This is a genomic window from Pantoea sp. 22096 (genome assembly GCF_052045955.1).
In the GTDB taxonomy this organism is placed as follows: domain Bacteria; phylum Pseudomonadota; class Gammaproteobacteria; order Enterobacterales; family Enterobacteriaceae; genus Pantoea; species Pantoea alfalfae.
This window is the reverse complement of record NZ_JBQEPW010000001.1, coordinates 2052378-2107746: the sequence shown is the minus strand read 5'-3', so window position 1 is coordinate 2107746 and position 55369 is coordinate 2052378. Positions and strand designations below refer to the sequence as shown.

57 protein-coding genes (2 of these 57 only partly in view) are annotated in these 55369 nt (G+C 57.3%); 38 read left to right on the top strand and 19 right to left on the bottom strand.

The window, feature by feature from the left end:
* The 4 genes from lldR to yniD all read left to right on the top strand — a co-directional run.
* Positions 1 to 198, top strand: the 3' end of a protein-coding gene (lldR, locus tag ACTJKZ_RS09960) for a transcriptional regulator LldR (RefSeq protein ID WP_161736669.1). Its footprint begins 576 nt before the window's first position; the window shows 198 of its 774 coding nt (coding positions 577-774); its start codon lies off the left edge, out of view; it ends in the stop codon at positions 196 to 198.
* Positions 198 to 1385, top strand: a complete 1188-nt coding sequence (lldD, locus tag ACTJKZ_RS09955; RefSeq protein ID WP_150037845.1) for an FMN-dependent L-lactate dehydrogenase LldD — start codon at positions 198 to 200, stop codon at positions 1383 to 1385. The genes lldR and lldD overlap by 1 nt, the downstream gene beginning before the upstream one ends.
* A gap of 57 nt (positions 1386 to 1442) precedes the next feature.
* Positions 1443 to 1871: an OsmC family protein gene (locus ACTJKZ_RS09950; RefSeq protein WP_161736668.1), complete on the top strand. Its 429-nt coding sequence runs from the start codon at positions 1443 to 1445 to the stop codon at positions 1869 to 1871.
* Between the two features lie 121 nt (positions 1872 to 1992).
* The gene (gene yniD, locus ACTJKZ_RS09945) at positions 1993 to 2100 is read left to right on the top strand and encodes a small membrane protein YniD (protein ID WP_022625163.1); all 108 of its coding nucleotides are present in this window, start codon (positions 1993 to 1995) and stop codon (positions 2098 to 2100) included.
* A 115-nt stretch (positions 2101 to 2215) separates the two neighbouring features.
* Here the strand turns inward: yniD and ACTJKZ_RS09940 are convergent, their stop codons facing one another.
* The 3 genes from ACTJKZ_RS09940 to ACTJKZ_RS09930 form a co-directional block, all read right to left on the bottom strand.
* A complete protein-coding gene (locus ACTJKZ_RS09940) occupies positions 2216 to 2446 on the bottom strand; it encodes a hypothetical protein (RefSeq protein ID WP_161736667.1) in 231 nt (76 codons plus the stop codon).
* Positions 2447 to 2545: 99 nt separating this feature from the next.
* Positions 2546 to 2716, bottom strand: a complete 171-nt coding sequence (locus ACTJKZ_RS09935) for a hypothetical protein (protein ID WP_003850083.1) — start codon at positions 2714 to 2716, stop codon at positions 2546 to 2548.
* A 174-nt stretch (positions 2717 to 2890) separates the two neighbouring features.
* Positions 2891 to 3541, bottom strand: coding sequence for a CPBP family intramembrane glutamic endopeptidase (locus tag ACTJKZ_RS09930; protein ID WP_161736666.1), 651 nt, complete (start codon positions 3539 to 3541; stop codon positions 2891 to 2893).
* 213 nt (positions 3542 to 3754) lie between these two features.
* On the opposite strand from ACTJKZ_RS09930, the gene ACTJKZ_RS09925 reads away from it, so the two are divergent.
* The 3 genes from ACTJKZ_RS09925 to ACTJKZ_RS09915 all read left to right on the top strand — a co-directional run bounded on the left by ACTJKZ_RS09925 (position 3755) and on the right by ACTJKZ_RS09915 (position 7403).
* The gene (locus ACTJKZ_RS09925; protein ID WP_440829499.1) at positions 3755 to 6358 is read left to right on the top strand and encodes a bifunctional diguanylate cyclase/phosphodiesterase; all 2604 of its coding nucleotides are present in this window, start codon (positions 3755 to 3757) and stop codon (positions 6356 to 6358) included.
* Between the two features lie 275 nt (positions 6359 to 6633).
* Positions 6634 to 6930, top strand: a complete 297-nt coding sequence (locus ACTJKZ_RS09920) for an I78 family peptidase inhibitor (protein ID WP_013356930.1) — start codon at positions 6634 to 6636, stop codon at positions 6928 to 6930.
* Positions 6931 to 7085: 155 nt separating this feature from the next.
* Entirely contained in the window at positions 7086 to 7403 is a 318-nt protein-coding gene (locus tag ACTJKZ_RS09915) for a hypothetical protein (protein WP_161736664.1), read from the top strand.
* Between the two features lie 9 nt (positions 7404 to 7412).
* On the opposite strand, the gene ACTJKZ_RS09910 is transcribed toward ACTJKZ_RS09915, so the two are convergent.
* Positions 7413 to 7664 (bottom strand): biofilm development regulator YmgB/AriR family protein, encoded by a 252-nt coding sequence (locus ACTJKZ_RS09910; RefSeq protein WP_161736663.1) that lies wholly within the window; start codon positions 7662 to 7664, stop codon positions 7413 to 7415.
* A gap of 434 nt (positions 7665 to 8098) precedes the next feature.
* On the opposite strand from ACTJKZ_RS09910, the gene ACTJKZ_RS09905 reads away from it, so the two are divergent.
* Entirely contained in the window at positions 8099 to 9373 is a 1275-nt protein-coding gene (locus tag ACTJKZ_RS09905; protein ID WP_161736662.1) for a multidrug efflux MFS transporter, read from the top strand.
* Here the strand turns inward: ACTJKZ_RS09905 and ACTJKZ_RS09900 are convergent.
* Entirely contained in the window at positions 9255 to 12392 is a 3138-nt protein-coding gene (locus tag ACTJKZ_RS09900; RefSeq protein WP_440829498.1) for a beta-galactosidase, read from the bottom strand. The genes ACTJKZ_RS09905 and ACTJKZ_RS09900 overlap by 119 nt on opposite strands.
* 253 nt (positions 12393 to 12645) lie before the next feature.
* Here ACTJKZ_RS09900 and ACTJKZ_RS09895 point away from each other — a divergent pair, with 253 nt between their 5' ends.
* From ACTJKZ_RS09895 to ACTJKZ_RS09885, 3 genes are all read left to right on the top strand, one after another.
* Positions 12646 to 12792, top strand: a complete 147-nt coding sequence (locus tag ACTJKZ_RS09895) for a hypothetical protein (RefSeq protein WP_253421186.1) — start codon at positions 12646 to 12648, stop codon at positions 12790 to 12792.
* 201 nt (positions 12793 to 12993) lie between these two features.
* Positions 12994 to 13296 carry a PsiF family protein gene (locus ACTJKZ_RS09890; protein WP_161735318.1) on the top strand — a complete coding sequence of 101 codons (303 nt, stop codon included), beginning with the start codon at positions 12994 to 12996 and terminating at the stop codon, positions 13294 to 13296.
* Between the two features lie 218 nt (positions 13297 to 13514).
* A complete protein-coding gene (locus ACTJKZ_RS09885) occupies positions 13515 to 15041 on the top strand; it encodes an FAD-dependent oxidoreductase (protein WP_260057595.1) in 1527 nt (508 codons plus the stop codon).
* A 52-nt stretch (positions 15042 to 15093) separates the two neighbouring features.
* On the opposite strand, the gene proC is transcribed toward ACTJKZ_RS09885, so the two are convergent.
* Positions 15094 to 15906, bottom strand: coding sequence for a pyrroline-5-carboxylate reductase (gene proC / locus ACTJKZ_RS09880; RefSeq protein WP_440829497.1), 813 nt, complete (start codon positions 15904 to 15906; stop codon positions 15094 to 15096).
* Positions 15907 to 16074: 168 nt separating this feature from the next.
* Here proC and ACTJKZ_RS09875 point away from each other — a divergent pair, with 168 nt between their 5' ends.
* Positions 16075 to 16530, top strand: coding sequence for a YaiI/YqxD family protein (locus ACTJKZ_RS09875; protein ID WP_003850071.1), 456 nt, complete (start codon positions 16075 to 16077; stop codon positions 16528 to 16530).
* Here the strand turns inward: ACTJKZ_RS09875 and ACTJKZ_RS09870 are convergent.
* Positions 16527 to 17255: a DUF2076 domain-containing protein gene (locus tag ACTJKZ_RS09870; protein WP_285086329.1), complete on the bottom strand. Its 729-nt coding sequence runs from the start codon at positions 17253 to 17255 to the stop codon at positions 16527 to 16529. The genes ACTJKZ_RS09875 and ACTJKZ_RS09870 overlap by 4 nt on opposite strands.
* A gap of 316 nt (positions 17256 to 17571) precedes the next feature.
* On the opposite strand from ACTJKZ_RS09870, the gene aroL reads away from it, so the two are divergent.
* From aroL to ppnP, 3 genes are all read left to right on the top strand, one after another.
* A complete protein-coding gene (gene aroL / locus ACTJKZ_RS09865; protein ID WP_161735310.1) occupies positions 17572 to 18096 on the top strand; it encodes a shikimate kinase AroL in 525 nt (174 codons plus the stop codon).
* A 111-nt stretch (positions 18097 to 18207) separates the two neighbouring features.
* On the top strand, positions 18208 to 18399 hold the full coding sequence (locus ACTJKZ_RS09860) for a YaiA family protein (protein WP_161735308.1): 192 nt from the start codon (positions 18208 to 18210) through the stop codon (positions 18397 to 18399).
* Between the two features lie 247 nt (positions 18400 to 18646).
* Positions 18647 to 18943 carry a pyrimidine/purine nucleoside phosphorylase gene (gene ppnP / locus ACTJKZ_RS09855; RefSeq protein WP_003850060.1) on the top strand — a complete coding sequence of 99 codons (297 nt, stop codon included), beginning with the start codon at positions 18647 to 18649 and terminating at the stop codon, positions 18941 to 18943.
* A 60-nt stretch (positions 18944 to 19003) separates the two neighbouring features.
* Here ppnP and rdgC read toward each other — a convergent pair whose 3' ends face one another.
* The gene (rdgC, locus tag ACTJKZ_RS09850) at positions 19004 to 19915 is read right to left on the bottom strand and encodes a recombination-associated protein RdgC (protein WP_150013087.1); all 912 of its coding nucleotides are present in this window, start codon (positions 19913 to 19915) and stop codon (positions 19004 to 19006) included.
* Positions 19916 to 20061: 146 nt separating this feature from the next.
* On the opposite strand from rdgC, the gene mak reads away from it, so the two are divergent.
* Positions 20062 to 20973, top strand: coding sequence for a fructokinase (gene mak / locus ACTJKZ_RS09845; protein ID WP_161735307.1), 912 nt, complete (start codon positions 20062 to 20064; stop codon positions 20971 to 20973).
* Between the two features lie 84 nt (positions 20974 to 21057).
* On the opposite strand, the gene eat is transcribed toward mak, so the two are convergent.
* The gene (eat, locus tag ACTJKZ_RS09840; RefSeq protein ID WP_161735305.1) at positions 21058 to 22422 is read right to left on the bottom strand and encodes an ethanolamine permease; all 1365 of its coding nucleotides are present in this window, start codon (positions 22420 to 22422) and stop codon (positions 21058 to 21060) included.
* Positions 22423 to 22671: 249 nt separating this feature from the next.
* On the opposite strand from eat, the gene ACTJKZ_RS09835 reads away from it, so the two are divergent.
* Together ACTJKZ_RS09835 and qhpR are read left to right on the top strand one after the other, a co-directional pair.
* Positions 22672 to 23676, top strand: coding sequence for a phosphotransferase enzyme family protein (locus ACTJKZ_RS09835; RefSeq protein ID WP_285088442.1), 1005 nt, complete (start codon positions 22672 to 22674; stop codon positions 23674 to 23676).
* Positions 23677 to 23838: 162 nt separating this feature from the next.
* The gene (qhpR, locus tag ACTJKZ_RS09830) at positions 23839 to 24906 is read left to right on the top strand and encodes an AraC-like transcriptional regulator QhpR (protein WP_161735303.1); all 1068 of its coding nucleotides are present in this window, start codon (positions 23839 to 23841) and stop codon (positions 24904 to 24906) included.
* On the opposite strand, the gene ACTJKZ_RS09825 is transcribed toward qhpR, so the two are convergent.
* The gene (locus tag ACTJKZ_RS09825; RefSeq protein ID WP_222924446.1) at positions 24903 to 25295 is read right to left on the bottom strand and encodes a cell envelope integrity TolA C-terminal domain-containing protein; all 393 of its coding nucleotides are present in this window, start codon (positions 25293 to 25295) and stop codon (positions 24903 to 24905) included. The genes qhpR and ACTJKZ_RS09825 overlap by 4 nt on opposite strands.
* Positions 25296 to 25449: 154 nt before the next feature.
* Here ACTJKZ_RS09825 and ACTJKZ_RS09820 point away from each other — a divergent pair, with 154 nt between their 5' ends.
* The 3 genes from ACTJKZ_RS09820 to ACTJKZ_RS09810 are packed head-to-tail and all read left to right on the top strand — an operon-like array spanning position 25450 to position 27151.
* A complete protein-coding gene (locus ACTJKZ_RS09820) occupies positions 25450 to 26127 on the top strand; it encodes a CsgG/HfaB family protein (RefSeq protein ID WP_161735299.1) in 678 nt (225 codons plus the stop codon).
* A gap of 11 nt (positions 26128 to 26138) precedes the next feature.
* Complete coding sequence (locus tag ACTJKZ_RS09815; RefSeq protein ID WP_440829496.1) at positions 26139 to 26498, top strand: DUF4810 domain-containing protein; 360 nt, start codon at positions 26139 to 26141, stop codon at positions 26496 to 26498.
* A complete protein-coding gene (locus ACTJKZ_RS09810; RefSeq protein ID WP_440829495.1) occupies positions 26495 to 27151 on the top strand; it encodes a DUF799 domain-containing protein in 657 nt (218 codons plus the stop codon). Before ACTJKZ_RS09815 ends, ACTJKZ_RS09810 begins: the two co-directional genes overlap by 4 nt.
* A 29-nt stretch (positions 27152 to 27180) precedes the next feature.
* On the opposite strand, the gene ACTJKZ_RS09805 is transcribed toward ACTJKZ_RS09810, so the two are convergent.
* Positions 27181 to 30855, bottom strand: a complete 3675-nt coding sequence (locus tag ACTJKZ_RS09805) for an AAA family ATPase (RefSeq protein WP_440829494.1) — start codon at positions 30853 to 30855, stop codon at positions 27181 to 27183.
* Positions 30852 to 32051 carry an exonuclease subunit SbcD gene (gene sbcD, locus ACTJKZ_RS09800; RefSeq protein ID WP_222924443.1) on the bottom strand — a complete coding sequence of 400 codons (1200 nt, stop codon included), beginning with the start codon at positions 32049 to 32051 and terminating at the stop codon, positions 30852 to 30854. Before sbcD ends, ACTJKZ_RS09805 begins: the two co-directional genes overlap by 4 nt.
* Positions 32052 to 32248: 197 nt before the next feature.
* Between sbcD and phoB the strand changes: the two genes are divergently transcribed.
* From phoB to proY, 6 genes are all read left to right on the top strand, one after another.
* Positions 32249 to 32938, top strand: coding sequence for a phosphate response regulator transcription factor PhoB (gene phoB / locus ACTJKZ_RS09795; RefSeq protein WP_003852491.1), 690 nt, complete (start codon positions 32249 to 32251; stop codon positions 32936 to 32938).
* 14 nt (positions 32939 to 32952) lie between these two features.
* Positions 32953 to 34266: a phosphate regulon sensor histidine kinase PhoR gene (gene phoR / locus ACTJKZ_RS09790; RefSeq protein ID WP_161735290.1), complete on the top strand. Its 1314-nt coding sequence runs from the start codon at positions 32953 to 32955 to the stop codon at positions 34264 to 34266.
* 19 nt (positions 34267 to 34285) lie between these two features.
* Positions 34286 to 35206 carry a PstS family phosphate ABC transporter substrate-binding protein gene (locus ACTJKZ_RS09785; RefSeq protein ID WP_440829493.1) on the top strand — a complete coding sequence of 307 codons (921 nt, stop codon included), beginning with the start codon at positions 34286 to 34288 and terminating at the stop codon, positions 35204 to 35206.
* Positions 35207 to 35369: 163 nt separating this feature from the next.
* A complete protein-coding gene (locus ACTJKZ_RS09780; protein WP_440829492.1) occupies positions 35370 to 36476 on the top strand; it encodes a cobalamin-independent methionine synthase II family protein in 1107 nt (368 codons plus the stop codon).
* Between the two features lie 391 nt (positions 36477 to 36867).
* Complete coding sequence (gene brnQ / locus ACTJKZ_RS09775; RefSeq protein WP_222924439.1) at positions 36868 to 38187, top strand: branched-chain amino acid transporter carrier protein BrnQ; 1320 nt, start codon at positions 36868 to 36870, stop codon at positions 38185 to 38187.
* 70 nt (positions 38188 to 38257) lie between these two features.
* Complete coding sequence (gene proY, locus ACTJKZ_RS09770) at positions 38258 to 39610, top strand: proline-specific permease ProY (protein ID WP_440829491.1); 1353 nt, start codon at positions 38258 to 38260, stop codon at positions 39608 to 39610.
* Positions 39611 to 40132: 522 nt separating this feature from the next.
* Here the strand turns inward: proY and ACTJKZ_RS09765 are convergent.
* From ACTJKZ_RS09765 to ACTJKZ_RS09755, 3 genes are all read right to left on the bottom strand, one after another.
* A complete protein-coding gene (locus ACTJKZ_RS09765) occupies positions 40133 to 41389 on the bottom strand; it encodes a histidine-type phosphatase (protein ID WP_222924438.1) in 1257 nt (418 codons plus the stop codon).
* Positions 41390 to 42202, bottom strand: a complete 813-nt coding sequence (locus tag ACTJKZ_RS09760) for an inositol monophosphatase family protein (RefSeq protein ID WP_161735280.1) — start codon at positions 42200 to 42202, stop codon at positions 41390 to 41392.
* 207 nt (positions 42203 to 42409) lie between these two features.
* The gene (locus ACTJKZ_RS09755; RefSeq protein ID WP_260057608.1) at positions 42410 to 42991 is read right to left on the bottom strand and encodes an ACP phosphodiesterase; all 582 of its coding nucleotides are present in this window, start codon (positions 42989 to 42991) and stop codon (positions 42410 to 42412) included.
* 103 nt (positions 42992 to 43094) lie between these two features.
* Between ACTJKZ_RS09755 and queA the strand changes: the two genes are divergently transcribed.
* From queA to secF, 5 genes are all read left to right on the top strand, one after another.
* Complete coding sequence (gene queA, locus ACTJKZ_RS09750; RefSeq protein WP_440829523.1) at positions 43095 to 44165, top strand: tRNA preQ1(34) S-adenosylmethionine ribosyltransferase-isomerase QueA; 1071 nt, start codon at positions 43095 to 43097, stop codon at positions 44163 to 44165.
* A 79-nt stretch (positions 44166 to 44244) separates the two neighbouring features.
* Complete coding sequence (tgt, locus tag ACTJKZ_RS09745; RefSeq protein ID WP_033731739.1) at positions 44245 to 45393, top strand: tRNA guanosine(34) transglycosylase Tgt; 1149 nt, start codon at positions 44245 to 44247, stop codon at positions 45391 to 45393.
* Entirely contained in the window at positions 45393 to 45725 is a 333-nt protein-coding gene (gene yajC, locus ACTJKZ_RS09740) for a preprotein translocase subunit YajC (protein ID WP_009091760.1), read from the top strand. The genes tgt and yajC overlap by 1 nt, the downstream gene beginning before the upstream one ends.
* Positions 45726 to 45750: 25 nt before the next feature.
* Positions 45751 to 47598 carry a protein translocase subunit SecD gene (gene secD, locus ACTJKZ_RS09735; protein ID WP_222924435.1) on the top strand — a complete coding sequence of 616 codons (1848 nt, stop codon included), beginning with the start codon at positions 45751 to 45753 and terminating at the stop codon, positions 47596 to 47598.
* Positions 47599 to 47608: 10 nt separating this feature from the next.
* Entirely contained in the window at positions 47609 to 48577 is a 969-nt protein-coding gene (gene secF / locus ACTJKZ_RS09730; protein ID WP_013356971.1) for a protein translocase subunit SecF, read from the top strand.
* A 59-nt stretch (positions 48578 to 48636) separates the two neighbouring features.
* Here the strand turns inward: secF and ACTJKZ_RS09725 are convergent, their stop codons facing one another.
* Both ACTJKZ_RS09725 and lysM read right to left on the bottom strand, forming a co-directional pair.
* Positions 48637 to 49215 carry a DUF3251 domain-containing protein gene (locus ACTJKZ_RS09725; RefSeq protein ID WP_440829490.1) on the bottom strand — a complete coding sequence of 193 codons (579 nt, stop codon included), beginning with the start codon at positions 49213 to 49215 and terminating at the stop codon, positions 48637 to 48639.
* Between the two features lie 16 nt (positions 49216 to 49231).
* Positions 49232 to 49669 (bottom strand): peptidoglycan-binding protein LysM, encoded by a 438-nt coding sequence (gene lysM, locus ACTJKZ_RS09720; RefSeq protein ID WP_161735268.1) that lies wholly within the window; start codon positions 49667 to 49669, stop codon positions 49232 to 49234.
* Positions 49670 to 49855: 186 nt separating this feature from the next.
* On the opposite strand from lysM, the gene nrdR reads away from it, so the two are divergent.
* The 6 genes from nrdR to pgpA all read left to right on the top strand — a co-directional run bounded on the left by nrdR (position 49856) and on the right by pgpA (position 53926).
* Positions 49856 to 50305 carry a transcriptional regulator NrdR gene (gene nrdR / locus ACTJKZ_RS09715; RefSeq protein ID WP_009091750.1) on the top strand — a complete coding sequence of 150 codons (450 nt, stop codon included), beginning with the start codon at positions 49856 to 49858 and terminating at the stop codon, positions 50303 to 50305.
* A 3-nt stretch (positions 50306 to 50308) separates the two neighbouring features.
* Entirely contained in the window at positions 50309 to 51409 is a 1101-nt protein-coding gene (gene ribD, locus ACTJKZ_RS09710; RefSeq protein WP_161735267.1) for a bifunctional diaminohydroxyphosphoribosylaminopyrimidine deaminase/5-amino-6-(5-phosphoribosylamino)uracil reductase RibD, read from the top strand.
* Positions 51410 to 51499: 90 nt separating this feature from the next.
* Positions 51500 to 51970 (top strand): 6,7-dimethyl-8-ribityllumazine synthase, encoded by a 471-nt coding sequence (gene ribH / locus ACTJKZ_RS09705; RefSeq protein ID WP_161735265.1) that lies wholly within the window; start codon positions 51500 to 51502, stop codon positions 51968 to 51970.
* 19 nt (positions 51971 to 51989) lie between these two features.
* Entirely contained in the window at positions 51990 to 52409 is a 420-nt protein-coding gene (nusB, locus tag ACTJKZ_RS09700; protein ID WP_009091744.1) for a transcription antitermination factor NusB, read from the top strand.
* Between the two features lie 55 nt (positions 52410 to 52464).
* Positions 52465 to 53442 carry a thiamine-phosphate kinase gene (gene thiL / locus ACTJKZ_RS09695; protein WP_161735263.1) on the top strand — a complete coding sequence of 326 codons (978 nt, stop codon included), beginning with the start codon at positions 52465 to 52467 and terminating at the stop codon, positions 53440 to 53442.
* Positions 53387 to 53926 carry a phosphatidylglycerophosphatase A gene (gene pgpA / locus ACTJKZ_RS09690; protein ID WP_161735261.1) on the top strand — a complete coding sequence of 180 codons (540 nt, stop codon included), beginning with the start codon at positions 53387 to 53389 and terminating at the stop codon, positions 53924 to 53926. The genes thiL and pgpA overlap by 56 nt, the downstream gene beginning before the upstream one ends.
* A 59-nt stretch (positions 53927 to 53985) precedes the next feature.
* On the opposite strand, the gene ACTJKZ_RS09685 is transcribed toward pgpA, so the two are convergent.
* Positions 53986 to 54960 carry an aldo/keto reductase gene (locus tag ACTJKZ_RS09685; protein ID WP_440829489.1) on the bottom strand — a complete coding sequence of 325 codons (975 nt, stop codon included), beginning with the start codon at positions 54958 to 54960 and terminating at the stop codon, positions 53986 to 53988.
* An 81-nt stretch (positions 54961 to 55041) separates the two neighbouring features.
* Positions 55042 to 55369, bottom strand: partial view of a 1-deoxy-D-xylulose-5-phosphate synthase gene (gene dxs, locus ACTJKZ_RS09680; protein WP_161735257.1) — the 3' portion only. Its footprint extends 1538 nt past the window's final position; 328 of the gene's 1866 nt are visible here — the last part of the coding sequence; its start codon lies off the right edge, out of view; its stop codon occupies positions 55042 to 55044.

Sequence of the window (55369 nt, the reverse complement as noted above, 5' to 3'; positions counted from 1 at the left end):
GCCCGCCTGACGGAACAGCATCAGGCGCTGCTGGATGCGATCCTCGCGGGCGACGCCGACGCGGCCCGTCAGGCGGCGATGCAGCATCTGGGCTTTGTCCACACCACCCTGAAAAGCCTCCATGAAGATGAAGCGCGCCAGGCGCGCATCACCCGCTTACCGGATAACGACACACGCAACCCAAAGGAATCTGACTGATGATTATCTCAGCTGCCAGTGACTATCGCGCCGCCGCGCAACGTATCCTGCCGCCATTCCTGTTTCACTATCTTGATGGCGGTGCTTACGCCGAGCACACCCTGCGTCGCAACGTGGAGGACCTTTCTGACGTGGCGCTGCGCCAGCGCATTCTGAAGAACATGTCGGAACTGAGCCTCGAAACGAAATTATTTAATGAAACCCTGTCGATGCCGGTTGCGCTGGCACCGGTCGGCCTGTGTGGCATGTATGCCCGTCGCGGCGAAGTGCAGGCGGCGCGCGCGGCCGCCCTGAAAGGCATTCCGTTTACCCTGTCGACGGTTTCGGTCTGCCCGATTGAAGAGGTAGCTCCGCAGATCAACCGTCCGATGTGGTTCCAGCTTTATGTGCTGCGTGACCGCGGCTTTATGCGCAATGCGCTGGAGCGGGCCAAAGCCGCCGGTTGCTCAACGCTGGTGTTTACCGTGGATATGCCGACGCCGGGTGCGCGCTATCGCGATGCGCACTCCGGGATGAGCGGCAATCACGCGGCGCTGCGTCGTTACTGGCAGGCGGTCACCCATCCACAGTGGGCGCTGGATGTGGGTCTGCAGGGCCGTCCGCACGATCTGGGAAACATCTCCGCCTATCTCGGCAAGCCGACCGGGCTGGAAGATTATATTGGCTGGCTGGCGAACAACTTTGATCCTTCCATCAGTTGGAAAGATCTGGAGTGGATCCGCGAGTTCTGGGACGGGCCGATGGTGATCAAGGGCATTCTCGATCCGGAAGATGCACGGGATGCGGTGCGTTTTGGCGCTGATGGCATCGTGGTCTCGAATCACGGTGGACGCCAGCTGGATGGCGTACTCTCCTCAGCCCGTGCGCTGCCAGCGATTGCCGATGCGGTCAAAGGTGACATCACTATTCTGGCGGACAGCGGCATTCGTAACGGACTGGATGTAGTACGGATGATTGCGCTGGGCGCAGACAGCGTGCTGCTGGGACGGGCGTTTATCTATGCGCTGGCGACTCACGGACAGCGTGGCGTGGAAAACCTGCTGAACCTGATTGAGAAAGAGATGCGCGTGGCCATGACGCTGACCGGCGCAAAATCGATAAGTGAAATTACCCGCGATTCGCTGGTGCAGGCGGAGGCGCTGCTGACACCAACAAGCACCGTGTCACGTCCTCGCGCCGTGAGTTAGCCTGCGAAAATGAATGTGTTGTCTATACTTAGCTTCTTTACCCACAGGAGGAATGACATGACTATTCATAAGAAAGGTTCGGCGCACTGGGAAGGCAATATCAAAGGCAAAGGCACCGTTAGCACCGAGAGCGGCGTGCTGAGCCAGCAGCCTTATGGCTTTAATACCCGTTTTGAAGGCGGCAAAGGCACCAACCCGGAAGAGCTGATTGGTGCAGCGCATGCGGCCTGTTTCTCTATGGCACTGTCGCTGATGCTGGGCAATGCAGGTCATACGCCGGAAAGCATTGATACCACGGCTGACGTGTCACTGGATAAAAAAGGCGACGGCTTTGCCATCACTAAAGTGGCGCTGACCAGCACGATTTCTCTGCCTGGCATTGATGAGTCGGCCTTCGACGAAATCATCAACAAAGCCAAAGCGGGCTGCCCGGTTTCTCAGGTACTGAACGCGGAAATTACGCTGGATTACACCCTGAACAATTGATGCCGGCAACGGGTCGCCTTTTGGTGGCCCCGACGTTATGCTATGCCTCCCGGTCCTGTTGCTGACCGGAACAGATGCGCCTTCTGGCGCATCTTCGCTTTCTGACAGAGGGGAAACCGAGGTGACAAGATACCGGGCGGCCAAAAAGTACTGGAAGATGGTGTTGGTTCTGCTGTGCATTTGCGGCGCGCTGCTGCTGATCCGCTGGGCTGCGATGATCTGGGCCTGAGCCGATGAAGTGGATGAGTCGCCACTCGCTGGGCATCTTAGTGATGGTAATTATCGTACTGGAAGCGGTTCATTTTCTGCTCACAGCCTCATGGCTGCCGTGGCGATAATCGCCCTCAGACAAAAGCATCCTCGCGCCGTTTAGTCCGCACATCGCTGCGCGCAATACGATAAGCCTTACGCGGATCACCCACCAAAAACTCAAAGGTTGGCGTGTAGTAAAATGGCAACCAGCCGCCATAGCTGCTCTCCCACTCCCATCGGACGGGGCAGGGCCACAGAATGCCATCATACAAAAGATAGTAAACCCAGCGTCCACCAGGACGACGGGGGCGTGATGTTTTCATGGGATTCACTACGGTAAAGGTTAACAACAGCTTATATTTTGTACGTTAAAGCGCCAGCTTGCAATGTTGCAGCCCTGCTTTATTGAATCTGGTCCTGAATCAGCGATGGACCTCACCACAAAGCAGTACCACATTCGGTCTGACTTTATGAATACGGTTTGCCATCGTTTCACAGTCCACCTTCGTCGGATAGATGCGCTCCGAGACCGGCAGCGCTTCGCAGGCATCGTAGCCACACGCGCTCACTAACAACACAAATCCTATCAACATAGATCCTCTCCTTTACACGGTCTGGTGGTCCGGACTGTGGTGCTTTTTATCCCTTTTTAACATCCAGTATAGACAAACGTGACGGGGCGGCATTGTCAGTGTGAGCTATGACGCTGCCAGGCAGCGGCCTGCGGCAGGATGAGGGCTGGGTAAGACGAGGACGCTGGCAGGGAGTCAGCCAGCAAAATACCAGGCGGGCAGCAGCGCAATCAGGTTATTCAGGGTGTGCAGGAAGATGGGCAGCGCCAGACTGTTACTCCGCAGCCGCGCATAGCAGAGCAGCAGCGAAAACAGCGTCAGAGCGATAAGGGTCTGCCAGTGCACATACTGTGTATGCATCACCGCAAACAGCAGTGAGGTCAGCAGCATGCAGGCGAAACGGCTGCGCGGCGCCCACAGCAGAAAACCCTGTAACAGGAAACCGCGGAACAGCACCTCTTCAAACACCGGCGCCAGCAGTACGGCGGTCAGCAGCAGGATCAACAGCGAATTGCGTCCCTGCTGGGCCTGCATCACCAGCCAGCCTTCCGGCTGCATGAACTGCATCTGTGCTGCCATCAACAAAAACAGCGCGCCGGTAAACAGCAGGGTTTGCAGCGTGTAAAGCTCACCCAGCGGCAAATCAGTACGACGCTGGCAGTAAAAGCGATAAAGCGGGTAGATAACAGCAAATTCAAACAGGCAGAGTACGGGCACCAGCAGGCCGTCATTACGCAGCACGCTGTAATTAGGGAACAGCGTGATCAGCATGGTAACCAGGTAATAGACCACAAAGCTGCCGACGTAGAACAGCGTCAGGGTCACTCTGTCGGAATTGGTGTTCATAGGCGACTCAGCCAGCGAAGGTAAGCGCATAGTAGCAATGCACCCGATCGCTGTCGAGTGAGCCTGTTACACATTATTTAAGCGCAAAATGTTAGCCGCAGACTAAACACCGGAGCGCCCGGGCCGATAACTGATGAAACTAATCTGGCCAGCAACGCATGTTGTATTGCAGGCCTGTGATCTTAATCCCTGGCTGTGTAGTGAGCACTCTTAATGACTTTTAACCCTCCGGCGCCGCCGTCGCCACCATTCAGACATGCCGCTGAAGATCGCACTGTCCGCTTTACGCGGCGCAGCCTGCGTACGCTTTCGCTGCTGCTGTCTGGTGTGCTGGTGCTCTCGATGCTGATGGTACTGATGATTGCACAGCGTCAGAACAGCGCATCGGTTGAGCATGACCGCATGCTGATGCAGCAGACGTGGCAAAATCGTCAGGAGGCGATGGTCACCGATATCCGGGATTATGCCTTCTGGGGAGAAGCCTGGCGCAATCTCCATGTCAGGGTGAACAAAGTCTGGGCGTTTGACGAAGAGAACTTCGGACCGGGTCTTTACGAAGAGTATCACTATGAAGGCGTGTTCGTGGTCGACAGCAAAGGTCACACCACCTACAGCGTGATTAATGGGCAGATGGCGGATACGCCACTGGAAGCCTGGCTGGGTCATGAGACACGGACGCTAATTGCGGCAGCGCGTCAGCTCAATAATAAAGCGATGACCCGCAATGCGCTGATCAACCATCTGCCCGCGATTGTGGTGGCCGCACCTATCAGCAGCGGTAAACTGCCGAACGTGCCGCCCATGGCCGGGCCTGCATCAATCATGGTGTTCGTGAATCTGTTTACACCCGCCAAATTACAGGCGCTGGGCGCGACGCTGGATATACGCGAACTGCGTCTGCCCGCCAGTGAAGAGGATGCCCTGCATGAACCGCGAATGGTACTACCGTTGCCAGGCGGCGAGCCGATTGTGCTGCGCTGGACGTCAAAAATGCCGGGCATGGGCCTGATCGGGTTGCTGCTGCCACTGCTGCTGCTGACGGCGATCATCATCGGCATCATTACTCATCGCGTCAGCCGCCATGCGCTCTCCAATGCGATTCTCTCTGACCGCCGCTTTGCCATGCTGGCAATCAGTCAGCAGGAGCTTGCCAACAGTGAAGCGCGGTTTCGCGATCTCGCTGAGGCGGCGTCAGACTGGATCTGGGAAACGGATGAAGAGGGTCGCCTGATCTATCTGTCCGCGCGCTTTCATACCCTTACCGGCCACGACATCACACACTGGCTGGGACGTCACATCGATCACCTGCTGACCCATCCCAGCCATTCACTGGTCGCCTGGCTGCTGCGGCAGGAGGCGGAAGAGCAACAGATGCCGCTGCGCTGTCAGTTTATGTCCGCACAGGGTCACCGCCGCATCGGTCAACTGGTGGCGAAAACCATCTGGCATGATGCGCGACGTATCGGATTTCGCGGCACGGTATCGGACATCACCCAGGGCATGGAAGCAGAGGCACGCATTCAGTTTCTGTCGCGTCACGACGTTTTAACCGGTCTGTCGAACCGCGTGCAGCTGCTGGAGTTTCTGACGCTGCACCTTGCGCTGCCTGATGGCGCTGCGCCGCTGACGCTGATTACCCTCGATCTCGATCAGTTCCGGCCAATTAATGAAACCTGGGGTCATGCGGCGGGCGATGAGGTACTGAGCCAGATAGCGCAGCGTCTGAAGCACTGTATCGGCCCGCAGGAGCTGGTGGCGCGGCTGAGCGGTGATGAATTTGTACTGGTGTTGCGGGAAACGAACCGTGAGCGGATCGATCAGCGTTGTGCTCAGCTGGTGCACGAGGTTCAGCAGCCAGTCAGCACCGGTCAGCATGTCCACTATCTCACCATCAGCATGGGCATTGCCTGTGCGCCACAGGATGCCAGCCATCCGGAAGCGCTGTTGCAGATGGCAGATATCGCACTGAATGAAGCACGCGATGCGGGACGTAATCAGTGGGTCTGGTACGCCAATGAAATGGCGAGCCAGCGCGAAGATAAGCGTGAAATGGCGCGGCGCATTGAGAAAGCACTGACTACTAATGAATTCCGTCTGCACTATCAGCCCCGTTATCAGCTGCTGACCGGTCAGCTGGCCGGCGCTGAAGCGCTGATTCGCTGGCAGATTGCCCCGGATCAGTGGATTACGCCAGACCACTTTATTCCGCTGGCGGAAGAGAGCGGTCTGATCGCCACTATCAGCGACTGGGTTCTGATGCGTGCCTGCCAGGATGCGCTGGGCTGGGGTGGCGATCGCTATGTGTCAGTCAATATTTCGCCGATGGAGTTTCGCACCAGCGATCTGGTGCAACGGGTGGCAGATGCGCTGGCGAAAAGTGGTCTGCCAGCGACAAGGCTGGAGCTGGAGATCACGGAGAATGTCACCTTTGAACATCCACAGCATGCGCTGGAGGTAATGCAGGGCTTACGGTCGCTGGGGGTAAGGTTAACCGTCGACGATTTTGGCACCGGCTATGCCGCGCTGGACTATCTGAAGACCTTCCCGTTTAACGGTCTGAAGATTGATCGCTCCTGGATGAAAGATTTCCCGGAGTCGCAGCAGGCGCAATCGGTGGTGGCGGGCATTATTGCGCTGGCACGCGCCTTCGCCCTGACGATCACGGCGGAGGGAATTGAGACAGAAGCGCAGCTGAACCAGCTAAAACAGCTCTCGTGCGAAGAGGGGCAAGGCTACTTCCTCGGTCGGCCGATGCCGCTGGCTGCATTCAGTACGCTTCTGGAAAGAACAACGCAGAATCAGGCTGAGCCGGTTTAACGGACTTTGACCGCCACGGCGGTCATCAGCATTGCGCAGACAACAAAAATAATCAGTTCCATCATGACCTCCACAGGGGTAAGAATAGTCTTAAGATAGTGTAGCGGCTCACTGTGGTTTTTTTAGGCAGTGAGTGCGATTAATCTTAAAAAGAGAGTCTGTGGGACACCCGGATCCGCGCTCACTGTAACAACTTTACCTTTTCCGGCTTCTGGTCAGCAGGCACGCTTTGCTACTCTTGGGGCAGGTTTTACACGTCCAACAGGAGAACAAACGTGAAATTTTATGGAAAAGGGCTGCTGGTAGTGGGTCTGTTTGCATTAACCGCCTGTCAGTCTGCCAGTAAACCTGACACCGCCAGTGTGCCGCAGGATCCTGAAGCCGACCGCTGCGGTGCCTCTCAGTTTCAGAACTATGTCGGCAAACCGTTAACCGTGCTTCAGGGTCAACACTTTGAACAGCAGGTGCGTCCAATCCCCTATAATTCTGCGGTCACCATGGATTTCAACCTTAACCGGCTTAACTTCCTGGCCGATAAAAATGGCAATATCAGCTCAGTTTATTGTGGCTGACGGCCGGTCTGTCATAGGCTTGTCATAACGGCAGGCGAGGATAGCAGCGCGTTTAAGAAACTTCCTCGTCACACAATAAATAGTGCTCGTCTTGTTTATTCCCGCCCCGGCGGGAATTTTTTTAGCGCCTTCGGGCCGGAACAGGAGCGGAGAAGATGAAATGCATAGGGGCACTGCTGCCCACGTTGTTACTCAGCAGCACACTGGCACAGGCGTCCAGTGAAGAGGCCTGGCAGAAGAGCCGCCAGATCATGACACAGGCGTGTATTAATGCCAGCCATCTGAGTAAAGTAAAGGTGCTGGGCGAGCCGATTGAGTATGACGACAACACAGGTTACAGCGCACTGTTGCTGGAGGGGCGCTATCCCCAGCAGCATATGAAAAACAGGCGTGGACGCGAGCTCTGCCTGTTTCAGCTCAGCAGCGGACGGGCCAGCGTCAGCGAAGCGGATAAACTGCGCTGGGTGAAGTAAACCGACGCTTTACACCTCCGGATGCGTGTCGATGAGCTGTGCCAGCAGGGTGCGATACCGCTGCAACTGCGCCTCATCGCCTTCGACTTCCAGTTTGTCGATCACCCGCGCAATCAGTGCCTTACTGGTCGCGGGTTCTCCCGCCTCCATAATTTCACGCAGAATAACCGCCAGCAGATCGGACTCTGGCGGTATTCGCCAGTTCGGGCTATTGAAATAGTCACTGATAGCGCGGCTGGCACTGCTTGTTTGCACTCTCATTTCCCTACCTCCGCTGAAACGCTACCCCGACCCTTACGCAGGTGTAAGGGCATCTATGCACGTCATAAGCTGAACTGCCTCAGCGTAGCCGGATGGTCTGGACCGTTTTTTAGCGGAGGACGTCGCGCCAGGCAGAATGATCGTCACATCGCCACGACTGGCGATTTTTTAAACATAGAAGCGGCGTGAATCGTTGTCAGTAACAGAATGACATATTTTTCCATATTGATGAGGCATGGTTGAGGAAGAGGGTGCCAGGGCAGGCCATCGGCCACGGGATTCACGCTGTAAACCGCTGGTCAGAGAAAATTTTCGCGGGTAATTGCGCTGAATCAAGAGGAATCCTGTCTTTTGCCGTTTGTGCCATGTTATGTCGGTCACGTTAAGAATCGTCGCGTTAAACTAAGCACTCCCTCTCTTTGAATCATCTGCCCATGCCACGCACTATTGAACCCTGGAAGATAAACCTGATCTCAGTCTGGTTTGGCTGTTTTTTTACTGGCCTGGCCATCAGCCAGATTATCCCGTTTCTACCGCTCTACCTTGAGCAGCTTGGCGTCACCGGAGGCGAGTCCCTGAGTCTCTGGTCGGGGCTCACCTTCAGTATCACCTTCGTGGTTTCGGCGGCGGTCGCCCCGCTGTGGGGCAGTCTGGCCGATCGCAAAGGGCGTAAACTGATGCTGTTGCGCGCGGCGTTTGGTATGGGCGTGGTGATCCTGCTACAGGCTTTTGTCACCGAAGCCTGGCAGTTACTGCTGCTGCGCGCCCTGATGGGGCTGACCTCTGGCTATATCCCCAACGCGATGGCGCTGGTGGCGGCTCAGGTGCCGCGTGAACGTAGCGGCTGGGCGCTGAGCTGTGTCTCCACCGGGCAGATTGGCGGTGTGATTCTGGGGCCGATGCTGGGTGGGCTGCTGGCTGACTGGGTCGGTTTGCGCACGGTATTTATCGTCACCGCGGCGCTGCTGATGGTCAGCTTTATGGTGACGCTGTTCCTGATTAAAGAGACCGGTTACACCCCGGTGAGTAAAAAAGAGAAACTCAGCGGACGCGAGGTTTTTCGTTCGCTGGACAACCCAAAGCTGATGCTCTGCCTGTTTTTCACCACCATGGTCATCCAGATGTGCAACGGATCGGTGAACCCTATCCTGACGCTCTTTGTGCGGGAACTGGCACCCACCGCTGAGAATATCGCTTTTCTTAGCGGGGTCATTGCCGCGCTGCCTGGCGTCTCTGCACTGCTGGCCGCGCCTCGTCTGGGGCGACTCGGCGATCGCATCGGCACGCAGCGTATTCTGCTCGCAACGATGGTTATCTCGCTGCTGCTGTTTATCGCCATGTCTTTTGTCACCAGTGCCACGCAGCTGGGCATCTTACGTTTTCTGCTGGGCTTCGCCGATGGCGCGATGATGCCTGCGGTACAGACGCTGCTGGTGCGTCATTCGCGCGACACTATCACCGGCCGGATCTTCGGTTATAACCAGTCGTTTATGTATCTTGGCAATGTTGCTGGCCCATTACTGGGCGCAGCGGTATCGGCGGTGGCAGGTTTCCGCTGGGTCTTTTGTGCCACCGCCGTTGTAGTGCTGATTAATGTCCTGTTCCTGAAACGCTTTTACCGGCGTCCGAAGACTGTGCTGCCCGCGTCGGCTGACAAATCGTCAGCTCAGCCTGCCAGCGCTGCTGAGTCAGCAAAAACTCAGGACTGACACTGGGGCTCCAGGAGTCATCGCCGCCGACGCCCATATGGAAGGCATCCAGGTGCAGCCAGCAGCCCGCTTCCGGACGCAGAAGGTGGCGGTGGGAGGCTTCACGCAACTGCTCCAGACTGAAGCGACTCAGCGAGAAAGCAAAATCGCCGCTGACCTGCCAGCTGCCGCTGTCGAGCTGGCGGGTGCCGCCACGCAGACCATTCTCGCTGGGGAAAACGTAGGGCGTTGAAAGCTGATCCAGCGGCAGTTGCCAGCGTGAGAACTGCGCGGCCAGCTGGCGATCGGGATAGTTTTCATGCGGTCCCAGGCCGAGCCAGCTTACCTGCTGCGGGATTTGCGCCAGCGCGCAGCGCAATCCGATGCGTGCAGGCGGTGGTAAACCGCGAGACTGCACAACGGAAAGCTGTAACTGCAACTCACCCTGCGCATTGATCAGATAACGCTTACGGCTGATAAAGGCGAGCTGGTCATTAGCGATCCAGCTATGCAGCGTCTCAATCTGTATCGCCTGCGGCAACGCATTCGCGGCTATCGACACCAGCTGGCTGCTCATCTGGTCATAACCTGCCGCTTTCCAGCGCTCAACCCACGCATTGGGATCCACCCGCTCTGCTTCGCTGGTGCCGATATCGTTGTCCAGCGGCGCGCGAATAAAGCAGTCCTGAAGCGGGGAGAGCAGCGTCGGTGCCTCATTCACAAACCACTGCGTCAGTTCACCGCTGTGGCGTGAAAAATGCCAGCGCTGTTGCTGGTGAGTGACGACAATCTCACTGGCGTCATCATAGAGGATAGGTACTTCAGCTGTTTCCGGCAGCGGGGGCAGCACCAGCAGCGAAGGCAGCGCCCACTGATGCCAGGCGACACACCAGTCCGCAGCACTCCAGCGGGTCGGGTGAATCTGATGAACCGCAACGTTAAGCCAGCATTCGCCCTGTAACGCGGGCGGTGACGGCAGCGTGATCCGCTGCTGACCCTGCGGGCCGATATCCAGTGAGACTTCACCTTCCGTCACCACCTGGCCCTCCTGCTCAATGCGCCAGCGCAGCACTTCATTGTCACTGTGACGGAATAAGTAGTCGCTGCTGACCGTAAAGCTCAGCGGGTCGCCGGGATCGGGCGTAAACTGCCAGAACTGCTGGGCGCGCTGCGCCTCATACAGCGCCGGATGCGGCGTGCGATCGGCAAACACCAGCCCGTTCATACAGAACTGGCGATCGTTGGGCTTATCGCCAAAATCGCCGCCGTAGGCCTGCCATGGCTGGCCCTGATCGTCATAACGGGTCAGGCTCTGATCAACCCAGTCCCAGACGAAGCCGCCCTGCAGACGCGGAAACTGACGGAATGCCTCCCAGTATTTCGCGAAACCGCCAAAGCTGTTGCCCATCGCATGCGCGTACTCACACAGGATCAGCGGACGGGTTTCGCCCGGCAGACCGATCCACTTTTTCAGCGACCACTTCGGCACCGCCGGGAACGGCTGATCTTCATCGACCCTGGCATACATAGGGCAGATGATATCGGTCGCGGCGGTGTCCGCACCGCCGCCTTCATACTGTACCGGACGGGTAGGATCGCTGCTTTTCACCCAGCGGTAGAGCGCATCATGCGTGGTGCCATGTCCAGACTCATTACCCAGCGACCAGATAATAATGCTGCAGTGATTACGATCGCGCTGCACCATACGCGTCACGCGTTCGCTATAGGCAGCGAACCAGCGGGGATCGTCGGAGAGCCGGTTCATTGGTTGCATGCCGTGAGTTTCGATATTCGCTTCATCCACCACATAAAGCCCATACTGGTCGCACAGCCGATACCAGAGCGGATGATTAGGGTAGTGCGAACAGCGCACCGCATTGAAATTGTGCTGCTTCATGAGCTCAATGTCGCGGCGCATCGTCGCCTCATCCACCACCTGACCGCGCTCCGGATGGTGTTCGTGGCGGTTGGTGCCACGGATTAGCAGCGGTTTGCCGTTGAGACAGAGCAAGCCGTTGTCGATGGTGACCTGACGGAAGCCGACATCATAGGCTTCCACCTCGACCAGCTGCTGATCCCCATCCAGCAGCGCCAGCGTGGCGCGATAGAGATGGGGCATTTCGGCGCTCCACAGTACAGGCCGTTCCACCGGCAGACTGAGCAGGGCGCGTTCAGGATAGTGGCCCCGCTCGTCAATAATGGCGCTACCCAGCGGCTGTTGACACTGCGCAACCGGCTGTTCACCCTGCCACAGCGTCAGGCGCAGCTGATAGTGCGTGGTGACCTCTGGCGGCAGGGCGACGCGGACCTGGGCGCGCAGCGCGGCACGGGTAAACTCCGGGCTGAGCCGGGTTTCCAGCTGCACGTCGGCCAGATGCACCTGCGGCTTATGCAGTAACGTGACATCGCGGAAAATGCCGCTCATCCGCCACATATCCTGGTCTTCCAGATAGTTGCCGTCGCTCCAGCGCAGCACCATCACCGCCAGCCGGTTTTTGCCTGGTCGCAGATAAGGCGTCAGGTCGAATTCGGCGGGCAGGCGGCTGTCCTGAGAGTAGCCAATCCAGCTTCCGTTGCACCACAGATGAAAGGCTGAATTGACACCGTCAAAGATGATGCGTGTCTGCCCGGAAGTGAGCCAGGCAGCGTCCGTGCTGAATGTGAGCGAGTAACATCCGGTCGGGTTCTCTTTGGGCACAAGCGGAGGATTAACCGGAATCGGATACTGCACGTTAGTGTAAATGGGCGCATCAAAACCGTGCATCTGCCAGTTTGCCGGGACCGGAATCGTGCTGGCATCCGGCAGATCCTGCAGTAACCAGCTGGCCGGGACCGCCTCAGGCTGTACAAAGTAACTGAAACCCCACTCCCCATTCAGACTCTTTAGTGACGCGGAGGGCGTGTCATCTCGCGCTGCCGCTTCATCCCGCCAGCTGGCAAAAGGCGGGTGCGCATCCAGCCGATGCAGCGAGGTTATGACCGGGTTTTCCCAGTCGCGCCGGGAGAGGATGTCACTGAAAGCAGCCTGTGAGAGAGTCATGGTTATATCCTGTAAATGTGATGCGCTCACAATGCGGAATATTGTTCAGGCTGTAAAGCGTTCGCCATCCCGATTTGCACAAATAGTTTGCCCCGAAAGCGGGCCGCACTGTTGAGAATGTGGCGGCTTACTGACTGTAAAACGTTAAGTCTGGTCAGCAAAGATGAATAGCAGCCGGAAGCGGAGGAATCTCACTTGTCGCCATGCGGGTGCCTTCATACACTCAGCCCGATTTCATCACCCTGAGGTAAATATGGTACGAATCGTTAAGCTGGCTGCCGTTGTGGCATTAGTGACTGCATTAAGTGGATGTCTTTTCCCGCCTCCTGGTGGCGGCGGTGGGGGTGGCTGGGGCGGACATGGCGGCGGGCCGGGCCGCGGATTTGTCGATCCCCGTTAAGCCCTGCCTGATGAATGCTGGCAAATGACGATGTGCGCCTGCTGCGCAGTTACATCGAAAAGCTGTTGCGGCATCCCCGCCAGTAACGCCGTTAGTCCCAGACGGGAATGGGATCTTCACGTCACTTTGACCTGAAACATTTTCCGCTTTGCTTATTCGCTGCCAGAATAACAGGTGACAATCCATTGTGGAGATAACAAGATGAAAGTCAGTTTAATGGCGATGATGATGGCGGGCCTGCTGGTCAGTGGTATGGCGGGTGCGGCGGAAAAAACGCCGCAGCAGGAGAAAATGACGATGTGTAACCAGCACGCCAAATCTCAGGATCTCAAAGGGGAAGCACGTAAAACCTTTATGAGTGAATGCCTGAAAAAGGACAGCAAACTGTCGCACATGACGCCGCAGCAGATGAAAATGAAAAGCTGTAACGGCGAAGCTGGCGATAAAAAGCTGGCAGGCGACGCGCGTAAAACCTTTATGAGCCAGTGCCTGAAAAAAAGCTAATCATCCCTCACGGCCACGCAGGTGGCCGCTTCTCCCTGCCGATTCCTTGCCCGCCTGAAGACGATTAAATTATCTTTCACAACAGCAGGTTAACCTTCTGACAAACATTCGGCGTCAGGCTTCCTGGTTCCTTTGCCACACTTACTGTTTGTGAGGATTTGCGCAGGCCTCGTTTTACCGCGCAGCATCAGTCCAGAAACAGCGAAAGGAGCCATGCCGTGAACTATCAATTTACCACCGACCTGAACGATCTGCCTCAGCGACAGCCGGTTAAAAAAACGCTGGGTGAGGTAGAGGTCTTACTGATTCGCGACGGGGACAACGTACGCGCGTATCAGGCGAAATGTCCACACGCGGGCGCGCCGCTGGAGCAGGGCGCCATCTGCGGCGACCGGCTGGTCTGCCCGTGGCACAAAGCCGCGTTTGATCTTGCCGACGGCAAAATGTGTGAACCGCTGGCGCTAGCCGATCTCAAACAGTATCCGCTGCGCATCGAACAGGGGCGGGTGCTGGTGAATCCTAAAGCGATGTCACCCGCTGCCCCCATTGGCAGCGGGGCAACCGCGCCGGTCTATGTGGTGCTGGGTGGTGGCGCGGCGGGCAGCGCAGCGCTGTGGCGTCTGCGTCATGACGGCTTCAAAGGCCGCCTGATTCTGGTTGAGCGGGAGGCGGACGCACCTTACGACCGCACCGCGCTGACCAAATTTGTGCCGTCGGGCAAAATGGACATCAGCGAGGTGCCACAGCTGCTGAAAGCGGATGTGATGGATCACGTTGAACGAGTGCAGGCAACCGTGAGCCGCCTCGATGCGCAGCAGCAACGGCTGATCTTCGACGATGGCGAAACGCTTGCCTTCGACAAACTGCTGATCGCCAGCGGCGCGAAGCCTGTCCGTCCCGATTTGCCGGGCAGCGATCTTGACGGGGTCTATCTGCTGCGCAGCAAAGCGCAGACCGATGAGCTGCTTCAGGCGGTGGATGCGACCCATAAAATCGTGATTATCGGTAACAGTTTTATCGGCACCGAGCTGGCGTCGGCACTGCGTAACCGTGACATCGACGTTACAGTGATTGCCCGTCAGGCGCTGCCCTTTGCAAAACGGTTTGGCGATCAGATTGGCCGCTATTTCTACCAGTTGCACGAGCAAAACGGCGTGAAATGGGTGCAGGGTGAGATCGCATCACTGCAGGGCGACCAGCAGGTGAGTGGCGTGCAGCTTAAGGGCGGACGGCAGCTGGACGCGAATGTTGTGCTGTTTGCTACCGGCGTTAAACCGGCTACCGACTTTATCCACGATCTGCCGCTGGCAGAGGATGGCAGTCTGCAGGCAGACGAGCATTTACGGGTCGCTGACAATATCTGGGTGGCGGGTGATATCGCCACGTATCCGTCGGCACAGGGGCCGCTGCGCATTGAGCACTATCGCGTCGCGCATCAGCAGGGACAGACTGCCGCATGGAATATGCTGGATCAGAACGTCACCTTTGATCGTGTGCCGTTTTTCTGGACGACGCAGTATGGCACCCGTTATGAGTATGTTGGCCACGCAGCAGAATGGGATAATTTCGAGCTGATCGGCTCGCTGGAGGACAAAAAGTTTATGGCGTTTTATGGTCAGCAGGGGCAACTGGCCGCGATCTGCTCATGCGGTATGTACACGCTGACCGCTGAGCTGGTGGAGCGGATGCAGCAACCGATGACGCTTGCCGACGCGGTAGCGCTCTGTCAGGCGCACATCAGTTAAGCTGCGCGCAGGGCGGGCCGCGAGCTGGTCCGCCCTGCGCAATGCCTGACGCTTAGCTGCGGCTCAGTTTTTCGGACTTCGCCATGCACTGCTGCATTGCTTCAATCACTGCCGACCGCATCCCTTTCTCTTCCAGCACCTTCACGGCTTCAATGGTGGTGCCGCCAGGTGAGCAGACCATATCTTTAAGTTCAGCCGGATGTTTACCGCTGGTCAGCACCATCTCCGCCGCTCCTTTTACCGCCTGTGCAGCAAACTGATAGGCCTGGGCGCGCGGCATGCCGCCCAGTACGGCCGCATCCGCCATCGCTTCGATAAACATAAAGACGTAGGCCGGCGCAGAACCGCTGACGCCGACCACGGAGTGAATCAGATATTCATCCACCACGGCCGCTTTGCCGAAGCTCTCAAAAATCGCAACGACCTCGTCGATCTCCGCCTGCTCAACCAGCACGTTGGGCGTGACCGAGGTCATGCCTTCGCTGACCAGCGAAGGCGTATTCGGCATCGCCCGGATGATTTTACGATCGTAGCCCAGCACCGATGAAAGCGAATCCAGCGTCACGCCCGCCGCAATCGACACCACCAGCGCCTCTTTTTTCAGGCTGCCGGCCAGCTCTTTTAATACTTTCAGGATCACATTGGGTTTTACCGCGCCGAACAGGATGTCCACTTCACGTGCCAGCGCATCCGTGCTCTCAGCCGCGTTGATGCCATACTGCTCTGCCATCGCCTGGTTGGTCTCTGCTTTGCGATCGTAAACGAAGATATCAGACGGGGCGATTTTGCCGCTATTGACCAGTCCGCCGATAATGGCTTTCGCCATGTTTCCCCCGCCGATAAACCCGATTTTTTTTGCCAGCATCGCCATCTCCTTAGGACATTATTCGGTTTTCTCAGTGGGCTAGCTTACTTCAGCCAGCCCGAATAACAAGTCAGCCGGGTGTGGGCTGGAAAGCGTGCCGCAAATAAAATTTGCCATTCAGGGAGAACCCGGCAAGATCTCAGGCTTCTCTGACTGTAAGGAATCATGATGTTTATCTGGGTCGATGCCGATGCCTGTCCGAATGTGATCAAAGAGGTGCTCTACCGTGCGGCGGATCGCACCGCCACCACGGTCACTTTTGTGGCAAACCAGTTTCTGCGTGTGCCGCCATCGCCTTATCTGCGCACCCTGCAGGTGCCAGCCGGATTTGATGTGGCGGACAATGAGATTGTCAGACGTTGTCAGCCCGGCGATCTGGTGATCACCGCCGATATTCCGCTGGCGGCTGAGGTGATTGAGAAAGGGGCGGCAGCGTTGAATCCGCGCGGCGAGCGCTACTCACCGGCCACGATACGTGAACGCCTGACGATGCGGGATTTTATGGATACTCTGCGGTCAAGCGGCGTGCAGACCGGCGGCCCTGCGACGATGAGTCCGCGTGACCGCCAGCAGTTTGCCAATGAGCTGGACAGCTGGCTCACTCAGCAGAAACGCTCTACTTAAACGAAGCTATCGTCGTCGTCGAAATCGCCGCCGCCAAAATCGTTCAGATCGCTGTTGTCAGCATAATTACTGTCCCAGCCCGAGTTCTGGTCCAGGAAGGCGTTATCATTACCGCCGTTAAAGGCATCGGCGTTGTCATCGCCACCATTGAAGGTGTTGAGATTATCATTCACCTCCGGCAATGGCGGCTCATTGATGATGTTCACAATCTCTTCCGGCTGTGAATGGTGGAACATGCTGGTCAGCATGTCGGCCATCACGACCCCCCCAGCCACGCCCACCGCTGTTTGCAGTGCGCCGCCAAGGAAACCGGTGCCGCGTGGCGCGGGTGCCTGGGCAGGAGCATATTGCTGCTGTGCCGGTTGCTGCGGTGCACTGTTCCACGGCGACGATTGTTGCTGCTGCTGAACGGGCTGCTGCTGGCGCGAACCGCTGCCAAACAGTCCCGACAGAAAGCCGCCGCTGCTCTGTGCGGGTTGTTGCTGCTGTTGCTGTTGCAACTGTGCAACCTGGCTTTCCAGCGCTGACACTTTCTCATTAAGTTTTTTCAGTGCCGCTTCCTGAATCAGGATCGCCTGCGCCATGTAGTAAGGCGCGCCCGGCTGCGCCTGAAGATGCTGATTAATCAGTTGTTCGGCTGCGGCATCGCGTGCCACGGTCTGGCTTTCAGCCTGTTTCAGACGGCTGAACAGCCCTTCGATCAGTTGTTGTTCTTCGCGTTGCATGATGACTCTCCTGTGGCAATGTTTATCAGTATATGTGGGCGCCAGTGAGAAAAGTAAAATCGCGGCGGTAAGCAAATATTGCCAGCGCATTCCGGACGCTACTTTACGCGTTGTTTTATCGTCCTGTTAGCGCCCTGATGCACAAAACGTGCATGCTTTTCCTGTTGAAAATACGAATGTTATCGCTATTCAGGTAACGAAAATGCGTAAATCATGCCTGACAGGTGGAGGCCATAATAATTTCCAGTTATCATGCGTCGCATTATTAAGCTCATCATGCAGCCGCATCGCGCGGTCAGGCGGAGGAATGGCCCTGATGTCACTACCCATCTTTTTGATTGGCGCTCGCGGTTGCGGCAAAACCACGGTCGGCGAAGCGTTGTCGCAGGCGCTGGGCTACGCCTTTAGAGATACCGATCACTATCTGCAACTCAGCACGCAGCGCAGCGTGGCCGAGATTGTTGCGGCAGAAGGCTGGGAAGGTTTTCGCGCCCGTGAAACGGAATCGCTTAAAGCGGTAACAGCACCCGGGACCGTGATTGCTACCGGTGGTGGTATGATTCTGGCTGAAGAGAACTGCCGCTTCATGCAGGAGCAGGGCCGGGTGATCTGGCTCAGCGCGTCGCCCGAAGTGCTGGCAGAACGACTGGAAAGCGAACCTGAAGCGGCTCAGCGTCCAACGCTGACCGGACGTCCGATTGCCGATGAGATGAGTGATGTGCTGCGTGAACGTGCGCATCTCTACCAGGCGGCGGCCCATCATCAGGTCAACGCCATGCAATCGCCGGCGTGCGTGGTGGAAGAGATTCTGCTGTCACTTTCCCTGGCGCGCGCCAGCTAACCCTCCGATTTTTCCCGCTTTGATCCCGCTTCGGATGGCATTGTCTATACTTACTCTATGACAGGCAGCGGCCTGTCCTGTGGAATGTTATTCAGACAAGAGGGACACAGTATGCCGACCAGACCACCGTACCCACGTGAAGCGAAAGTTGTGCCCGTTGAAAAGGGCACTGAAGGTAATAAAGTCACTTCTTACGAATTGCGTGCTGATCATCCCAAACCGAATTCATTAATCAGCGAGCACGAGACGGAAGAAGAAGCGCATGATGCTAAAGCGCGCTACGAAGACGTCGAAAAAGAGTAACACGTCACGGCTGGCAGGGACGCCAGCCTGCTGCTCAGCTTTAATCTGCCCGTAAGTTGCCTGATCTTTTCCCTCTATGTTTGACTCCCCAAATCCCCATAGCCGAATCAAAACAGCGCTGCCCGGACCACCTGCTTAACGCGCTCTCCCATCGGAAGAGATCACAAACGACCATCATTTCGCGTGACAGATCAGCGGGTTCCCTTCTACACTTCCAGACACACAACATGTGCTCTGGAGAACTATTATGCTCAACGTAAGTGAGTATTTTGACGGAAAAGTTAAATCTATCGGTTTTGACAGTGCGAGCACCGGTCGTGCCAGCGTGGGCGTGATGTCTGAAGGTGAATACACATTTGGAACCGGCCAGCCGGAAGAGATGACCGTCGTCAGCGGCTCGCTTAAGGTGTTGCTGCCGGGTGAGACTGAGTGGAAATGGTTTGAAGCGGGTTCGGTGTTTAACGTGCCGGGTCACAGTGAATTTCATCTGCAGGTCGGCGAGCCAAGTTCCTATCTCTGCCGCTACCTGAAAGACAAAGATTAAAAAAAGGGCCGCTAAGCGGCCCTTTTTTTGGGCAAACCATGTCTGTCCGGGTGATTCTGATTAACGCTGGGCTTCGCCACCTAAGGCTTCCACCAGATTGCTGGTCAGTGCGGCCAGTTCGCTGGTCATCAGAATAAAGTCAGCATCAAAGCGCTGAGCAAAATCTTCGCGGTCGATATCGTCGTTCTGGTCGCGCAGCGTGTCGCTGAACTTCAGACGTTTCACCGAACCGTCATCCGCCAGCACGAACTGAATGCGCTCCTGCCAGTCGAGTGCCAGTTTGGTCACCAGCTTGCCCGCTTCGATGTGGTTGGCGATCTCATCGCATACCAGATCCTGTTTCTTGCAGCGAATGACGCCGCCATCTTCCAGCAGCGCTTTCAGCTCCGCTTCATCCATCAGCGCAAAACCGGCAGGCAGATCGCCCGAACGAACCCACTCGGTCAGGGTCAGCTCAATCGGGTTTTCCAGCGTCAGCGGCACCACCGGCAGTGAACCCAGGCTTTTGCGCAGCAGCGCCAGGGTATCTTCCGCTTTTTTTGCGCTGGCACAGTCCACCATAATCAGATTGTTGACCGTGTCGATCCACAGATAAGTCTGGCTGAAACGGCTGAAGGCGCGCGGCAGCAGGCTGTGCAGCACTTCATCTTTCAGCGAATCTTTTTCGGTCTTTTTGAGCTTGCGGCTCTGCTCAGATTCCAGCTTGTCGATTTTCGCTTCCAGCGCCTGTTTCACGACCGGCGACGGCAGGATTTTCTCCTCTTTGCGGGCGCAAATCACAATCTGGCCTTTGTTCTCATGGGTCAGCGCGTCGCTGCGGTTACCCATCGGCGGGACCCAGCCGGTCTTGCTCATATCCTGACTGCCACACGGTGAAAACGTGAAGGCGTCGAGCTGTTTTTCCATCTCATCTGCGGACAACGGAATGTCACGATTCAGACGATAAACCATCATATTTTTAAACCACAACATCGGGATTCCTTACCATGGCGCGATCGGGCGCACAAGTCTGCGAGAGTCAGCGCGCATGATAGCGAAACATCGGAGTGGTTTCATTGCCTTTAAGGCAGCCGCCTTCTACTGTATCTCTCACCTGAACGAATAACGAGGAGGTAACCTTGCGCATAGGCATAGATCTGGGTGGCACCAAGACAGAAGTGATTGCATTGTCGGATAAGGGACAGGAGCTGTTCCGCCATCGGGTGAATACCCCGCGTGATGACTATCAGGCAACGGTGCAGGCGATTGTCGATCTGGTCACACTGGCGGAGCAGAAAACCGGCGAGACCGGCACGGTCGGGCTGGGTATTCCTGGCTCGCTTTCGCCCTTCAGTAAGCGGGTGAAAAATGCCAACTCTACCTGGCTCAACGGCCAGCCGCTGGACAAAGATCTGGCTCAGGCGCTGAACCGGGAAGTGCGTATTGCCAACGACGCCAACTGTCTGGCCGTGTCGGAAGCGGTCGATGGTGCGGGTGCCGGACAGTCGCTGGTGTTTGCCGTGATCATCGGCACCGGGTCGGGCGCAGGTGTAGCGATCAATGGGGAGTCGCGCATCGGTGGCAACGGCAATGCCGGCGAGTGGGGCCACAATCCGCTGCCGTGGATGGATGAAGATGAGCTGCGCTACCGCCAGGAAGTGCCCTGTTATTGCGGGCAGCAGGGCTGCATCGAGACCTTTGTTTCTGGCACCGGTTTTGGTATCGACTATCAGCGGCTGAGTGGCGTGCATCGCAAAGGTGCTGAGATCGTTTCGCTGCTGACGCAGCAGGATCCGATCGCCGAACGGGCGATGAGCCGTTATGAGCTGCGGCTGGCCAAATCGCTGGCGCAGGTGGTGAATCTGATCGATCCCGACGTGATCGTGCTGGGTGGCGGGATGAGCAATGTGGATCGTCTCTATCAGACCGTACCGGTGCTGATGAAGAAATGGGTGTTTGGCGGGGAGTGTGAAACGCCGGTGCTGAAGGCGCAGCATGGCGACTCCAGCGGCGTTCGCGGTGCGGCGTGGCTCTGGCCGCTTAACGGCTGAGTGTCCCGCACATCCGCTGACGTTCAGCGCCTGGGTTTCTGGCGCTGAACTTAAGCCCCGGCGCGGCATCCTGCCGCGCCGCGGTTATTCGCCCACCAGCATCGTGTCCTGCGGAGCCCGGTCGCGCTGCGCTTTGGTGGCGAGGAAGTAGAGATAGCCGACCAGCATAATGGCGAAAAACAGTGCGCCAATCACCGGATTAAACCACAGCATCGCCAGCAGGCAGATGACTGACAGCAGCAGAGCGATGCCCGGTACAATCGGATAGCCCGGCGCGCGGAAACTGCGCACCATCTCCGGCGCGCTGCGGCGTAGTTTAAACAGGCTCAGCATGCTCATGATGTACATCACAATCGCGCCAAACACCGCCATGGTGATCATCGCCGCCGTCAGCGTCATTCCCTGCAGATTAATCACGCCATCGCTGTAAATCGCCGCGATGCCCAGCACGCCGCCGAGAATAATGGCGCGATGTGGGGTCTGGAAACGCGACAGTTTTGCCAGCGAAGGCGGCAGATAGCCCGCGCGGGCCAGGGCAAAAAACTGCCGTGAATAGCCGAGGATGATGCCGTGGAAGCTGGCAATCAGGCCAAACAGCCCAATCCACACCAGCATATGCATCCAGGTAGAGTGTTCGCCAACGATCATTTTCATCGCCTGTGGCAGCGGATCGTTAATGTCGGCCAGTTTACGCCAGTCACCTGCGCCGCCCGCCATCAGCATTACGCCAATTGCCAGCACTACCAGCGTCAGGATCCCGCTGATCCAGGCACGGGGAATGGTCCGGGTAGGATCTTTCGCCTCTTCGGCCGCCATCGCGGCACCTTCAATGGCAAGGAAAAACCAGATAGCGAAGGGAATAGCGGCGAAAATGCCGGAGAAGGCGGGCAGTCCGAAGCTGTCACTGCCCGCCCAGCCGTGTGCGGCAAAGTTTGCCAGGCTGAAGCCAGGTGAGACCACGCCCATAAATACCAGCAGCTCAATGACCGCCAGTACAGTGACAACCAGTTCGAACATCGCCGCCAGTTTTACACCGAGAATATTCAGCGTCATAAACAGCAGGTACGCGCCGACCGCCGCGGTTTTCGGATTGAGTTCGGGATACTGCACATTCAGATAAGCCCCGATCGCCATGGCAATCGCCGGAGGCGCAAAGACAAATTCAATCAGCGTCGCCAGACCAGCAATCAGCCCGCCGGTTTCGCCAAAGGCGCGACGGCTATAGGCAAAGGGTCCGCCTGCATGAGGGATCGCGGTGGTCAGCTCGGTGAAGCTAAAAATAAAGCAGGTGTAGAGCGTGGCGATCAGCGCGGTAGTAACCAGAAATCCCAGCGTGCCCGCCACGGCCCAGCCGTAACTCCAGCCAAAATATTCGCCTGAGATCACCAGGCCAACCGCAATCCCCCACAGATGCAGGGTGCCCAGAGTGGGCTTGAGTCTGTTTGTCATTCTGCTATCCCCGTCGTTGTTGGTCTCACGCGGCGTTACACCGCCATAACTACTAAAGTAAGGGGATAATGCCGTTGCATTACTCACCACGACTTGACGCGGGCGCAGTGACTTCTGTCCTCCACGGTCAACTCACAGGCAACAACCGGGCCGGATGCACGCTGCGGTCAACTTTGTCTCTTCTGAGGTCAAGCAACTCACCTTCTGGCAACACATGCTGAGATAACGCAAGTGAAAAGGAGCCGGATGATGAGCGCAAAACAATATGACAACCTGACTGATTCCCAACTCACCCTGATGGCGCAGCAGGCGCTGGCCTGTTATCCCGCTGCGCTGCAGGGGCAGCTCAGCCTGCTGTGCCGCTCAGAGAACGCCACGTTCCTGGTTAAAGCGGCAGGCCGGCGTTATGCGCTGCGGCTGCATCGCGGCGATTACCATCAGAAAGCGGATATCCTTAGCGAACTGCTGTGGCTCGACGCGCTGCGCGAAACCGGCATTATGGTGCCGGAAGCGGTGCCGGACAACGCGGGCGAAACGGTGCTGACGCTGCGGCTGCCGGATGGCAGTGAGCGCTACGTGGTGCTGTTTCACTGGATCGAGGGGGAGATGCCGACCACCGACGTTGATCCCCGCGCCTTTCAGCAGCTGGGACAGATTACCGCGCGGCTGCATCAGCACAGTAAGCAGTGGCAGCCACCCGCGGGTTTCCAGCGCATCATCTGGGATCACCACACCATGACCAGCGCTGAGAGTCACTGGGGACGCTGGCAGGATGCGCCCAATCTGCCTTCCGCCGATCACGGCGTCGTCGAACAGACGATCGCGCAGGTCGGCGCGGCGATGGCGCAGTTTGGTAAGGGATCGGATCGCTATGGTCTGATCCACGCCGATCTGCGGCTGACCAATCTGCTGCTGCACAAGGGCGAAACGCGGGTGATCGACTTCGATGACTGCGGACTTGGCTGGTATCTGCACGATCTGGCGGCGGCGATCAGTTTTGTTGAGCATCATCCGCGCGCACCAGAGTGGATCGATCACTGGATACGCGGTTATGAGCAGGTGGCGCATATCAGCGATGCCGAGATAGCCATGCTGCCCGCGCTGCTGATCCAGCGTCGTATCCAGCTCACCGCCTGGATAGGATCGCATGCTGAAACCGAAATGGCGCGCAGTCTCGGCCCGGAGTGGGCCAGTCACTCGGTCCGCCTCTGCCGCGATTATCTGGCGGGTAAACCGCTGCCGGTCGGCGTCTGATGCACCAGCGGCGGGCGTAGCTGCGCCGCCGCAGTGCCGGATGCCGTGTCCGGGCGCAGTCTGGACCACCCGCAGGCGGTGCGGCGGGGCCTGGGAACCTGGTATGGAATTTGCTCTGATCTCAGGAACGGGTGATCCACCTGACTTCTGACTGAGGCGACCATGAATCCGACACTGATCAAGCCTGATGCATTTGCGGCCTGCTCTGCAGCGGCGGGGGCAGGCAATCACGGCGTGCTGGCTGCGGCGGCGACCGGTTTAAGCGAGTTTATTCATTCTCAGGGCGGCGATGTTGATCGCATTTTTGGCATCAGCGGCATCGATCCGGAGCGCCTGGCCAGCCCGACGCTGAGCCTGGGGCTGGTTAACTATTGTCGGGTACTGGAAGAGGCGGCGCGTCACTCCGGTTTTGATAACTTCGGTTTGCACTACGGCAGGCAGTTTAAACCGCAGTCATTAGGTCTGATCGGCTACATTGGCTTGTGCTCCGATACGCTGGAACAGGCGCTGCACAATGTGGTTAACGCATTTCCCTGGCATCAGCACGACACCTTAACCCGGCTGGTGGATAAGGGAGAGTGCTGGCGGCTCGACTATCAGGTACGGCACGGCGCGATCCTGTCGCGCCGTCAGGATGCCGAGCTGACGCTGGGAATGTTTATGAATCTGATCCGCCACGTCGCTGGCAGACACTGGGCACCACGTGAAGTCCATTTCGAACACCCCCGTCCCGGCCAGTGGCACGATCACTGCAAAGTATTTGATGCGCCGGTCTGGTTCGATCAGCCGTTTAATTCGCTGGTGATCCCGAAACGCGATCTGCTGCGCGCGATGCCGGAGAGCGATCCGATCCTGTTGATGGTGATGCAGGATGCGATCCGGCGGCTGAACCGTGGGACGTCTCAACAGAGCATGATTGAGCAGGCGCGTTCGCAGGTTAATTTATCGCTGATGCAGGGCGAGCCGGTACTGGAAGAGGTGGCGGATAAACTCGGGCTGTCGAGCTGGTCACTGCAGCGACGGCTGCGCGAAGAGGGCAGCAGCTTTACTGCGCTGGTGGATCAGGTGCGCTGCGAGATGGCGACGCACTATCTGCAGCAGAAGCAGCTGCCGATCTCGGAGATGGCGTTGCTGCTGGGCTACTCGGAAGTCAGCGCGTTCTCACGCGCATTTCGCCGCTGGTTTGGCATCAGTCCGCGCCAGTGGCGTCAGGAAGGTCTGGCCAGCTAACCACGCGGCGCAAAGCCAAACCACGCCGGTTGTCCAGGCTCCGGTGGCGGTGGCAGATCGCGCGTTTGTGCCACCAGTTGCCAGGCACGCAGGCAGAGCGCCTCATCCCCCTGAGTCTGCGTCACCGCATAATGTCTGCTATGTTGCTGCCACTCCATCCGTACCAGACATTGCTGACCCGTATAACGTACCGCATCAGTAAACTGCCGATTCAGTACCGGCTGCATTCGATTAGTCCAGTGACAGGATTTACTGTCCGGATCCTTCGCAGGCTCACACAGGTTTGCCACGCTATCACGTTGCTTTGACAAAGGTTGCTGACAGGCACTGAGCGAAAAAGCAATAATCACACCCGGCAACATTCTCACTATTGTATTAATTAAATTCATTAAATTAGCCACTTTTTTCTAAAGATCTTCCGGTCTGCTGCCGACAGTCTACAGACCGGCATGCTGAATGCTATGGCATTCCTCCGACTGTCGGCAGAACCAGAATTTACCGCCCCTGTGCGGATGATGTCTCTTTTCACTTCATGGATTAGAAATGCAGAAAAAATATGCCTTTGCGGCACTCTCCTTGTTAACCACCTCGCTGATCAGCGGCTGCGCCACCGAATCTTCCCGTGCAATTCAGGCGCCGCAGGTTCGCGCAGCCAGCCAGCCGGTTTATCAGGGCGTGCGCAGCCCGATTGCGGTAGGTCAGTTTGATAACCGTTCCTCGTACATGAACGGCATCTTCTCTGATGGCGTCGATCGGCTGGGTAATCAATCGAAAACCATTCTGATTACCCATCTGCAGCAGACCAATCGCTTCAGCGTGCTGGATCGCAGCAACCTGAAAGAGTTGCAGCAGGAGTCAGACTTCAAACGCAGCCAGCAGAATATCAAAGGCGCGAACTTCATCATCACCGGTGATATCACCGAGTTTGGCCGCAAAGAAGTAGGCGATCAGCAGCTGTGGGGCATTCTGGGCCGCGGCAAAACTCAGATCGCCTATGCCAAAGTGAATCTCAACGTGGTGGATGTCGCCACCTCTGAAGTGGTTTACAGCACCCAGGGTGCGGGCGAGTACCAGCTTTCGGCACGCGAAGTGATCGGCTTTGGCGGCACCAGCAGCTATGACTCGACGCTGAACGGTAAAGTGATGGATCTGGCGATTCGCGAAGCGGTTGATCATTTAGTGGATGGAATCAACAACGGCGCATGGCGCCCGGCTAAATAAGGAAGCAGTAAATGAAAATGATGACACTGAGCAGCCTGCTGATGGCAGCGGCGCTGTTGGCCGGCTGTGCGCCAAAAGCGCCGAAAACGATCTACTACTGGGGCGACTATCAGGAACAGATTTATAGCTACTATCAGCAAAGCGGCGATCCGCTGAAGCAGATCGATGCGCTGAATCTGGATGTGGAAAAAGCCCGTGCTGCGGCTCAGCCAGTGCCGCCAGGCCTGCATGCGCAGCTCGGCCTGCTCTACGCTAAAACCGGTGATACCAATAAAGCGTTTGGTCAGTTCGCCACCGAGAAGCAGCTGTTTCCCGAATCGGCACCTTACATGGATTTTCTGATGAGTAAAAAACAAGGAGGGGTACAGTGAAAAAATGGATTGCTCTGAGCGGCGCGCTGATCGTGCTGTTACTGACTGGCTGTGCGCAGCCGAAAAAACCGTATGACTACACGGCGTTTCATGCCAGCAAGCCTGCCTCGATTCTGGTGCTGCCTGCCGCTAACACCTCGCCGGATATCAACGCTGCGCACAGCCTGAACTCGCTGGTGACGCGTCCGCTGGCCGAGGCCGGTTACTACGTCTTCCCGGTAGCGGTGGTTGAAGAGACCTTTCAGCAGAACGGCCTGTCCAGCGCCAGCGACGCCCAGGCGGTCAGCGCGAAGCGTCTGAATGAGATTTTCCACGCCGACAGCGCGCTCTATATCTCGATCAGCGACTATGGCAGCAGCTATCGTGTCATTGACAGCGTGACCACGGTGACCGCCAAAGCACGGCTGGTGGATTTACGCAGCGGCAAAGAGATCTGGCAGGGTTCCGCCACCGCTACCGACAATGATCAGGGCAACAATAACAATAACGGCGTGATCGGTATTCTGGTCAGCGCGGTGATCAAGCAGATCTCCGACAACGTCAGTGACAAAGCCCATACCGTGGCCGGACTGACCAGCAATCGTCTGCTGGCACAGAACGAGCAGGGCGGATTACTCACCGGCCCTCGCTACAAGGTCGTCAGCGCCCGCTGATCAGACTCAGACGGGCGCTCTGGCGCCCGTTATCCCTGCGGCAGCTCCAGCTGGCTGTAACCCAGGCCATTCATTTTGCGCACTTTAATCTGCACCGGGATGCGCTCTTTCATCGCTTCCACGTGGCTGATCACCCCAATGGTTTTGCCGCTGGCGTTCAGCGCGTCCAGGGCATCCAGCGCGGTGTCGAGCGTCTGCGCATCCAGCGTGCCGAACCCCTCATCCAGAAACAGCGATTCGATGCGCGTTTTGTGGCTGACCAGATCTGATAACGCCAGTGCCAGCGCCAGACTGACCAGGAAGCTCTCGCCACCTGATAACGTGCGGGTATCGCGCGCCGCATCGGCCTGCCAGGTATCGACGACATCCAGCTCCAGCAGATCCTGCGCCCGGCGCTGCAGCAGATAACGGCCATGTAGCCGATCAAGCTGGCGATTAGCGAGCGCGACCAGATGATCCAGCGTTAACCCTTGCGCGAAGCGCCTGAACTTGTCGCCGCTGGCGGAGCCGATCAGATCGTTGAGCAGGCTCCACTGCGCCAGTATCACACCATCCTGTTCAATCTGCGTCATCAGGCTCTGCTGTCGGGCGCGGAGACTGGCGTCGCTGTACAGCTGCTGCTGAATCTGACCCTGCTGGCTGGCGTTGTCGCGCAGGGCCAGCCGCAACTGCTCCAGCTGCTGCGCCAGCGCTTCCGCAGATTCCGGCATCGCGTCGGGCTTCGCCTGCTGATGCGCGCTGAGCCGCTGATGCAGATCCGCCAGTCGCGCCTGCTGCTGCTGGCATTGCTGATCGAGCTGCTGCAGCTGCTGGCGCAGTTGCAGTGCAGTCTGTTCATCCAGCAGCGCCTCGCGCAGGCTGGCTTCATCGGCAAATCCGGCGCTCTCCAGTGCCTGCTGCAGTGCGCTTTCCGCCTCTGCCAGTTTGCCGCTGAGGGTCTGACGCTGATTTTCCAGCCCCGACAGCTCACCCTGCAGGCGACTGACCTCGGCGTGCGCCTGTTGCAGGGCGGTGAGCTGCTGTGCCAGCTGTTCATCAGCGTGCTGAACGCGGGTCTGCATCTGCTGACGGGCGAGGGTAACCTCGCGATCGCCGAACAGCGCCAGACGGGCACGGCGCATCTCGCTGAGCTGCGTCTGGCTCTGCTGCTGCTGCTGCTGACGGGTCGTGAGCTGCTGCTGTTCCTGTTCAGCCTGCTGCTGCAGGGCAGTGAGCTGAGTTTCCCCTTTTAACAGCTGCGGCTGCAGGTTAGCGAGCAACTGCTCACTTTCCTGCCAGCGCTGCCAGCGCCGCTGTTGCTCCGCCAGCCACGCATCGCGATGGGCGGCATCGGGCAGGGCAAGACTGTGTGCAGTGAACTGCTGCTCCAGACGGCTCTGCAACTGCGCCCAGGCCTGCTGTTCCTGCTGCTGACGCTGTTGCAGCGCATCCAGCGCCTGTTGCAGGCTGGTCAGCGACTGCTGCGCCAGCTGTCCGGCCTGCTGGTGCTGCTGCCAGGCCTGCAATTGCTGAAGATGGTGATCTTTCGCAGCCTGACGCGCCTGTTCAGCGGCCTCCTGAGCCTGTCGCTGCTGCTCAAGCTGACTTTCACGGTCGCTTTGTTGCTGCTGCCACGTGGCTAAGGACTCGCGATCGGCAAGCGGGAAGGTAAGTGCCAGCTCACCGCTCAGCGCCTGCCATTGCTGCTCAAGCTGATCAAGCTGTTGCTGCATCCCGGCGATTTCCTCGCGCAGAGTCTGCTGCTGCACCGTTGATTGCTTCAGCTGTTCGTTTTTTGCCGTGCCCGCTTCGCGCAGTGCCTCGGTTTGTTGTTGCAGCGCAGCCCTGCGCTGCTGGTTAGCACTTACTTCCAGTGTGCTGTAGGCCTCGACCGCAGGATGGGTGCAGGAGCCGCACAGCGGACAGGGCTGATCGGCGGTGAGCCGGGCGCGGTAATCGCTGAGGTCGACAATCTGCTGCTCCAGCGCGCAGATTTTTTCGACGTCATCCAGCTGCTGCTTTTCGCGTTTCCACGTCTCGCGCAGGGTCTGAAGTTCCGCTTCACTCTGCTGATGCGCTTTTACCAGCGCGCTCAGCTTTTGCTGGTGCTGGTCCAGCTGCTGGTGCAGCGGCTGCCACTGCGTTGAGAGCAGCAGCAGTTGCTGACGCGCCGGACGACTGTTCTGCAACTGGCTTAATGCCTGGCGCAGTGCAGCCGGTGGATGCTGTTCATGAAGCGAAGTGAGTACCTGCTCCGCCTGCAACAGCGCCTGGCGGGCCTGTTGCTCCGCCTGCTGGCGCGGCAGTGCCTGTTGTGCCTGCTGCTGCTGTTTCGCCTGTTGTGCATCAATCTGTTGCTGCTGCTGCTCGCGCTGTTGTGTCAGTTCCGCCAGCGTCGCCTCACGCTGTGCCAGCAAAGCAAAATTCTCCTGCCATACCGGCAGCGAAGCGCCCCAGTGCGCCAGATCGGCAAGCTGCTCGCGTAACTGATGCTGTTCTGTAATCGCCTGCTGCCAGCCCGCGACCTGCTGCATCTGCTGCGTCAGGCTGGCCTGGGTCTGATCGGCATGCTGCTGCAGACGACTGTTCTCCTGCTGCTGCTCCGCAAGGTGCTGCTGCAGCGTACGAATCCGCTGATCCAGCGGCAGCACCTGTTCCGTCAGCAGGTTTTCCTGCTGCTGCTGTTCCTGCTGCGCCTGCTGGCGGGCCGTCTGAGCGGCTGCGTAGTGTTGCTGATGCTGCTGCTGCTGGTTCTGCGCCAGCGCCGTCGCTGACGTGAGCTGCTGATAGCGGTTCTCAGCCTGCTGCTGTTCGCTGCGCAACGCGTCGCGCTGCTGCAGTTTTATCCGCAGCTTTTCAGCCGGTTCGCTGCGAGCCAGCCGCTGGCGATCCGTCTCTGCCGCCTGTGAGACGGCCTGAGCCTGCTGCAGCGCGGCTTCAGCCTGCGCACTGTCCTGCAGTAACTGCTGTGCCTGCTGCTGCCATTGCTGCTGTTGCTGCGCCAGTTGATAGTGTGCACTGAGCTGCTGTTCCGCGTCAGTCAGAGCGGTGAGCTGCTGTTGCAGGGCGTCACGGGCGTCGCTATCCAGCAGGGCCATCGCCCCCGCCTGGCTGCGCAGCAGATCCAGCTGAGTTTTCGCCTCTTTGTGGCGCTCGTAGATGGCAGCGGAAATCAGGCCGTAAATTTCGGTGCCGGTTAGCTCCTCCAGCAGTTCGGCGCGTTCACTGGCTTTAGCATTGAGGAAGGCGGCAAACTGGCCCTGTGACAGCATCATCGAGCGGGTAAAGCGTTCGAAATCAAGACCTGAGAGGGTTTCGATCAGCTTCAGCTTGTCACCGACTTTATCGGCAACAATGAGGTTGTCGTCACAGCGCGCCAGCTCAACGCGCGGTGCCTGCAGTTTGCCGTCGGCGGTGCCGCGTGCGCGGTTCTGGCTCCAGAAGGCGCGCCAGGCTTCACCTTTGATCTCAAACTCGACCTCAGCCAGACATTCTGCGCAGTCGCGGGTCATCAGGGCATTCTGGCTCTGGGAAATCGCCCCCAGGCGCGGCGTCTGGTGATAGAGCGCCAGGCAGATCGCGTCCAGCAAGGTGGTTTTACCGGCCCCGGTGGCCCCGGTTATGGCAAACAGGCCGTTGCTGGCAAAGGGTTCGGCGCGGAAGTCGATGAACCATTCACCGCGCAGGGCGTTGAGGTTTTTAAACCGTAGCGTAAGAATCTTCATCGGGTCTCTTCCATAGCGGCCAGCGTCTGGCGAAACAGTGTGGTCATCTCGTCAATTTGCGCCGGTTGCAGCGCCTCATCCAGCGCCAGGCGGCGCGCGAAGACCTCTTCCACCTTCAGCTCACTCAGCGTTTCGTTGTCGAGCCGCGCCAGGCTCTGCTGACGCTGTTCACGACTGCGGCGTAACAGCAATACCTCGACCGGCAGCGTAGCGGTCAGTGTTTCGACCTGGCGCTGCAGATCGCTGAGGTACTCCTGGGTGGTAACTTCGATGTCGAGCCAGGTCGGTTTTTCCTGCTCTGTCGTACTAAAGGCGTTTAGCTGCTCCGCAATCTGCGCCAGCGAACCTTTCAGCACCTGCATCGGCTGCGCCTGTGGCACCACCAGCGGCGTAACTGACTGCAGGCCACTGACCGCCAGTTCCAGCAGGAAGACGCTCTTTTCACTCCCCAGCTCATCAAAGCTCAGCGGAATCGGCGAGCCGCTATAGCGGATATGCTCGCTGCCGGCCACGCGCTGGGCGCGATGAATATGGCCGAGCGCAATATAGTCAGCAGCCGGAAACGCGCTGGCCGGAAACGCGTCCAGCGTGCCGATGTAGATGTCGCGCACCGAATCGCTCTGGCTGACGCCGACAGTGGTGAGGTGACCGGTAGCAATGATTGGCAGCGCATAGCCCAGCGCCTGGGCAGCGGCGAAACGCTGCTGATAGTGGTGGGCAATCGCCTCCAGCAGCGAGGTCTGTTTGTCGCGGCCCGACTGACCCGCCCGGCTGCGCAGGATATCGCGCGGGCGCAGATAGGGAATGGCGCACAGCAGCGCACCCGGCTCGCCCTGGCGGGTGTTGAGCAATAGCACATCATCCTGCTCCTGCGGTGTAGCGATCACCCGGGTATTGAGACAGGCCAGCAGCTCGCGTGACTCGTTCAGCGTTGCCACGGAATCGTGGTTACCCGCCAGCACAATCAGCTGACAGCCGGTGGGCTGCAGCGCCACCACAAAACGGTTAAACATCTCGCGGGCGTAGCTGGGCGGCGTGCCGGTATCAAACAGGTCGCCTGCAATAATCAGCGCATCCACCTGATGCTGTTCAATCTGGATCAACAGCCAGTCGAGAAACGCCTGATGTTCGGCTGCCCGACTTTTGTTGTAAAAGAACTGCCCCAGATGCCAGTCCGCAGTATGAATAATGCGCATGATGAGTCCCTGCCGTTGTGATTCGCCGGGCGATTATACTGGCTCTGCGGCCAAAGCAAAAAAATGTCGCTGCGCTGTCATAAATGATTACCAGTGAGGTTACAGGCAGGTTATGTTTTTCATAAAAGTGTCACAAATCTGACGCATAATGGCGCCGCGAATATCAGTGACAGCCGTCATAATCAGCAGGAGTAATAATGGCTAAGCGCATTTTGGTTGTGGAGGATGAAGCCCCCATCCGTGAAATGTTGTGTTTTGTTCTGGAGCAGAACGACTATCAGCCAATCGAGGCGGAAGATTATGACAGCGCCGTTGGCAAGCTGATTGAACCCTGGCCCGATCTGATTTTGCTGGACTGGATGTTACCCGGTGGCAGCGGTATTCAGTTTATTAAGCATCTGAAGCGCGAGGCGATGACCCGCGATATCCCGGTGATGATGCTGACCGCGCGTGGCGAAGAGGAAGATCGGGTACGTGGCCTGGAAGTGGGCGCCGATGATTACATTACCAAGCCGTTTTCACCCAAAGAGCTGATGGCGCGAATCAAAGCGGTGATGCGCCGCATTTCGCCGATGGCGGTGGAAGAGGTGATTGAGATGCAGGGGCTGAGTCTGGATCCCTCCTCACATCGCGTGATGTCCGAAACCACGCCGCTGGAGATGGGCCCCACCGAATATAAGCTGCTGCACTTCTTTATGACTCACCCGGAACGCGTCTACAGCCGCGAACAGCTGCTGAACCACGTCTGGGGCACCAATGTGTATGTGGAGGATCGCACTGTCGATGTTCACATTCGCCGTTTACGTAAAGCGCTGGAAGTCTCCGGCCACGATCGCATGGTACAAACCGTCCGTGGAACAGGGTATCGTTTCTCTGCCCGCTACTGAACGGAGCCTTTACCGTGCTGGAACGCCTCTCCTGGAAGAGATTACTGACAGAACTGCTGCTGGCCAGTCTGCCTGCTGCGCTGCTGGGCCTGCTGTTTGGCGGCCTGCCTTGGTGGCTGCTGGTGAGCGTGCTGGTGGTGCTGTTGTGGCATTTCCACAATCTGATGCGGCTGTCGCACTGGCTGTGGCTCGACCGCACCATGACGCCACCGACCGGGCGTGCCAGCTGGGAACCGCTGTTTTATGGGCTTTACCAGATGCAACTGCGCAACCGGCGGCGGCGGCGTGAACTGGGCAATCTCATTAAACGCTTCCGCAGCGGGGCCGAATCGCTGCCGGATGCGGTGATCCTGACCACGGAAGAGGGCACTATTTTCTGGTGTAACGGCCTGGCGCAACAGCATCTGGGGCTGCGCTGGCCGGAAGATAATGGCCAGAATATCCTCAATCTGCTGCGTTACCCGGAGTTCTCCCGCTATCTTCGCCAGCGCGATTTTGACAAGCCGCTGACGCTGGTGCTGAACAACAAACTTCATATGGAATTCCGCGTCATGCCCTACAGCGAGGGGCAATGGCTGCTGGTAGCCCGTGATGTGACGCAGATGCATCAGCTGGAAGGGGCGCGCCGTAACTTCTTTGCCAACGTCAGCCATGAGTTACGGACGCCGCTCACCGTGCTGCAGGGCTATCTGGAGATGATGAACGACTCGGTGATGAGCGAGCCTTCGCGCAGCAAAGCGCTGCACACCATGTCGGAGCAGACGCGCCGCATGGACAGCCTGGTGAAACAGCTGCTGACGCTGTCGCGTATTGAAGCCGCCCCCGCGATCGATCTCAAAGAGAAGGTCGATGTGCCGGTGATGCTGAAACTGCTGCAGCATGAGGCGGCGACACTGAGTGGCGGTCGGCACGATATCCATTTTCATACCGATCCCCATCTGAAAGTGTTCGGCAACGACGAACAGCTGCGCAGCGCGATCTCCAACCTGGTTTACAACGCGGTCAATCACACCCCGGAGGGCACGCGGATCGATATCAGCTGGCTGCGTGGCAAGCAGGGCGCAACCTTCCGGGTATGCGACAACGGGCCGGGTATCGCCTCAGAACATATTCCGCGCCTGACCGAGCGCTTCTACCGGGTTGATAAAGCGCGTTCACGCGCCACCGGCGGCAGCGGGCTGGGGCTGGCGATTGTGAAACATGCGCTGAGCCACCACAACGCGCGGCTCGATATCACCAGCGTGCCGCATAAAGAGACCTGTTTTACTTTTACGCTGCCCGCGAGGTTGATTGTCAGCAGCGTGATGCAGGAGAATGCCGTTCATTAATCGCTGCCGGATCTCTCTGATGCGCCTCCTTCTTTTGTTAATCGTCTCTCTGCTGCCGGGCATGGCGCTGGCCCAGCCCGGCGCGCTCTCCGGCAATCTCAGCAGCGTCGGATCCGACACGCTTGGCTATCTGATGACCCTGTGGGGCGAAGATTTCAGCCGCCAGGCACCGGGCGTTAATGTGCAGGTTCAGGCCTCTGGTTCGTCTACCGCGCCGACCGCGCTGGCAGCGGGTGCCGCTCAGCTCGGGCCGATGAGCCGACCGATGCAGGCCGACGAACGCCAGGCCTTTGAGGCGCGCTACGGCTATCCGCCGCTGGCGGTGCCGGTGGCGATGGATGCGCTGGTGGTGGTGGTGAATCAGCGCAATCCGCTGCAGCAGATTGAACCGCGTCAGCTCGATGCTATTTTCTCCATTACCCGCCTGTGTGGCGCGCATGGTGTGCCGCTGCGCTGGGGCGATCTCGGTTTAACCGGCGACCAGTGGCGTAAACGGCCGATTCAGCGTTATGGCCGCAACTCCTCCTCCGGCACGTGGGGTTTCTTCAAGCAGCAGGTGCTGTGCAAAGGCGATTTCCGCAGCGACGTGGCAGAGTTTCCCGGCTCGGCCGCCGTGGTGCAGGCGGTGGCCGGTAATTCGCGCAGCATCGGTTACGCCAGTTTCGGCTTTCATCTCAGCGGTGTAAAAATGCTGGCGGTGATGAACGATCAGGGGCAGGCGATTGTTCCGGATGCCGATGCTATCCGCAGTGGCCGCTATCCCTGGGCGCGTCCGCTCTATCTCTACGTCAACAAAGCGCCCGGCAAACCGTTGCCACCGCTGGTCGCCGCCTTTTTGCAGCAGGTACTTTCTCCTCAAGGCCAGCGGCGGGTCAGCGAAGCAGGCTACCTGCCGCTCTCTGACAGCCAGATGGCACAGGCACGCGCAGCGCTGCAATAATTTCCAACCTGAATTTTTTTCATCATCGCTGAATTTTCTTCAGTTGCAGACAGAGGTTACTCATGTCACTCTGCATTCAGACGTATAGCCATCCAGATGGCTATTCATATCAGAATGTAATTATTTCCTGCCGCAATCATTTGCAGGAGAGACAGGAGTGATCATGCAAAGAGAAACCGCCCCGTTCCGCGCCGACACCGTTGGCAGCTTCCTGCGTCCTGCTGCGATTAAGCAGGCGCGCGAACAGTTTTCAGCGGGCGAGATTGATGCCGCAGCCCTGCGTCAGGTTGAAGATGCGGCAATCCGCGATGTAGTCGCGAAACAGCGCGAAAATGGCCTGAAAGTGGTGACAGACGGCGAGTTCCGTCGTGGCTGGTGGCATTTCGACTTCTTCTATGGCCTTGACGGCGTCGAGAGCTATGAAGCGGAGCAGGGCATCCAGTTTAATGGCGTTCAGACTAAAGCGCATGGCGTGAAAGTGGTGAGCAAACTCGGTTTCCCGGCGGATCACCCGATGCTCGGCCATTTTCGCTTCCTGCAGAGTATTGCCGGTGATGCGGTGCCGAAGATGACCATTCCCAGCCCCAGCGTGCTGCACTTCCGCGGTGGACGCAAAGTGATTGATTCGGAAGTCTATCCCGATCTGGCGGACTACTTCGACGATCTGGCGCAGACTTACAAACAGGCGATCAAGGCCTTTTACCACGCGGGCTGTCGCTATCTGCAGCTGGATGACACCGTCTGGGCGTATCTCTGTTCCGAAGATCAGAAGCGCGATATCCGCGCACGTGGCGACGATCCGGACCAGCTGGCCCAGACGTATGCTCAGGTGTTGAATAAAGCGCTGGCGGATAAACCTGCCGATCTGACCGTGGGTCTGCATGTCTGTCGCGGTAATTTCCGCTCAACCTGGATTTCTGAAGGCGGCTATGGACCCGTGGCAGAAATCCTGTTCGGCAGCGTCAACGTGGATGCGTTCTTCCTGGAGTATGACAATGCCCGTTCTGGCGGCTTTGAGCCACTGCGTTACGTCAGGCCGGGCCATCAGCAGGTTGTTCTGGGCCTGATCACCACCAAAGTAGGTGAGCTGGAAGATCCGGCGCAGGTGAAAGCCCGACTGGAAGAGGCGACGCAGTATGTCAGCCTGGACCAGATCTGCCTCAGCCCGCAGTGCGGCTTTGCTTCTACCGAAGAGGGCAATAGCCTGAGCGAAGCGGAGCAATGGCAGAAGATTCGTTTAGTGGTCGATATCGCTAATCAGGTCTGGTAATGCTGTAACGTTGTGCAGACAGGCGCGTAAAACGCGCCTTTTGTGTATCTTCTGGCCCATTTATGCGGGGTTTTCTCACGCTCTGTCTGTTATTTAAGCACATCATCTTGTGTGCCTACGGCAAAAATTAACGCTATCCACTGCCTTTTGAAAAAATGGCGGCATAACCTTCTGGTTTTCCGATCCCGTATTGCCTTTCACCGCTATAAACGTTTTACTTAGCGCCGTTGTCGATCCATCCCTCTGTGAACAGAATAAAAGCAGCTTAAATCACCTGCGCTTTACCCTGCGATGAGCATAATGCGCTGACATTGTCAGCCAGGTCGCGGTTTGCACGCAGCGAGGGGACAACACTAACCCAACTTCCACCGCAACATCAGTGACAGGCCGTATGACACATCGTTTAACTTCGAAGGACATTCTCGCGCTGGGCTTTATGACATTTGCCCTGTTTGTTGGCGCGGGTAACATCATTTTTCCGCCAATGGTCGGCATTCAGTCTGGCGAACACGTCTGGACAGCCGCGATTGGTTTTCTGATTACCGCAGTCGGTCTGCCCGTGATGACCGTGATCGCGCTGGCCCGCGTCGGCGGCGGCGTGGATGCGCTCAGCAGCCCGATAGGCAAGGTCGCTGGTATCGTGCTGGCCACCGTGTGCTATCTGGCTGTCGGGCCGCTGTTTGCTACCCCGCGCACGGCAACGGTCTCGTTTGAGATGGGCATTGCACCGCTGACCGGCGATGGCGCGCTGCCGCTGTTCATCTATAGCCTGATCTACTTCGCGCTGGTGATTGGCGTGTCGCTCTATCCGGGCAAGTTGCTCGACACGGTAGGGCACTTCCTTGCGCCACTAAAAATTATCGCGCTGACCGTGCTGGGCGTTGCTGCGCTGGTCTGGCCTGCAGGCGGGACCATTCCGGCGACGGCTGATTATCAGCGGGCGGCGTTCTCCAGCGGTTTTGTTAATGGCTATCTGACCATGGATACGCTGGGCGCGCTGGTGTTTGGCATCGTGATTGTTAATGCCGCCCGTTCACGTGGTGTTGATAATGCCGCGCTGCTGACCCGCTATACCGTGCTGGCAGGATTGATTGCCGGTCTGGGCCTGACGCTGGTCTACCTCTGCCTGTTTAAACTGGGCGCGGGCAGCGGGGCGCTGGTGGATCAAAATGCCAATGGTGCAGCGATTCTGCACGCGTATGTTCAGCATACCTTTGGCAACATGGGCAGCTTCTTCCTGGCCGCGCTGATCTTCGTCGCTTGTATGGTGACCGCTGTCGGCCTGACCTGTGCCTGTGCGGAATTTTTTGCGCAATACCTGCCGTTGTCGTATAAAACGCTGGTGTTTATTCTGGGGCTGTTCTCGATGGTGGTGTCGAATCTCGGCCTGAGCCACCTGATTCAGATCTCCATCCCGGTACTGACGGCGATCTATCCGCCCTGTATCGTGCTGGTGGTGCTGAGTTTCACCCTCAACTGGTGGAATAAGAGCAGCCGGATTATCGCGCCAGCGATGCTGGTAAGCCTGCTGTTTGGCATTGTTGATGCGATTAAAACTACCGGGTTTAAAGATTTGCTGCCGGCATTCAGTCAGCATCTGCCGCTGGCCGATCAGGGTCTCGCCTGGTTGCCACCGTCGCTGGTAATGCTGCTGATTGCCGCTGTTGTGGATCGGGTGAAAGGACCGGAACAGGTGACGGTTCACTCGTAACAGAGCGCACTGATTCTTCTTTAACCACGGGCTTGCCCGTGGTTTTTTCATTTCACAGGTACAGGTTGTTATGCAAGAAACCAATAAGCTCAAACGCGGACTGAGCACGCGCCACATCCGTTTTATGGCGCTGGGATCGGCGATTGGCACCGGGCTGTTTTACGGTTCCGCCGACGCGATAAAAATGGCCGGACCGAGCGTGCTGCTCGCCTATATCATCGGCGGGGCAGTAGCCTACATCATCATGCGCGCGCTGGGTGAGATGTCCGTTAACAATCCTCAGGCCAGCTCTTTCTCCCGCTACGCGCAGGACTATCTTGGGCCGATGGCGGGCTACATCACCGGCTGGACCTACTGTTTTGAAATCCTGATTGTGGCGATTGCGGATGTCACCGCGTTCGGCATCTATATGGGCGTCTGGTTCCCCGAGGTGCCGCACTGGATTTGGGTGCTGAGCGTGGTACTGATTATCGGTGCCGTCAATCTGATGAGCGTTAAGGTGTTCGGCGAAGTGGAGTTCTGGTTCTCCTTTTTCAAAGTCGCCACCATCATCGTGATGATTCTGGCTGGTTTCGGCATGATTATCTGGGGGATTGGCAACGGCGGTCAGCCGACCGGTATCCATAACCTCTGGACCAACGGCGGCTTCTTCGCCCACGGCGTCGTCGGCATGCTGCTGTCGCTGCAGATGGTGATGTTCGCCTATGGCGGCATCGAAATCATCGGTATCACCGCCGGTGAAGCGAAAGATCCGGAGAAGTCGATTCCCCGCGCGATTAACTCGGTGCCGTGGCGCATTCTGGTGTTCTATGTGGGCACGTTGTTTGTAATTATGTCGATCTATCCCTGGAATCAGGTCGGGACGTCGGGCAGTCCGTTTGTGCTGACCTTCCAGCATCTGGGGATCGCGGCAGCCGCCTCTATCCTCAATTTCGTCGTGCTGACCGCGTCACTCTCGGCGATTAACAGCGATGTGTTTGGCGTGGGGCGCATGCTGCACGGGATGGCGCAGCAGGGTCATGCGCCGAAAGTCTTTATGAAGGTCTCGTCGCGCGGGATTCCGTGGGTGACGGTGGTGGTGATGATGTTCGCCATGCTGATTGCGGTTTATCTCAACTACCTGATGCCGGAAAAAGTCTTCCTGGTGATCGCCTCGCTAGCGACCTTTGCAACGGTGTGGGTCTGGATCATGATTCTGTTGTCGCAGATTGCCTTCCGTCGCAAAATTGGCAAAGAGGCGGCAAGTCAGCTGCAGTTTGCGCTGCCTGGCGGCAGCTGGACGGCTGGCGTCGGCGTTGCGTTCCTCTGCTTTATTATTGGTCTGATTGGTTATTTCCCCGATACCCGCATTTCACTCTATGTTGGCATGGTGTGGATTGTGGTGCTGCTGCTGGGCTATAAGCTGGTGCGTAAACCACGCTAATCTCCAGTTCTGCTCTTCCTGTTTTTGGGGGAGCAGAACCCGCAATATTCCTCTTTTATTTTCTCACATCGCTGCTTATTTGCGTGATCTTCGCCACAACGCTGAATTCTTTTATTACGCGTTAACGCTCTGTCAGCGAAATAAGACTCTGCGCCGGTTTATTACGGCGAATGTATCCCGAAAAGATTATTCAAACGGGCAGTGAATATCGCTGAAGGTTACAGGCGGGAAAAATTGTTGATGGGGCTTCATGCGCAGGAATGTGCAGCTATACGGGCAGTGGTGCGCTAAAAAAGCAGAGAGGCGGAAATAAAAAACGGCGAAACCAGTCGCCGAAATACGCAAGAATTAGAGGAAAATAGATAATAAAGGGATGATTGACAGGACTATCGTAAATCAAAATGTGTGGCGCTGATAGTCAGATGAATTAAATAAGAAAAGGTCTGAGTGGCGTTAATTAACAGCGGTTAACATTATTAAGGCCGCATTGCGGCTGCGGCCTTAATTTGATTAGCGACAGACTCAGGGCAATATAACCGAAACCGGCAGCACAGCGCTGTTATCCAGGTTTTTCCGGAGCTGAGTCAGTGTGGATTGATAAGGGCAGAGCAGGCCGACATCGGTAACTCTGCAGTCAGGCTGATGCCATTCCTGTTGTAATAACGGATATTTATCATCAATGAGTTGCAACTGGCGGATGCCATCCAGACTCTGCGCCTGAAAATAGATCCGTAAAAAACGCTCGCCGCTGCGGGTGTCGCGCCAGCGCTCCAGCACCAGACTGCTGCCCGGCGGAATGTTACCGCGCGAGTAACCGGGTAACTGCCAGTTAAAGTCCATCAGGGTGCGCACCATCGCAATATTGGTGTCATGCGCGACAAGAATCAGCCAGCGGCTCGGCGAGCTATTGGCAGCGATCGCCTCCAGCATCGTGTTGAGCAGTATCGAGCCACGGCGCTGTGCCAGGTAGAGTACATCGTTGCTGAGATCGTAGTTTGCGGTCAGCAGCGGCAGCAGGGAGGTGATTTGCGCGGCCGAGGTGATATGCCCCCAGGCGAGCTGATCAAACGGCAGATTTTCGCTGTAGCCCAGTCGCAGCGTCTCCACCATGCTCGCCATGACGCTCAGCCCGTAAACGTAACTATTTCCGTTGCGGGTTTGCCGGAACGTCCAGGGCGCATCAAACAGGGGACAAGCCGTTGCGGGGGGACAGACGGCGGTTTTCAGCTGCTGAATCGCCGGTTGCAGTTGCTGTTGCAGATGTGCCAGATTGCCCGCTTTCTGCTGTTTAGCAGTCAGTTCCTGCACGGGGTCGGTCCGGGTGACCGTCAGCTTTTCATTCTGAAACAGGGGATCAACATCGCCCGCGACGTGATGCACGGTTACGCCGCAGCCGGGAAAGGCGCCGTCCGTCAGCGCCGCAGCCGTGGCACGGGTGCGCTGCAGCGGGCTGGCGCGCACGTAGACCTGAGCCGCATCCGGACAGCCCGTGCCCAGCAGGCCGAGCTGGCGATAGTGCTCGCCTTCCCAGCGTCCTTTATTCACCACGGCACTGTAGCCGTGACCCGTCAGCTCGCCATCGGCAGTGGTCCACTGTGTCCAGGGTTGCTGGCTGGCGGCTTCAATCTCTTTTCGATTGCCTGGCGTGGGTGGACGTACGCCGTGACGGCTCAGTTCAACCACTTTCTCCAGCTGGTAATCCGCCGCCTGTGTCGCCGGGCTTAACAGCCAGAGAGAACCGAGGATCAGCGCACAGCGGCACAGGGTTGGCAGCGTCATTTACTCTTCCAGTGCGCCGTTGCCGGTCAGCGCTTTAATTTTTGGATACAGAGCCGCATTGGCCAGCAACACAGGGTTACCGTTTTTCAGGCCTTCATTACGCAGATAATCATTGGTGACACCGCCTGCTTCGCGCATAAGAACGATGCCCGGCAGACTATCCCACGGATGCATATGCGCTTCGTAGTAACCAATCAGCCGACCGGCTGCCGCCCAGGCGCTGGTCAGCGCACCCGAACCGATGCGAATAAACATACCACCCTGTTCAATTAAGCCGCTGATCAGGCGTGAGACGCTTTCGCCCGGCGTCCGGCTGGAGTTGCTGATGCCAAGTAAACCCTCATTGAGATGCGCTGCGTCATGAACCTGCAGGCGACTTTCATTCAGCCATGCCCCCTGGCCTGCCCGTGCGTGGAACAGCTCCTGATGATTAGGATCGCAGACGACGCCGATCACCGGCTGGCCCTCGCAGACCACCGCCAGCGAAACGCACCAGTTAGGCAAACCGTTGACGAAACAGGCGGTGCCATCGATCGGATCGACAACCCAGATAAACGGCGCACCCTCAACCTCGCCGCCGCTCTCTTCGCCATAGACGCTATCCTCAGGAAAACGTTCAGCGATTAAGGTCTTAATTAATGCCTCAACGTTACGATCAGCCTCGCTGACCACGTCCTGCAAATCCCTTTTGTGTTCCACTACCAGAGTCTGACGCTGCTGATACCATGATAAGGCCCGGCTGCCCGCTGCACGGGCGATGTCGCAGGCGTAACGGTAACGCGCGTCTATTTCAGAATGCGAAGCGGATGACATCTTTTCCTCTTATGATTTTTTGCCATAACGAACGGAAGGCGCGCCTGAACAGGCGGTCTGGCTGTGATGTTTACTTCAGTATTGTTAAGAAAGGCTTCATTAAGCCGCAGATAAGCAGCAATGGCAAGATAGTGCTGGGCCGGGTGGCCGGCTTTTTTCATCTGGCAAAAGCGCGTGTCCGTCAGCCCGGCAGCAGAGGATCGGGTTTTACAGGGTTCTGCTGGTCGCCAGCGCCATTAAACGCGGATAAAAAACAAAAAACAGCGCTTCCAGCTGATCATAATGTTGGATGAAATCGTGGTAGGAGTCGCGCAGTGCCGACAGGCGGGGACGGCGACTGGCCATGCCGTGCAGCACCCGCTCCAGCCGGGCAGGCTGGGCATAATGCTCGAACCAGCGCTCGCGCCACATCACTGCGTTGAGTTCCTGAAACTCTACGGGCGTGTCGGCCAGCTGCGGCAGGATTTCGCGCTCGGCGGTGGCAGAAAACTGCACCAGCGTCTGGTCGGGCGTAAATTGCTGCCAGTGACGGGCCAGAAAATGGTCCCAGATGACGTCCAGCGTAATCGGGGCCACACGATAGGTTTCCGCACGGAACAGCTGACGGGCGCTGCGTACTTCCGGCAGTGCATCGGTCATCACATCCAGACGACGATGCATCAGAATGCCGTCTGCGACAGGCGCGGACCAGTGCTGGTGCGGGTTGCCACGCACAAAATCGGCCATTAAATTGCCGAGAAGGGAGCTGTCGGCCAGCTTAGCCAGATGGAGATGAGCAAGAAAGTTCATGCCGCATTATAGGCAGAACTGCCTTTGCGCAGCCAGTTGTTCAGAATTGGTCGGTTTTCCGCTAAACTGTGCCGCCTGTTTTTGCCTGAGAAAGAACATGTCAATGCGTGTCGCCGATTTTGCTTTTGAACTGCCCGAATCCCTGATTGCTCACTATCCCCAGGCGCAGCGCAGCGGCTGTCGTCTGCTGTCGCTCGACGGTCCCAGCGGTGCGCTGTCGCACGGTGTTTTCACCGACGTGCTGGATAAGCTGAATCCAGGCGATCTGCTGGTGTTCAACAACACCCGCGTGATTCCGGCGCGCGTCTTTGGCCGTAAAGCCAGCGGCGGCAAAATCGAGATGCTGGTGGAGCGGATGCTCGACGACAAGCGCGTGCTGGCACATGTGCGCGCCTCAAAAGCGCCAAAACCGGGGGCAGAACTGCTGCTGGGCGAAGATGAGAGCGTGAAAGCGACCATGGTGGCACGTCACGATGCCCTGTTTGAGATCGCGTTTGATGATGAGCGCGCGGTGCTCGACATCCTCAACAGCGTCGGCCACATGCCTTTGCCGCCGTATATTGACCGTCCGGATGAAGAGGCGGATCGCGAACTTTACCAGACGGTTTACAGCGCCCGTCCGGGTGCTGTGGCGGCGCCGACCGCCGGTCTGCACTTCGATGAACCGCTGCTGCAGGCACTGAAAGAGAAGGGCATTGATATGGCCTTTGTGACGCTGCACGTCGGGGCGGGCACCTTCCAGCCGGTGCGTGTCGAGACCATCGAAGAGCATCACATGCACGCGGAGTATGCCGAAGTGCCGCAGGAGGTTGTCGACGCAGTACTGTCCTGCAAAGCGCGTGGCAATAAGGTGGTCGCTGTCGGCACCACCTCCGTTCGTTCGCTGGAGAGCGCCGCCAAAGCGAGTCAGGATGCCCTGATTGCGCCGTTCTTCGACGATACCCAGATTTTCATCTATCCGGGCTATGAGTATCAGGTGATCGATGCACTGATCACCAACTTCCACCTGCCCGAATCGACTCTGATTATGCTGGTCTCGGCGTTTGCCGGTTATCAGCACACCATGGCCGCGTACCGCGCAGCCGTGGCTGAGCAATATCGTTTCTTCAGTTATGGCGACGCGATGTTTATCAGCAAAAATCCGCAGGCGCCGCTGGAAAAAGTGGGCGACTGATTTATTAACCGATAGCCGGAATCGCCTGTCGTGCGAATGAAGGTTATCTGCATCGGACTGTTTCTCCGATGGAGGCTTTGTGAAATTTGAACTTGATACCACTGACGGGCGCGCACGCCGTGGCCGTCTGATTTTTGATCGCGGTGTGGTGGAAACCCCTGCGTTTATGCCTGTTGGCACCTATGGCACTGTTAAAGGCATGACGCCGGAAGAAGTGCAGGAGACCGGCGCGCAGATCATTCTGGGCAATACCTTCCACCTCTGGCTGCGTCCCGGCCAGGAGATCATGAAACTGCATGGCGATCTGCATGACTTTATGCAGTGGAAAGGGCCGATCCTGACCGACTCCGGCGGCTTCCAGGTCTTCAGCCTGGGCGACATCCGTAAAATCACCGAAGCGGGCGTGCATTTCCGTAACCCGATCAACGGCGACCCGATCTTCCTCGATCCGGAAAAATCGATGGAGATTCAGTATGACCTCGGTTCCGACATCGTGATGATTTTCGATGAATGTACGCCCTATCCGGCGGACTGGGACTACGCCAAACGCTCCATGGAGATGTCGCTGCGCTGGGCGCGACGCAGCCGTGACCGTTTCGACAGCCTGGGAAATAAAAATGCCTTATTTGGCATTATTCAGGGCTCGGTTTACGAAGATTTACGAGATGTCTCGGTGAAAGGTCTGGTAGAGATTGGCTTTGATGGGTACGCTGTGGGCGGCCTGGCGGTGGGTGAGCCTAAGCAGGACATGCACCGTATTCTTGAGCACGTCTGTCCGCAGCTTCCGCAGGATAAACCGCGTTATCTGATGGGTGTCGGCAAGCCAGAAGATCTGGTTGAAGGCGTCCGTCGCGGCGTCGATATGTTTGACTGCGTGATGCCAACCCGTAATGCGCGAAATGGTCACCTGTTTGTAACCGAAGGTGTAGTGAAGATTCGCAACGCCCGCTACAAAGATGACACTGCGCCGCTGGATGCGGAGTGTGATTGTTACACCTGTCGCAATTATAGCCGTGCCTACTTGTATCATCTCGACCGTTGTAACGAAATACTGGGCGCGCGTCTGAATACTATTCACAATTTGCGCTACTACCAGCGTCTGATGGCTGGTTTACGCCAGGCCATCGAAGAGGGTAAATTAGAGCGCTTTGTAACTGAGTTTTACCAACGGACGGGCAAAGAAGTTCCGCCATTAACGTCTGATAATTCATCAATGAGGGAAATTTAATGAGCTTATTCATTTCTGACGCCGTGGCCGCAGCAGGCGCTCCGTCTCAGGGAAGTCCGTATTCTCTGGTGATCATGCTGGTGGTGTTTGGTCTGATTTTCTATTTCATGATCCTGCGTCCGCAGCAGAAACGTGCGAAAGAGCACAAGAAGCTGATGGATTCCATCTCTAAGGGTGATGAAGTGCTGACCAGCGGTGGCCTGGTAGGCCGCGTAACGAAAGTCTCTGACACGGGCTACGTAGCTATTGCGCTGAATGACACCAATGAAGTCGTCATTAAACGTGATTTCGTCGCCGCCGTGCTGCCGAAGGGCACTATCAAGGCGCTGTAATTCTTTCTTCCCTAAGGGAACTGCCGTGTTAAATCGTTATCCTTTGTGGAAGTACGTAATGCTGGTCGTCGTGATTCTCGTCGGCCTGCTCTATGCGCTTCCCAACCTGTATGGTGAGGATCCGGCCGTTCAAATCACTGGTGCGCGCGGAAGCGCCGCCAGTGAGCAGACGTTGGATCAAATTCAGTCCGTATTGAAACAAGACAATATCCAGAGCAAATCTGTTGCGCTGGAAAATGGTGCGATTACCGCGCGCTTCAATAATACGGATGTGCAGTTACGCGCCCGTGAAGCGATCATGAAAGCGCTGGGTGAAAACTACGTTGTCGCGCTGAACCTTGCGCCCGCCACGCCGCGCTGGCTGACGATGCTGTCAGCAGAGCCGATGAAACTCGGTCTCGATTTGCGTGGTGGTGTGCACTTCCTGATGGAAGTGGACATGGACACCGCGCTCAGTAAGCTGCAGGAGCAGAATGCTGACACGCTGCGTAGCGACCTGCGCACTAAAAATATCCCCTACACCAACGTCAATAAAATCGCGAACTACGGCGTGGAAATTCGTTTCCGTGACGCTGCCAGTCGTGATGCGGCGATCTCCTGGCTGAGTTCCCGTCATCAGGATCTGGTGATCAACAGCAGCGGCAGTGATGCGCTGCGTGCCACCATGAGCGATGCCCGTCTCAGCGAAGCGCGTGAATATGCGGTTCAGCAGAACATTACGATTCTGCGTAACCGTGTAAACCAGCTGGGCGTAGCTGAACCACTGGTTCAGCGTCAGGGTTCCGATCGTATTGTGGTTGAGCTACCGGGTATTCAGGATACGGCGCGCGCCAAAGAGATTCTGGGTGCCACCGCGACGCTGGAATTCCGTCTGGTTAACACCAGCGTGGATCCTACCGCGGCGGCCAGTGGGCGTGTACCGGGTGACTCTGAAGTGAAAGATATGCGCGATGGCCAGCCGGTCGTGCTCTACAAGCGGGTAATTCTGACCGGTGACCATATCACCGACTCAACCTCCAGCATGGATGAGTACAACCAGCCACAGGTGAACATTTCACTGGATGGCGCAGGCGGTAACATCATGTCCAACTTCACTAAGGACAACATCGGCAAGCCGATGGCGACCCTGTTTGTGGAGTACAAGGACAGCGGTAAAAAAGATGCCAACGGTCGTTCAGTTCTGGTGAAACAGGAAGAGGTGATTAACGTCGCTAATATCCAGTCTCGCCTGGGGAACAGCTTCCGCATCACCGGTATCAATAACCCGAACGAAGCGCGTCAGCTGTCGCTGCTGCTGCGTGCCGGTGCGTTGATTGCGCCCATCCAGATTGTGGAAGAGCGTACTATCGGGCCGACCATGGGTCAGCAGAACATTACTCAGGGTCTGGAAGCCTGCCTGTGGGGGCTGCTCGCCTCGATCCTCTTTATGGTGGTGTTCTATAAAAAGTTTGGTCTGATTGCGACGAGTGCGCTGCTGGTTAACCTGGTGCTGATTGTCGGCATCATGTCCCTGCTGCCTGGCGCGACCCTGACCATGCCCGGTATTGCCGGTATCGTGTTAACGCTGGCGGTAGCAGTTGATGCCAACGTACTGATTAACGAACGTATTAAAGAAGAGTTGCGAAACGGGCGCTCGGTTCAGCAGGCAATTCATGAAGGCTACAAAGGCGCCTTCTCCAGTATTGTCGATGCGAACGTGACCACCCTGATCAAAGTTATCATTCTTTACGCGGTCGGCACCGGTTCGATCAAAGGCTTTGCGATTACCACCGCAATTGGTATCGCGACCTCAATGTTCACCGCGATTATCGGTACCCGTGCCATTGTTAACCTGGTTTACGGTGGCAAACGCATCAACAAGCTGTCTATCTGAGGAGTGCGTTGTGGCACAGGAATATAACATTGAGCAGTTAAACCACGGGCGTAAAGTCGTCGACTTTATGCGCTGGGATAAGCTGGCCTTCATCATTTCGGGACTGCTGATTGTGGCCGCGATTGCGATCGTGGGCGTGCGTGGTTTTAACTGGGGCCTTGATTTCACCGGGGGTACGGTGATTGAGATCGCGCTGGAGAAACCCGCCGATCTGGACACGCTGCGTAGCGAACTGGTGAAAGCGGGCTTTGACGAGCCGCTGGTGCAGAACTTTGGCAGCAGCCGTGACGTCATGGTGCGTATGGCACCGGTTACCGGCCCGGCAGGTACCGAGTTAGGCAATAAAGTGGTGTCGGTGATCAACCAGACTACGCAGCAAAACGCCACCGTTAAGCGCATTGAGTTCGTGGGGCCGAGTGTGGGCAGCGACCTGGCGCAGGCGGGTGCGATGGCCCTGCTATCGGCGCTGATTGCGATTCTGATCTATATCGGTTTCCGCTTTGAGTGGCGTCTGGCACTGGGCACCGTGCTGGCGCTGGCGCATGACGTGATTATCACCTGCGGCCTGCTGGCGCTGTTCCGCATTGAAATCGACCTGACGATTGTTGCCTCGCTGATGTCGGTAATTGGCTACTCGCTTAACGATAAAATCGTGGTCTCTGACCGTATTCGCGAAAACTTCCGCAAGATCCGTCGCGGCAGTTCTTACGATATTACGAACGTATCACTGACCCAGACGTTAAGCCGTACCCTGATTACCTCACTGACGACGCTGGCGATGATCCTCATCCTCTTCATATTTGGTGGTGCGCTGCTGAAAGGCTTCTCACTGACCATGCTGATTGGTGTGACGATTGGTACGATCTCATCCATTTATGTCTCTTCGGCGCTGGCGCTGAAGCTGGGCATGAAGCGTGAACATATGATGGTGCAGAAAGTCGAGAAAGAGGGCGCCGATCAGCCTTCTATCCTGCCTTAATCGCGCGTCAGTAATAAAAACGGGCAGCCTTTTGGCTGCCCGTTTTTTTTGCACCACGGTTAAGGGTTATCAGGTGCCGCAGGGGAGGTCTGGGACGGGGTGGCAGCGGACACGTTATGCACGCGGACATAACCCAGTTGCTCCGGGGTCAGGCCACTGAGACGCAACGGGATCGTCGCCGAATGCTGCGGCAGCAGCGAGGCAGGCACCGCGACCGTCTGAGTCAGACTGTCACTGCTCAGCGGTTTACCGGTCGCCGGGTCGAGTTCACCCCAGATCACCGTCGCATGCAGGGCGGGCAAAGGCCGATCGTCCATTGAGCGTACGGTCAGGGTTGCCCGCGAGCCGCTGGCTTCTGCAGTGACAGGGGAGAGCGTCAGTCTCAGCGTGCCGAGCTGAGTCTGCAACGCCACTGGCGTGTTCGCCTGTGGCACCAGCCAGGCACCTTGCTGCAACTGGCTGTTAAGCTGCCCCTGAATCTCCAGCGCGCTGGCCTGTGTGGTCAGATGCTGCATCTGCTGATTGAGCTGACTCACTTCCTGGTGCAGCTCTCTGACCTGCGGGTTACCTGCACTGCTACTGCAGCCGCTCAGCGCCACCAGTGAGAACGCCACCGGAACCCAAACCATCCTGCTCATAAGTGATCCTTGTCCGTTATTTTGGAATACGTAAAACCTGGCCAGGATAGATCTTATCAGGATGGGTGAGCATTGGCTTATTCGCTTCGAAAATCTTGTTATATTCGTTAGCGTTGCCATAAACCTGTTTAGAAATAGCGCTCAGCGTGTCGCCTTTTTTTACGGTATAAAGCTCTGACTCGGCCGCGCTGTCTGTCACGGTGACCTTGTCTTCCACTTTCGTGATGCCTGCCACATTACCTGCCGCGATCAGAATCTTCTCTTTCAGTTCCTGAGAAAGGCCATCGCCGGTCACGGTGACGGTATCACCATTAACTTTTACGTCCACCTTGTCGCTGTCTGGCAAGCCGAGCTTGTTGATGTGATCCTGCAGCTTTTTATTCTGGTCCTCACCGCCATGTACGGCGTCCCAGAGTTTTTCACCGGCTTCTTTCACAAAGTTAAACAGACCCATACAACCTCCAATGTGTTAGTGGAAAATTTTAATTGCCGCTCTTAAAGCGTAGTCCCTTTTGCCGCAGACGAAATTTAGCATCGTTTATCCTGCGATGAGAAGCCCACGAAAGACACGGAAGAGATTTTGTTGATTCACAGTTCGCGCTACACTGTGTGGCCCATCACTCTCGCGTCAGGAAACGTCATGCATTGCCCATTCTGCTCCGCTGTCGACACCAAAGTGATTGATTCTCGTCTGGTTAGTGAAGGCTCCTCGGTGCGACGCCGTCGCCAGTGTCTGATGTGTCATGAACGCTTCACCACCTTTGAGGTGGCGGAACTGGTGATGCCCCGCGTGGTGAAAAGCAATGATGTGCGCGAGCCTTTCAATGAAGACAAAATGGCCAGCGGGATGATGAAAGCGCTTGAGAAGCGTCCGGTCAGCGCTGACGCGGTGGAAAGCGCCGTAAACCATATTAAAACGCAGCTGCGCGCCACTGGCGAACGTGAGATCCCCAGTAAGCTGATTGGCAATCTGGTGATGGATGAGCTTAAGAAGCTCGATAAAGTCGCCTATATTCGCTTCGCCTCGGTTTACCGCAGCTTTGAAGATATTCGCGATTTTGGCGAAGAGATCGCCCGGTTACAGGATTAAAGTATGGACGAACGCTACATGGCGCGTGCGCTGGAACTGGCGCGACGCGGCCGTTTTACGACCATGCCGAACCCGAATGTCGGCTGTGTGATTGTGCGCGATGGCGAAGTCGTGGGTGAGGGCTGGCATCAGCGTGCCGGTGAACCCCATGCTGAGGTCTACGCGCTGCGCATGGCTGGCGAGAAAGCGCGTGGCGCAACTGCCTATGTCACGCTGGAGCCGTGCAGCCACCATGGCCGCACGCCGCCCTGCTGTGATGCGCTGATCGCCGCAGGTGTAACCCGTGTCGTCGCCGCTATGCAGGACCCGAATCCGCAGGTCGCGGGGCGCGGACTGCACCGTCTGCATCAGGCGGGCATTGACGTCAGCCATGGTCTGATGATGCAGGAAGCAGAAGCACTGAATCGCGGCTTCCTCAAGCGCATGCGCACCGGCTTTCCCTGGATTCAGCTTAAGCTGGGCGCATCGCTGGATGGCCGCACGGCCATGGCCAGTGGCGAAAGTCAGTGGATCACCTCTGAGGCTGCACGCCGTGATGTGCAGCGTCTGCGGGCGCAAAGCGCCGCCATTCTCAGCAGCAGCGCCACGGTGCTGGCGGACGATCCCTCTCTGACAGTGCGCTGGTCTGAACTCAATACCGACAGCCAGGCTCTGGTTGATGAACAGCAACTGCGTCAGCCGGTACGTGTGATTATCGACAGCCAGAATCGCGTGACGCCGCAGCATCGGCTCATCTCCCAGCCGGGCGAAACCTGGCTGATGCGTCATCAGCCGGATCAGCAGCACTGGCCCGCCAGCGTGACGCAAATCGCCGTTCCGCTGCGCGAACAGCACCTGGATCGGGTGGCGATGATGATGCTGCTGGGACAGCGACAGATTAACAGCGTCTGGGTTGAAGCGGGTGCCACGCTGGCTGGTGCCCTGTTACAGGCCGGGCTGGTGGATGAACTGATCGTTTATCTGGCACCTAAGCTATTAGGCCATGAAGGACGCGGCTTGTGTCAGCTGCCGGGGCTCAGCCAGCTGGCTGACGCGCCTGCGTTCCGTTTCAGCGATGTCCGGCAGGTCGGTGACGATTTACGTCTGACCCTGACACCGCAATAGCATGCCCGGAAAAGCGAGAGCACGCCGCCTAAGAGTATGATAGAATCCGCCCCCCTGCGCGGGGCCAACCAAACCCCTGAAAGGATAAGTATGAAAGTTATCGAAGCTGCTGTTGCAACGCCTGAGGCCAATGTTGCCATCGTCATCGCGCGTTTTAACAACTTCATTAATGACAGCCTGCTGGATGGCGCAGTTGATGCCCTGAAACGTATCGGCCAGGTCAAAGATGACAATATCACCGTAGTCTGGGTGCCGGGTGCCTACGAACTGCCGCTGGCAGCCCGTGCCCTGGCAAACACCGGCAAATATGATGCGATTATCGCACTCGGCACCGTTATTCGTGGTGGCACTGCGCACTTCGAATATGTGGCGGGTGAAGCCAGCTCCGGTATCGCCAGCGTTGCCATGAACAGCGACATTCCTGTCGCGTTCGGCGTGCTGACCACTGAAAGCATCGAGCAGGCCATTGAGCGTGCCGGCACCAAAGCGGGTAATAAAGGTGCTGAAGCGGCGCTGACTGCGCTCGAAATGATTAACGTATTGAAAGCCATTAAAGCCTGATTTTTGTAAGGGGAATTTTGTGAAACCTGCTGCTCGTCGTCGCGCCCGTGAGTGCGCTGTTCAGGCGCTTTACTCCTGGCAGTTGTCGAATAACGACATTGCCGATGTGGAATACCAGTTTCTGGCGGAACAGGACGTCAAAGACGTCGACATTACCTACTTCCGCGAACTGCTGTCCGGTGTGGCGACCAACAGTGCGTATCTGGATGGATTGATGAAGCCTTATCTGTCGCGTCAGCTCGAAGAGCTGGGCCAGGTAGAAAAAGCTATCCTGCGCATCTCGCTGTATGAGCTGAGCAAACGTGATGATGTGCCCTATAAAGTGGCCATCAACGAAGGCATTGAGCTGGCGAAAGTCTTCGGTGCCGAAGACAGTCATAAATTTGTCAACGGCGTGCTGGATAAAGCCGGTCCACAAATTCGACCCCATCGCAAATAAACAAAAAGGCCGGCTTGCCGGCCTTTTTTCATGAAGAGTTAAGCGGAACGCAATTATGTCTTGTGGTGAATTTGAACTCATCGCACGCTACTTCAACCGCAGAACACGCAGCCGCCGTGATGTCGAACTCGGCATCGGTGACGATTGTGCGTTACTTAGCGTGCCGGAAAAACAGACGCTGGCGATCAGCACCGATACCCTGGTCGCGGGTGTGCACTTCTTACGGGATATCCATCCTGCCGATCTGGGCTACAAAGCGCTGGCTGTGAATCTTAGCGACCTTGCTGCCATGGGTGCCGATCCCGCGTGGCTGACGCTGGCCTTAACGCTGCCGCAGGTCGATGAGAGCTGGCTCTCCGCCTTTAGCGAAAGCCTGTTTGAACTGCTGGAATATTACGACATGCAGCTGGTGGGTGGCGACACGACCCGTGGCCCGCTGAGCCTGACGCTGGCGATTCACGGTCTGGTGCCGCAGGGCCGCGCCCTGAAACGCTCCGGTGCGAAGCCGGGCGACTGGATCTACGTGACCGGCACGCTGGGTGACAGCGCGGCGGGTCTGGCGCTGTTGCAGCATCACTGTCGCATCAGCGATCCGGCGGTGCATGAAGCGTTGATTAAACGGCATCTGCGCCCAATGCCACGCATTCTGCAGGGCCAGGCACTGCGTTCGCTGGCCTCTTCAGCCGTGGACCTTTCCGATGGCCTGATTTCCGATCTCGGCCACGTGCTGAAAGCCAGCGGCTGTGGTGCAAGGCTTAACCTGGATGCGTTGCCGCTGTCGGCGGCGCTGCGTGACCATTTCGACCCTGAGCAGGTATTGCGCTGGGCGCTGAGTGGCGGAGAAGATTACGAACTCTGCTTCACCGTGCCGGAAGTGAATCGCGGTGCGCTTGATGTGGCGCTGGGGCATCTGGGCGTGCCTTATACCTGCATCGGACAGATAGCACCGGAATCAGAAGGCTTAACGCTGCTGGATAATGGCAAGCCCGCCACGTTCCATCATAAAGGGTTTGATCACTTTGATACTAAATAACGACGTGGCGAAGAGCCGCCTGCGGATGAGCAATCCCTGGCATCTGCTGGCCACCGGTTTCGGCAGCGGATTAAGCCCGGTCGTGCCTGGTACCATGGGATCGCTGGCGGCCATTCCATTCTGGTGGCTGATGACCTTTCTGCCGCAGGATCTCTATTCGCTGGTTGTGCTGGTTGGTATCTGCGTCGGTGTCTATCTCTGCCATCGCACCGCCAAAGATATGGGCGTACACGATCACGGCAGTATTGTCTGGGATGAGTTCATCGGCATGTGGATTACGCTGATGGCGATTCCGGTTAACAACTGGCAATGGGTACTGGGCGGCTTTGTCGTGTTCCGTATTCTTGATATGTGGAAACCCTGGCCGATTCGCTGGTTTGACCGCAATGTACATGGCGGCATGGGCATTATGGTGGATGACATTATTGCTGGCGTGATTTCTGCGGCGATGCTCTATGGCTTTGGGGTCTGGCTGGCGGGTTAAACGTCGATGCTAAACGCATGATAAGAGGTGACGCCCGGGCAGGGCGTCACGTTCTGGTTTTATTCAAATCCCACCGCCTGATGCGGCTGATAGACCTCTTCCAGCAGGGTAATCTCTCCGTCACTCAGCGTGACATCCACTGCCTTCACCAGATCCTCAAACTGCTCTGCGCGCGATGCACCAATAATCGGTGCCGTAACGGCAGGCTTGCTCAGAAGCCAGGCCAGCGCCACCTGCGCCCGCGTCACGCCTTTGCTTTCCGCTACCTGTGCCAGCCGCTCTGCAATCACGGCATCATTCGCTTCGGTATTGTCATAGAGCTTCGCCATCACCTGGTCGGAGGCGGAACGCGCGGTGTTTTCCCCCCACGGGCGGGTCAGCTTACCGCGCGCCAGCGGACTCCAGGGCAGCACGGCGATCTGTTCTTTCAGGCAGAGCGGATGCATTTCACGCTCCTCTTCGCGCTGAATCAGGTTGTACTGATCCTGCATGCTGACAAAGCGATGCCAGCCCTGTTCCGACTGCATCTGCAACGCCTGAGCAAACTGGCTGGCGTGCATTGACGAGGCACCGATATAACGGGCTTTGCCAGACTGCACTACCTCATGCAGCGCTTCCAGCGTCTCTTCCAGCGGCGTGTCATAATCCCAGCGGTGAATCTGCAGCAGGTCCACATACTCCATGCCAAGACGCTGCAGGCTGTCATCAATCGATTGCAGAATATTTTTGCGCGAGAGTCCCTGTGAGAGATTGGTCAGCGGAAAATAGACTTTGGTGGCGACCACGATCTCTTCACGGTGGGCGAAATCTTTCAGCGCCCGGCCCAGGATCTCTTCACTGCTGCCATCGGAGTAGCTGTTGGCGGTATCAAAGAAGTTGATGCCCGCGTTCAGCGCCTGCTGGATCAGCGGACGGCTGCTCGCTTCAGGCAGCGTCCAGGCATGATTACCGCGCGTTGGCTCGCCATAGGTCATACAGCCAAGACAGAGACGCGACACCTGCAGATCGGTAGTACCCAGTTGAATCGTTTTCATGGTGGAGGCTCCTGCGAAAGTGCAAAGGTTACAGCATAGCAGGATGTTGCGCTCCCCAGGGGGGAGCGCAGAGAGGAGAAGTTACTGCGCCAGCCAGCGGGCGATCTGTTGCTGAATGCCTTCGGCGTCCAGCAGATAGTCATGACGCACTTCATCCTGCGTGCCCTGCGGGATGAACTCATCGGGCAGGCCAATGTTCAGTACCGGAACGGCCAGCCGTTTCGCCATCACAAACTCATTTACGCCGCTGCCCGCACCGCCTTTGATTGCGCCTTCTTCCAGCGTAATCAGCGAGTCGTGGGTTTTAGCGAGCTCGGCGATCAGCGCCTCATCCAGCGGCTTCACAAAGCGCATATCAACCAAAGTTGCATTCAGCACTTCCGCCGTGGCGGCTGCTTCTGGCAGCAGA

Bases quoted from the DNA above. Each gene is read 5' to 3' on its own strand.
- ACTJKZ_RS09915 (WP_161736664.1), top strand. From the start codon at position 7,086: ATGAAATGCATAGGGGCACTGCTGCCCACGTTGTTACTCAGCAGCACA.
- ACTJKZ_RS09685 (WP_440829489.1), bottom strand. From the start codon at position 54,960: ATGAAAACGATTCAACTGGGTACTACCGATCTGCAGGTGTCGCGTCTC.
- nrdR (WP_009091750.1), top strand. From the start codon at position 49,856: ATGCATTGCCCATTCTGCTCCGCTGTCGACACCAAAGTGATTGATTCT.
- ACTJKZ_RS09755 (WP_260057608.1), bottom strand. From the start codon at position 42,991: ATGAACTTTCTTGCTCATCTCCATCTGGCTAAGCTGGCCGACAGCTCC.
- ACTJKZ_RS09835 (WP_285088442.1), top strand. From the start codon at position 22,672: ATGAGCGCAAAACAATATGACAACCTGACTGATTCCCAACTCACCCTG.
- ACTJKZ_RS09825 (WP_222924446.1), bottom strand. From the start codon at position 25,295: ATGAATTTAATTAATACAATAGTGAGAATGTTGCCGGGTGTGATTATT.
- thiL (WP_161735263.1), top strand. From the start codon at position 52,465: ATGTCTTGTGGTGAATTTGAACTCATCGCACGCTACTTCAACCGCAGA.
- ACTJKZ_RS09785 (WP_440829493.1), top strand. From the start codon at position 34,286: ATGCGCCTCCTTCTTTTGTTAATCGTCTCTCTGCTGCCGGGCATGGCG.
- ACTJKZ_RS09935 (WP_003850083.1), bottom strand. From the start codon at position 2,716: ATGTTGATAGGATTTGTGTTGTTAGTGAGCGCGTGTGGCTACGATGCC.
- ribH (WP_161735265.1), top strand. From the start codon at position 51,500: ATGAAAGTTATCGAAGCTGCTGTTGCAACGCCTGAGGCCAATGTTGCC.
- ACTJKZ_RS09870 (WP_285086329.1), bottom strand. From the start codon at position 17,255: ATGCAACGCGAAGAACAACAACTGATCGAAGGGCTGTTCAGCCGTCTG.
- ACTJKZ_RS09940 (WP_161736667.1), bottom strand. From the start codon at position 2,446: ATGAAAACATCACGCCCCCGTCGTCCTGGTGGACGCTGGGTTTACTAT.
- lldD (WP_150037845.1), top strand. From the start codon at position 198: ATGATTATCTCAGCTGCCAGTGACTATCGCGCCGCCGCGCAACGTATC.
- phoB (WP_003852491.1), top strand. From the start codon at position 32,249: ATGGCTAAGCGCATTTTGGTTGTGGAGGATGAAGCCCCCATCCGTGAA.
- ACTJKZ_RS09805 (WP_440829494.1), bottom strand. From the start codon at position 30,855: ATGAAGATTCTTACGCTACGGTTTAAAAACCTCAACGCCCTGCGCGGT.
- qhpR (WP_161735303.1), top strand. From the start codon at position 23,839: ATGAATCCGACACTGATCAAGCCTGATGCATTTGCGGCCTGCTCTGCA.
- aroL (WP_161735310.1), top strand. From the start codon at position 17,572: ATGTCACTACCCATCTTTTTGATTGGCGCTCGCGGTTGCGGCAAAACC.
- lysM (WP_161735268.1), bottom strand. From the start codon at position 49,669: ATGGGTCTGTTTAACTTTGTGAAAGAAGCCGGTGAAAAACTCTGGGAC.
- ACTJKZ_RS09905 (WP_161736662.1), top strand. From the start codon at position 8,099: ATGCCACGCACTATTGAACCCTGGAAGATAAACCTGATCTCAGTCTGG.
- ACTJKZ_RS09815 (WP_440829496.1), top strand. From the start codon at position 26,139: ATGAAAATGATGACACTGAGCAGCCTGCTGATGGCAGCGGCGCTGTTG.
- proY (WP_440829491.1), top strand. From the start codon at position 38,258: ATGCAAGAAACCAATAAGCTCAAACGCGGACTGAGCACGCGCCACATC.
- queA (WP_440829523.1), top strand. From the start codon at position 43,095: ATGCGTGTCGCCGATTTTGCTTTTGAACTGCCCGAATCCCTGATTGCT.
- yajC (WP_009091760.1), top strand. From the start codon at position 45,393: ATGAGCTTATTCATTTCTGACGCCGTGGCCGCAGCAGGCGCTCCGTCT.
- ACTJKZ_RS09860 (WP_161735308.1), top strand. From the start codon at position 18,208: ATGCCGACCAGACCACCGTACCCACGTGAAGCGAAAGTTGTGCCCGTT.
- ACTJKZ_RS09895 (WP_253421186.1), top strand. From the start codon at position 12,646: ATGGTACGAATCGTTAAGCTGGCTGCCGTTGTGGCATTAGTGACTGCA.
- ACTJKZ_RS09900 (WP_440829498.1), bottom strand. From the start codon at position 12,392: ATGACTCTCTCACAGGCTGCTTTCAGTGACATCCTCTCCCGGCGCGAC.
- ACTJKZ_RS09930 (WP_161736666.1), bottom strand. From the start codon at position 3,541: ATGAACACCAATTCCGACAGAGTGACCCTGACGCTGTTCTACGTCGGC.
- ACTJKZ_RS09950 (WP_161736668.1), top strand. From the start codon at position 1,443: ATGACTATTCATAAGAAAGGTTCGGCGCACTGGGAAGGCAATATCAAA.
- sbcD (WP_222924443.1), bottom strand. From the start codon at position 32,051: ATGCGCATTATTCATACTGCGGACTGGCATCTGGGGCAGTTCTTTTAC.
- ACTJKZ_RS09725 (WP_440829490.1), bottom strand. From the start codon at position 49,215: ATGAGCAGGATGGTTTGGGTTCCGGTGGCGTTCTCACTGGTGGCGCTG.
- ACTJKZ_RS09765 (WP_222924438.1), bottom strand. From the start codon at position 41,389: ATGACGCTGCCAACCCTGTGCCGCTGTGCGCTGATCCTCGGTTCTCTC.
- rdgC (WP_150013087.1), bottom strand. From the start codon at position 19,915: ATGTTGTGGTTTAAAAATATGATGGTTTATCGTCTGAATCGTGACATT.
- ribD (WP_161735267.1), top strand. From the start codon at position 50,309: ATGGACGAACGCTACATGGCGCGTGCGCTGGAACTGGCGCGACGCGGC.
- ACTJKZ_RS09875 (WP_003850071.1), top strand. From the start codon at position 16,075: ATGTTTATCTGGGTCGATGCCGATGCCTGTCCGAATGTGATCAAAGAG.
- ACTJKZ_RS09910 (WP_161736663.1), bottom strand. From the start codon at position 7,664: ATGAGAGTGCAAACAAGCAGTGCCAGCCGCGCTATCAGTGACTATTTC.
- brnQ (WP_222924439.1), top strand. From the start codon at position 36,868: ATGACACATCGTTTAACTTCGAAGGACATTCTCGCGCTGGGCTTTATG.
- ACTJKZ_RS09780 (WP_440829492.1), top strand. From the start codon at position 35,370: ATGCAAAGAGAAACCGCCCCGTTCCGCGCCGACACCGTTGGCAGCTTC.
- ACTJKZ_RS09890 (WP_161735318.1), top strand. From the start codon at position 12,994: ATGAAAGTCAGTTTAATGGCGATGATGATGGCGGGCCTGCTGGTCAGT.
- ppnP (WP_003850060.1), top strand. From the start codon at position 18,647: ATGCTCAACGTAAGTGAGTATTTTGACGGAAAAGTTAAATCTATCGGT.
- proC (WP_440829497.1), bottom strand. From the start codon at position 15,906: ATGCTGGCAAAAAAAATCGGGTTTATCGGCGGGGGAAACATGGCGAAA.
- pgpA (WP_161735261.1), top strand. From the start codon at position 53,387: ATGGCAAGCCCGCCACGTTCCATCATAAAGGGTTTGATCACTTTGATA.
- ACTJKZ_RS09760 (WP_161735280.1), bottom strand. From the start codon at position 42,202: ATGTCATCCGCTTCGCATTCTGAAATAGACGCGCGTTACCGTTACGCC.
- ACTJKZ_RS09925 (WP_440829499.1), top strand. From the start codon at position 3,755: ATGACTTTTAACCCTCCGGCGCCGCCGTCGCCACCATTCAGACATGCC.
- eat (WP_161735305.1), bottom strand. From the start codon at position 22,422: ATGACAAACAGACTCAAGCCCACTCTGGGCACCCTGCATCTGTGGGGG.
- ACTJKZ_RS09820 (WP_161735299.1), top strand. From the start codon at position 25,450: ATGCAGAAAAAATATGCCTTTGCGGCACTCTCCTTGTTAACCACCTCG.